The 57671-nt window shown below is 53.4% G+C and carries 41 protein-coding genes and 1 pseudogene (1 of these 42 running past the window's edge); 21 read left to right on the plus strand and 21 right to left on the minus strand.

Annotation, left to right across the window (positions count from 1 at the left end):
- The 4 genes from CJP72_RS03640 to CJP72_RS03655 all read left to right on the plus strand — a co-directional run.
- Window positions 1-2127: CusA/CzcA family heavy metal efflux RND transporter (locus tag CJP72_RS03640; RefSeq protein WP_162379543.1), on the plus strand; the 2127-nt coding region annotated here is incomplete at its 5' end.
- Window positions 2128-2751: 624 nt separating this feature from the next.
- Window positions 2752-3447 carry a flagellar brake protein gene (locus tag CJP72_RS03645; RefSeq protein ID WP_162379596.1) on the plus strand — a complete coding sequence of 232 codons (696 nt, stop codon included), beginning with the start codon at window positions 2752-2754 and terminating at the stop codon, window positions 3445-3447.
- Window positions 3448-3461: 14 nt separating this feature from the next.
- Entirely contained in the window at window positions 3462-4049 is a 588-nt protein-coding gene (locus CJP72_RS03650; RefSeq protein WP_162379544.1) for a helix-turn-helix transcriptional regulator, read from the plus strand.
- A gap of 108 nt (window positions 4050-4157) precedes the next feature.
- Window positions 4158-4925 carry an EAL domain-containing protein gene (locus tag CJP72_RS03655; protein ID WP_162379545.1) on the plus strand — a complete coding sequence of 256 codons (768 nt, stop codon included), beginning with the start codon at window positions 4158-4160 and terminating at the stop codon, window positions 4923-4925.
- Between the two features lie 296 nt (window positions 4926-5221).
- Here the strand turns inward: CJP72_RS03655 and CJP72_RS03660 are convergent, their stop codons facing one another.
- From CJP72_RS03660 to CJP72_RS03670, 3 genes are all read right to left on the minus strand, one after another.
- Entirely contained in the window at window positions 5222-14626 is a 9405-nt protein-coding gene (locus CJP72_RS03660) for an autotransporter outer membrane beta-barrel domain-containing protein (protein WP_162379546.1), read from the minus strand.
- Between the two features lie 192 nt (window positions 14627-14818).
- A complete protein-coding gene (locus CJP72_RS03665; protein ID WP_162379547.1) occupies window positions 14819-15397 on the minus strand; it encodes a LuxR C-terminal-related transcriptional regulator in 579 nt (192 codons plus the stop codon).
- Window positions 15398-16015: 618 nt separating this feature from the next.
- Window positions 16016-17191, minus strand: a complete 1176-nt coding sequence (locus CJP72_RS03670) for a DnaJ family molecular chaperone (protein WP_162379548.1) — start codon at window positions 17189-17191, stop codon at window positions 16016-16018.
- A 279-nt stretch (window positions 17192-17470) separates the two neighbouring features.
- Here CJP72_RS03670 and pheP point away from each other — a divergent pair, with 279 nt between their 5' ends.
- Window positions 17471-18865, plus strand: a complete 1395-nt coding sequence (gene pheP / locus CJP72_RS03675) for a phenylalanine transporter (protein WP_162379549.1) — start codon at window positions 17471-17473, stop codon at window positions 18863-18865.
- A 54-nt stretch (window positions 18866-18919) separates the two neighbouring features.
- Here pheP and CJP72_RS03680 read toward each other — a convergent pair whose 3' ends face one another.
- From CJP72_RS03680 to CJP72_RS03695, 4 genes are all read right to left on the minus strand, one after another.
- Window positions 18920-20164, minus strand: coding sequence for a mechanosensitive ion channel family protein (locus CJP72_RS03680; RefSeq protein WP_162379550.1), 1245 nt, complete (start codon window positions 20162-20164; stop codon window positions 18920-18922).
- Window positions 20165-20300: 136 nt separating this feature from the next.
- Entirely contained in the window at window positions 20301-20954 is a 654-nt protein-coding gene (gene nfsB, locus CJP72_RS03685; protein ID WP_162379551.1) for an oxygen-insensitive NAD(P)H nitroreductase, read from the minus strand.
- 120 nt (window positions 20955-21074) lie between these two features.
- On the minus strand, window positions 21075-21443 hold the full coding sequence (locus tag CJP72_RS03690; protein WP_162379552.1) for an MmcQ/YjbR family DNA-binding protein: 369 nt from the start codon (window positions 21441-21443) through the stop codon (window positions 21075-21077).
- Window positions 21443-22024 carry a TetR family transcriptional regulator gene (locus CJP72_RS03695; protein WP_162379553.1) on the minus strand — a complete coding sequence of 194 codons (582 nt, stop codon included), beginning with the start codon at window positions 22022-22024 and terminating at the stop codon, window positions 21443-21445. Before CJP72_RS03695 ends, CJP72_RS03690 begins: the two co-directional genes overlap by 1 nt.
- 191 nt (window positions 22025-22215) lie before the next feature.
- Here CJP72_RS03695 and CJP72_RS03700 point away from each other — a divergent pair, with 191 nt between their 5' ends.
- Complete coding sequence (locus tag CJP72_RS03700; protein WP_162379554.1) at window positions 22216-23316, plus strand: MBL fold metallo-hydrolase; 1101 nt, start codon at window positions 22216-22218, stop codon at window positions 23314-23316.
- A 26-nt stretch (window positions 23317-23342) separates the two neighbouring features.
- Window positions 23343-23684, plus strand: a complete 342-nt coding sequence (locus tag CJP72_RS03705) for a RamA family antibiotic efflux transcriptional regulator (protein WP_162379555.1) — start codon at window positions 23343-23345, stop codon at window positions 23682-23684.
- A gap of 31 nt (window positions 23685-23715) precedes the next feature.
- Here the strand turns inward: CJP72_RS03705 and CJP72_RS03710 are convergent, their stop codons facing one another.
- Window positions 23716-23961, minus strand: a complete 246-nt coding sequence (locus CJP72_RS03710; RefSeq protein ID WP_162379556.1) for a DUF1158 domain-containing protein — start codon at window positions 23959-23961, stop codon at window positions 23716-23718.
- Between the two features lie 66 nt (window positions 23962-24027).
- Window positions 24028-25146, minus strand: a complete 1119-nt coding sequence (locus CJP72_RS03715) for a YbdK family carboxylate-amine ligase (RefSeq protein ID WP_162379557.1) — start codon at window positions 25144-25146, stop codon at window positions 24028-24030.
- 137 nt (window positions 25147-25283) lie between these two features.
- On the opposite strand from CJP72_RS03715, the gene CJP72_RS03720 reads away from it, so the two are divergent.
- The gene (locus CJP72_RS03720) at window positions 25284-25988 is read left to right on the plus strand and encodes a GNAT family N-acetyltransferase (protein WP_162379558.1); all 705 of its coding nucleotides are present in this window, start codon (window positions 25284-25286) and stop codon (window positions 25986-25988) included.
- 36 nt (window positions 25989-26024) lie between these two features.
- Here the strand turns inward: CJP72_RS03720 and betA are convergent, their stop codons facing one another.
- From betA to betI, 3 genes are read right to left on the minus strand one after another with little or no spacing between them, the layout of a single operon-like run.
- A complete protein-coding gene (gene betA, locus CJP72_RS03725) occupies window positions 26025-27701 on the minus strand; it encodes a choline dehydrogenase (protein ID WP_162379559.1) in 1677 nt (558 codons plus the stop codon).
- Between the two features lie 13 nt (window positions 27702-27714).
- Entirely contained in the window at window positions 27715-29187 is a 1473-nt protein-coding gene (betB, locus tag CJP72_RS03730; RefSeq protein ID WP_162379560.1) for a betaine-aldehyde dehydrogenase, read from the minus strand.
- A gap of 13 nt (window positions 29188-29200) precedes the next feature.
- Window positions 29201-29794, minus strand: coding sequence for a transcriptional regulator BetI (gene betI / locus CJP72_RS03735; RefSeq protein ID WP_162379597.1), 594 nt, complete (start codon window positions 29792-29794; stop codon window positions 29201-29203).
- A 283-nt stretch (window positions 29795-30077) separates the two neighbouring features.
- On the opposite strand from betI, the gene CJP72_RS03740 reads away from it, so the two are divergent.
- Entirely contained in the window at window positions 30078-32111 is a 2034-nt protein-coding gene (locus tag CJP72_RS03740; RefSeq protein ID WP_162379561.1) for a choline transporter, read from the plus strand.
- On the opposite strand, the gene entD is transcribed toward CJP72_RS03740, so the two are convergent.
- Entirely contained in the window at window positions 32056-32760 is a 705-nt protein-coding gene (entD, locus tag CJP72_RS03745; protein WP_162379562.1) for an enterobactin synthase subunit EntD, read from the minus strand. The genes CJP72_RS03740 and entD overlap by 56 nt on opposite strands.
- Before the next feature lie 47 nt (window positions 32761-32807).
- Window positions 32808-35081 carry a TonB-dependent siderophore receptor gene (locus tag CJP72_RS03750; RefSeq protein ID WP_162379563.1) on the minus strand — a complete coding sequence of 758 codons (2274 nt, stop codon included), beginning with the start codon at window positions 35079-35081 and terminating at the stop codon, window positions 32808-32810.
- A 252-nt stretch (window positions 35082-35333) separates the two neighbouring features.
- Between CJP72_RS03750 and fes the strand changes: the two genes are divergently transcribed.
- The 4 genes and pseudogenes from fes (at window position 35334) to wzz(fepE) (ending at window position 42092) form a co-directional block, all read left to right on the plus strand.
- A complete protein-coding gene (gene fes / locus CJP72_RS03755; protein ID WP_446714963.1) occupies window positions 35334-36572 on the plus strand; it encodes an enterochelin esterase in 1239 nt (412 codons plus the stop codon).
- 31 nt (window positions 36573-36603) lie between these two features.
- Entirely contained in the window at window positions 36604-36822 is a 219-nt protein-coding gene (locus CJP72_RS03760) for an MbtH family protein (RefSeq protein ID WP_162379564.1), read from the plus strand.
- Complete coding sequence (entF, locus tag CJP72_RS03765) at window positions 36819-40703, plus strand: enterobactin non-ribosomal peptide synthetase EntF (protein WP_162379565.1); 3885 nt, start codon at window positions 36819-36821, stop codon at window positions 40701-40703. The genes CJP72_RS03760 and entF overlap by 4 nt, the downstream gene beginning before the upstream one ends.
- Window positions 40704-40954: 251 nt before the next feature.
- A pseudogene (wzz(fepE), locus tag CJP72_RS03770) lies at window positions 40955-42092 on the plus strand (LPS O-antigen length regulator Wzz(fepE)).
- A 53-nt stretch (window positions 42093-42145) separates the two neighbouring features.
- Here wzz(fepE) and fepC read toward each other — a convergent pair.
- The 3 genes from fepC to fepD are packed head-to-tail and all read right to left on the minus strand — an operon-like array spanning window position 42146 to window position 44942.
- Window positions 42146-42946: an iron-enterobactin ABC transporter ATP-binding protein gene (gene fepC / locus CJP72_RS03775; RefSeq protein ID WP_162379567.1), complete on the minus strand. Its 801-nt coding sequence runs from the start codon at window positions 42944-42946 to the stop codon at window positions 42146-42148.
- On the minus strand, window positions 42943-43935 hold the full coding sequence (fepG, locus tag CJP72_RS03780; protein WP_162379568.1) for an iron-enterobactin ABC transporter permease: 993 nt from the start codon (window positions 43933-43935) through the stop codon (window positions 42943-42945). Before fepG ends, fepC begins: the two co-directional genes overlap by 4 nt.
- On the minus strand, window positions 43932-44942 hold the full coding sequence (fepD, locus tag CJP72_RS03785; RefSeq protein ID WP_162379569.1) for a Fe(3+)-siderophore ABC transporter permease: 1011 nt from the start codon (window positions 44940-44942) through the stop codon (window positions 43932-43934). The genes fepG and fepD overlap by 4 nt, the downstream gene beginning before the upstream one ends.
- Before the next feature lie 110 nt (window positions 44943-45052).
- Between fepD and entS the strand changes: the two genes are divergently transcribed.
- Window positions 45053-46288 (plus strand): enterobactin transporter EntS, encoded by a 1236-nt coding sequence (entS, locus tag CJP72_RS03790; RefSeq protein WP_162379570.1) that lies wholly within the window; start codon window positions 45053-45055, stop codon window positions 46286-46288.
- Window positions 46289-46360: 72 nt separating this feature from the next.
- Here the strand turns inward: entS and fepB are convergent, their stop codons facing one another.
- Entirely contained in the window at window positions 46361-47281 is a 921-nt protein-coding gene (gene fepB, locus CJP72_RS03795; RefSeq protein ID WP_162379599.1) for a Fe2+-enterobactin ABC transporter substrate-binding protein, read from the minus strand.
- Window positions 47282-47494: 213 nt separating this feature from the next.
- On the opposite strand from fepB, the gene entC reads away from it, so the two are divergent.
- From entC to CJP72_RS03830, 7 genes are all read left to right on the plus strand, one after another.
- Entirely contained in the window at window positions 47495-48670 is a 1176-nt protein-coding gene (gene entC / locus CJP72_RS03800; RefSeq protein WP_162379571.1) for an isochorismate synthase EntC, read from the plus strand.
- A 9-nt stretch (window positions 48671-48679) separates the two neighbouring features.
- Window positions 48680-50290, plus strand: a complete 1611-nt coding sequence (gene entE / locus CJP72_RS03805) for a (2,3-dihydroxybenzoyl)adenylate synthase EntE (RefSeq protein WP_162379572.1) — start codon at window positions 48680-48682, stop codon at window positions 50288-50290.
- Between the two features lie 13 nt (window positions 50291-50303).
- Window positions 50304-51161: an isochorismatase family protein gene (locus CJP72_RS03810; protein WP_162379573.1), complete on the plus strand. Its 858-nt coding sequence runs from the start codon at window positions 50304-50306 to the stop codon at window positions 51159-51161.
- The gene (gene entA, locus CJP72_RS03815) at window positions 51161-51916 is read left to right on the plus strand and encodes a 2,3-dihydro-2,3-dihydroxybenzoate dehydrogenase EntA (RefSeq protein ID WP_162379574.1); all 756 of its coding nucleotides are present in this window, start codon (window positions 51161-51163) and stop codon (window positions 51914-51916) included. The genes CJP72_RS03810 and entA overlap by 1 nt, the downstream gene beginning before the upstream one ends.
- A gap of 2 nt (window positions 51917-51918) precedes the next feature.
- Window positions 51919-52332: a proofreading thioesterase EntH gene (gene entH / locus CJP72_RS03820; protein WP_162379575.1), complete on the plus strand. Its 414-nt coding sequence runs from the start codon at window positions 51919-51921 to the stop codon at window positions 52330-52332.
- A gap of 181 nt (window positions 52333-52513) precedes the next feature.
- Window positions 52514-54619 carry a pyruvate/proton symporter CstA gene (cstA, locus tag CJP72_RS03825; protein ID WP_162379576.1) on the plus strand — a complete coding sequence of 702 codons (2106 nt, stop codon included), beginning with the start codon at window positions 52514-52516 and terminating at the stop codon, window positions 54617-54619.
- Window positions 54620-54678: 59 nt separating this feature from the next.
- On the plus strand, window positions 54679-54876 hold the full coding sequence (locus CJP72_RS03830) for a YbdD/YjiX family protein (RefSeq protein WP_043001453.1): 198 nt from the start codon (window positions 54679-54681) through the stop codon (window positions 54874-54876).
- A gap of 69 nt (window positions 54877-54945) precedes the next feature.
- On the opposite strand, the gene CJP72_RS03835 is transcribed toward CJP72_RS03830, so the two are convergent.
- The 3 genes from CJP72_RS03835 to dsbG form a co-directional block, all read right to left on the minus strand.
- The gene (locus CJP72_RS03835) at window positions 54946-55563 is read right to left on the minus strand and encodes an IbrB-like domain-containing protein (protein WP_162379577.1); all 618 of its coding nucleotides are present in this window, start codon (window positions 55561-55563) and stop codon (window positions 54946-54948) included.
- Window positions 55548-56771: a phosphoadenosine phosphosulfate reductase gene (locus CJP72_RS03840; RefSeq protein WP_162379578.1), complete on the minus strand. Its 1224-nt coding sequence runs from the start codon at window positions 56769-56771 to the stop codon at window positions 55548-55550. The genes CJP72_RS03835 and CJP72_RS03840 overlap by 16 nt, the downstream gene beginning before the upstream one ends.
- Before the next feature lie 299 nt (window positions 56772-57070).
- On the minus strand, window positions 57071-57671 hold the 3' portion of the coding sequence (dsbG, locus tag CJP72_RS03845; RefSeq protein ID WP_162379579.1) for a thiol:disulfide interchange protein DsbG. The gene runs 146 nt beyond the window's last position; 601 of the gene's 747 nt are visible here — the last part of the coding sequence; its start codon lies off the right edge, out of view; it ends in the stop codon at window positions 57071-57073.

Here is a 57671-nt window from a genome sequence, read left to right on the forward strand (position 1 = left end):
GAGTTTATTGTCGTGGCGCTGGTCTGTGCGCTCTTTTTGTGGCACATCCGTTCGGCGTTGGTGGCGATTATTTCTCTGCCGCTGGGACTGTGTATCGCCTTCATCGTGATGCATTTTCAGGGCATTAACGCCAACATTATGTCGCTTGGGGGCATTGCTATTGCGGTCGGGGCAATGGTGGACGCCGCGATTGTGATGATCGAAAACGCCCATAAACGGCTGGAAGAATGGGGGCATCTGCACCCAGACGAAAAACTGGATAACGACACGCGCTGGAAAGTGATCACCCATGCGGCGGTAGAAGTGGGACCGGCGTTGTTTATCAGTCTGCTGATCATCACGCTCTCTTTTATCCCCATTTTTACCCTCGAAGGCCAGGAAGGGCGGTTATTCGGGCCGCTGGCGTTCACTAAAACGTGGGCGATGGCGGGGGCGGCATTTTTGGCGATTGTGGTCACACCGGTCCTGATGGGATTTTGGATCCGCGGGAAGATCCCCGCAGAAACCAGCAACCCGCTCAACCGCTTTTTAATTCGCGTTTACCATCCGTTATTGTTGAAAGTATTACACTGGCCAAAGACCACACTACTGGTCGCAGCACTCTCTATCCTGACCGTGCTGTGGCCACTCAAAAATATTGGCGGAGAGTTTTTACCACGCATTAACGAAGGCGATCTGCTGTACATGCCTTCTACATTGCCGGGGATCTCAGCGGGGCAGGCGGCAGACATGCTGCAAAAAACCGACAAACTGATCATGACCGTACCGGAAGTGGCGCGGGTATTTGGTAAAACAGGGAAAGCAGAAACGGCAACGGATTCTGCGCCGCTGGAGATGGTTGAAACGACCATCCAACTCAAGCCGCAGGACCAGTGGCGTCCGGGCATGACGATGGACAAGATCATTGAGGAACTGGATAAAACGGTACGCTTGCCGGGGCTGGCAAACTTGTGGGTGCCGCCCATCCGCAACCGAATTGATATGTTGTCCACGGGGATAAAAAGCCCTATCGGGATTAAAGTGTCCGGTACCGTGCTTGCCGATATCGATGCGAGTGCAGAGCAAATTGAAGAGGTGGCGCGAACCGTGCCGGGTGTGACTTCTGCGCTGGCGGAACGTCTGGAAGGCGGGCGCTATATCAACATTGATATTCAGCGTGAAAAAGCTGCGCGTTATGGCATGACTGTCGGCGATGTACAGCTGTTTATCACCTCGGCGGTGGGCGGCGCGACGGTTGGCGAGACGGTGGAAGGGATCGCGCGCTACCCGATAAGCCTGCGTTATCCGCAAAGTTATCGCGACAGCCCACAAACCCTGCGTCAGTTGCCGATTCTGACACCGATGAAGCAACAAATTACGCTGGCGGATGTGGCGGAAGTGAAGGTGGTTGCGGGACCATCGATGCTGAAAACCGAAAATGCCCGCCCAGCCAGTTGGATCTACATTGATGCCCGCGATCGCGACATGGTGTCGGTGGTTAACGATATTAAAAAAGCGATAGCGGAAAAGGTGCAACTGAAGCCCGGCACCAGCGTGGCGTTCTCTGGCCAGTTTGAGTTACTTGAGCGGGCTAACCGCAAGCTGAAGCTGATGGTGCCGACGACGCTGATGATCATTTTTGTGCTGCTGTATCTGGCTTTCCGTCGGGTGGGCGAGGCGCTGTTGATCATTACCAGCGTGCCCTTCGCGCTGGTGGGCGGCGTTTGGTTCCTGTACTGGATGGGATTCCATTTGTCGGTGGCGACCGGAACCGGGTTTATTGCGCTGGCGGGCGTCGCCGCAGAGTTTGGCGTGGTGATGTTGATGTATCTTCGTCACGCCATTGAAGCGGAACCGACGCTGGAGAACCCGCAGACCTTCACACCTGAGAAACTGGATGAAGCGTTATACCACGGGGCGGTTTTGCGTGTCAGACCAAAGGCCATGACGGTCGCGGTCATTATCGCCGGCTTGTTGCCTATTTTGTGGGGCGCAGGCGCCGGGTCAGAAGTCATGAGCCGCATTGCGGCACCAATGATTGGGGGAATGATTACCGCGCCGCTGCTGTCGCTGTTTATTATTCCTGCGGCGTATAAATTGATGTGGCTGCGCAGGCACCGGGAGTCGCAAGCAGAATGTCGGAGATAATATTTTTCCAATAACCAAATAATCATCTTCCGAAACTATTTAAGACCAGCCTGTATAATGCTGGTCTTTTTTTTGTATTGTGGCATTAATCCATGCAAATAAGGTGGTTATTATTTAGCGCAGTAAACATGCGTGATCCCACTGCAGAGAACGCACTGATTAATAGATACTCACCTTAACTAAAATGTTATCCTTAGTTCAGGTAGCTTGATTTTCTATTTCAGGTTGCGTTTATGTTTTTTGAGCTTCTTTGATTTAAACAAAATGCTACATTAAAAATACGTTTGTGAACGAAAAGAAACCGCGGATGCCCGCCGCACTGTTTATATTGCAATCTACCATGTTTTATTTCAGAATCACGCTAAAACGAACCAATCTATTCTGTTTTGTTATAAAGTTTGGGTTAAGTTTAACAGGTTTGAGGCATGACTCACGCCAGTTCCCATCGCTTATGAATGTTTTTACATATCAATAGAACAGTAAAAATAGTTAAAAACTTAATTTTGCTAAGAATAATCGACATGAGATCCATTATGGTTATCCGAAATCAGGGTGGATGCCTGACTCGTGTTTATCTCAAACGAGAATGAGAAGTTTCTCAAATACAAGAATAAGGATTTAATGATGAGTTTTGGTATGGCGAAAGATGATAGATTTGAAATTATTGCCATCATTCGTGAAGAGCTTCTCAAGAAAACAAAGCTAGAAATAGTCTATAAAAACAACAGTATAGTAACTCAGCTGGAAAAGGTCGACTTCGAACACTTCGCCATCTCCCACCATGAAGATATCGTCACTGAGAAAATTCAATGTTTTATTCTGCACAGTGACAGCGGAATTATTAAATTCAACGCCCGATTCGATCGCGAGTCTTCAGATGATAACGCGAGTGGATTAGTTTATTTTATCCCTGACATGATTTTTTTTATTCAACGCAGGCAGCATCAGCGTTTCTCGTTTTTAAAGGGGTTTAGCTTTACCTGTTTTGGACGATACAAAAACGGCGAAAATTACTTATTTAAAATTAAAAACATTTCGCGTGGTGGTTGTGCGCTTATTGCTGAAGAGGTGAATCCACGCTTTCTGTATAAAGATGCGGTTATCAAAGGTTCCTCGCTGGAGTTCGAACAGTTCGGCAACCTGCAACTCGATATGAAAGTTATTGATGTTGTAGAAATCAATGAGTTTGATGCTGATAACCACCTGTATTCCTGCCATCAAGTTTCGTGCAAATTTGACTTTAAAAATCACCGTGAGGAGTCTGAAGTCGAAAAAATAATTATCAACTTTTTGATGAGCAATAAAATTAGAAGTTTATAAGGAAGGTGAACGGGATGTTGATGTGCGGCAATGATAATTTTGTAGGGCGTGGCGTCTCTGAGTTCCTGAAAAGTAAAGATGTGCCAATTAAAACGTTCAGGCGCGAGGAGATGATCAGCCAGTCATCATTGTATCGGCATCATACGATGCTCTTCAATATCATTGATAACGGTCAGTCTTGTGCTGATTTCGTTGATTTTTTAAATAAAAACAGATTCAAGGTCTATGACAACAACATTGTCATCGTGACCGACAGTTTGGTGGCGAAACTGTGTGTTGAGTTACTCTATGTTGAGAAAGCCATCGTATTGACTGAAAAGTCACCATTACGCGATTTTAATCAAATTGCGTCAGTGTCGGAAGGGGCTGGTCATTCCCGCGTCTTCCGCTCACAAAAAAAACTGACCGACCGGGAACAACAAATACTGAGTTTATTGGTTGGCGGCTACAACGCTAAAGAAATCTCTGAGTTAGTTAACCTGAATTATAAAACAATTCAGACGCATAAGATGAAGATCGTCCTCAAACTTGGATTAACGAACACTTCAGACCTGAATAAATTGATTGTCAGATTTAACCATTCGTTGTCTTTTTTACCCTGAGTCATTTTTGACAAGAAGATTTTGAATTATACTCTTAAGGGCTGAGTGCGCAGTCATTTTTGTATGGTGGGAGTCGCCATGCTAGCCCTATTTTTAAGGAGGAGACGGGTGTTTAATTCCAATGATGTACTCAGAGCGCTACAGGGGGCGTTGAATACCAGTCAACTTTATATGGTCTATCAGCCGATTCTGAATTTACATACTCAAAAGATATGTGGGTTTGAGGCATTAATGCGCTGGAATAGTCCTGACATGGGAATGATTTCCCCTGATATCTTTATTTCGTTGCTGGAAAAAAGCGGCAGCATGGCTTCTGTTGAGGAGATGGTTTCGAATCCTCCCTGGGATGTCGCCGCCCGCTGGCCAGAAAATATTTCGCTTTCAGTCAATTTTTCCGCGCTGGAACTCAGCGATCCCCAGTTACCTGAGCGAGTCAGGCGAAATCTGGCGTTCTCAGGACTTGCCGCCAGTCGCTGCGAAATTGAAGTCACCGAAACGGCACCTATTCGTGACAGTCTGATCGCCTCAACGAATATGTCTGCGCTGAAAGCTATGGGAGTAAAATTATCCCTTGACGACTTTGGTACCGGACACGCCAATCTTGATTATCTGCTGAAATATCCGTTCGATACTTTAAAAATCGACAAAGCATTTGTGGCAGAGATTGAGCCTAATACAAAATCGGCCAGGATCGTTAAAGGTATTATTGTATTAGCCCATGATTTTGGTATTGACGTTCTGGCTGAGGGTGTTGAAAGTAAGGAACAGCTAGATCGATTGATTCGTATTGGCTGTGATAAAGCGCAAGGCTATTATATTTCGCATCCTGTTCCGGCAGAACGTATTCCCGCACTGTTAAAACAATTCAATTATTAGAGCCTATCCCATTAGGCTTTTTCACTTGTCATTTTGGCCCTGGGCGGCCCGTAAGCGTGAGCGTAGCGAATTAAATCCTCACGTACTACATGTATGCTCTGGTTTTTCCGCGCTGCCCGTGTCCAAACTGACTACGCCAATTACGCCTGCTGGGATAGGCTCTTAATCATTCAATTCTGCACGACCTCTTTCCCCAGTTCCGGGCATAAAAAAGCCTTCTGCTAAAACAGAAGGCTTTGGGTTTTCAATGTTCACCACGTCTATTTGAGGTGGTGAACGTTCATTTTTACTTTTGATTAAAACATCTTTTTAAAGCCAATAGAGGCATTAATCGGCGCTTCAACCTGAGCTTTACTTCCGCCATTACTGAATTGGGTACCCAATTCACCGTAGACCTGCAGATCCCGGTCAATCGTCCAGGTCATACCGGCTGCCACTTCGGTACTGGAATACTGCTGGGAAGATTCCAGTGTCGTGGTCGTCACGGCGTTGCTAAAGTGCGTTTTGTCTTTTGAACCCAGACCCTGCCACAGGTTTACACGACCGTAAGGCTGGATTTTGCCGTGATTGGTGTCGTAATCCGCCACCAGGCGAACGCCGAGGCGGGCAGTGAACGAATCTGCAGTATCCATTTTCACTTTCGTTTTGGTTGAGCCATCAAGCGTGCTGTCGTCAAAGTCACTGTATTGATAGATCAACTGCGCTTGCGGTTCCAGACTCCAGGCGCTGGCGCCTAAGCGGAACGGTTTGCCCACTTCTGTAGACGCCGTCAGCGTGTTGCCTTTCACGGTGTACGAATCGCGATTACCCGATGCCGCCAGGCGGGAATCATGGTTACCGTATTGCAGAACGTTATCAACATACATGCCGGTGTCAGAGAACCAGGTGGCGTAACCGCCAATGTAGAAGCCATTATCGTCGATATTGCCGCCTTTACCGGCGCTGCCCACCTTCGTGCCGTTCACGCTACTGTCGATATCCAGAACGCTGGCATAAACCCCGGCTTTCCAGTTCGCGCCACCGTAGAGATCGGCACCCACCTGAATCCCGGTGGTATGGCTGTTGGTTTCTGTCCCCGTTGCATCATCCAGTTTGGTTTTTCCGGAGTAACCGATCATCCGTGCCCAGGCGCGGTTGTCGTCATCGATGCCTGGCTTGATATCATCCCCCATACGCTGGTGCATATTCCCCAGCAGGCTGAGATCGCCCTGACGTACTACGCTTGCGAGACCGTTGAACAACATCGTTTCTGGACGGTATTCGCTTCTGAGATACCAGTTTTCTCCCTGACCCTGTGCGTTACCTGCGTGCAATTGATATTCAAAAGCACCGGCCGCCATACGATCAGAGGCCAGATGGAAGGCATCCTGCGTGCTCTGCGCGGTGGTAGTGGCCCCATTTAGTGCGCTAACGACTTCAATACCATCGCCGACGGTCGGCGCGCCCAGTCCGGAACCGTCCACATCCAGCAGGGTACTCCCGCTTGCTTTACCGCCATCGATGACCAAACGGTCTGCGATACCGTTGCCGCTCGCGTCCTGCGAAGCCGCAATTTTCAGCGTACCGCCTTTCGCGTTGTAATCACCTTTAACGGTTAAGGTTGAGCCGACCTGTTGACCGAGGAGCGAAACATCGCCGTTGTTAGCCAGTCCTGCTACCGTTTGGTTGTAACCCTGGGTGTTCAACGTTGTGCCTTCAAACACATAGTGCTGCGATGCCGCGCTCAGGGTGTTTTCGCCACCGGCTTGCAGTACGCCATTGGCAATCAGGGTGGCGCCGCTGTAGCTGTTGGAACCTTCCAGAATCGTTGTACCGCTCCCGGTTTGCAGCAACTGGCCCGTACCGCTGATATTACCGTTGATGGCATAGGTATTGGCACGGTTGATATTTAACGCGCCGTTATCAACGATGTCGCCCTGGATGCTACCGATATTGCCGCCAGTGCCCAGTTGCAATGTGCCCTGTGCGATGGTGGTTCCACCGGTGTAGTTGTTGTCCTGGGTTAACGTTAAGACCCCTTTGCCGGTTTTGGTCAGCTGACCGTTACCTTCAACTGCCGTCAACAGCGCCACATTGTGACTGTTGGTGTCGAAGGTGCCGCCGCCGGATTCCAGCGTAACCTGACGCGCCGTGTTGAAGGCGTCGCCATATTTCAGCGTACCGCCGTTAAAGGTGATGCCTGTTTCTGGCGTGCCCAGATTCTTATCACCAGAAACCTGTAGCGTACCGGCAGTTATGGTGGTGCCGCCGCTGTAGGTGTTGTCGCCATTAAGGATCAGCGTCCCCAAATCGCCTTTATTCAGGCCACCGGTGCCGCGAATCTGGCTGTCGATAGTGGCGGTGTATTTCGCGCCATCCACGGTACCGTCGCCAACGCGAATCAGCGTATTCGCCGTGTTGGTCGTGATCGCCTCGCCGCCCACGTGATAACCGTCAGTGGCGAACTGCGCCCCGCTGATGACCACATCCCCTTTGCTGTTATCCACGGTCACATTGCCCGCTTCCCCCTGGAAGACGGCAAATGCGGCGTCGGTGAACGGCGCGTTGAGAATGCCTTCCGGTGTGGATTCGTCGGTGGTCCAGTTGTCGTTGCCTTTACTGGACTGCCAGATACCGTCGCCGCCGTTGATCACGCCATTGTTTTTCAACTCGCCGTTTTCACCGCCGGTACCATCCCAGAAGCGCAGCGTCAGTCCGGCGTGATTGACCAGGTTCACCTGGTTTTTGACCGAGGTCTGCACGTACAGGCTGTCTGCCGCTTCCGGCGCATTGGCAATATCCATCACATTGTTGGTCAATGTGCCGGTGTAATTGATGACGCGGTAAACCCCAACGTCAAAACTTCCGCCCGGAGTAGTTTCAATGTTCAGTTTACCGTCGAGGGTGAGATCGCCGTTTACGTTGATCAGATCGTTAAATGCGCCCCCTGGTGTGTTGGCCTGGCCGAACTGATAATCCAGTTGTGAATTTTCGCTCAGGTTCAGGGCGCCGGTAGTGAGTTTACCGACGCTATTCAGCGCGGCGCCTGCCGTGATGTGGCCGTTGTCTTCCACATTAACGGTCCCGCCGATAATGCCGTCACCGCCGAGCGTAGCGCCGGATTTCACCGTTACCAGACCCGTTGCCGCAGACTGATTCCCGTTCACCAGCAGTACGCCCTGATCGACATCCGTGGTGCCGGTATAGGTGTTATCGCCGGTGAAGGTCAGCGTACCGTCGCCGATTTTCACCAGGCTGCCGTCAGTGCCGCTGATGATGCCGCTGATGGTGTCATCAAGACTCAGATTGCCCAGCGACAAGCGTTTATCGCCCAGTTGAACGTTACCGGCACCGGAAAGTGAACCGATGGACGTCGCGCTGTTTACGCCACGAATATCGACATTGCCGCCGGCCTGGTTTTTCACCTGGGCCATTTCCGCCATCGCGTTATCGGCAAAGGTCATCAACCCGCTGTTAGTCACTATCGCGGTGCCGCCGCTGGCGTTATCCTGCAACGCCAGGGTGCTGTCGCTGGAAACCGTAATGCGTGAATTTCCTGCGCTGCTGTTTTCAGCAAACCGTGCGGTTGAACCACTGTTCAGGTTAATTTTGGCGTTTTCCGCCGTCGCCTGTTGCGAGAATATCGCCTTCGCTTTCTCGGTCAGATTCAGGGTTGAACCGGCGGCAGTGACCGTATCAGCCAGCGTTAACAGGCTGTCTGCAATGTTCATGGTGAGTGATTGCAGGCTGGTATCTGCGCCGCTGACGTTGAGGGTAGCGCCGTTGTTCATCGTCACGGTGCTGCTCGCGTTGCTGCCGAATGCACCGGTTTTACTGACGTTTACCGTGACGTTGTTGGCTTTACCGGTCCCGGCAATTTCGGTTGCGCCCTGGTAGCTGTTGGCTCTGTCAAGCGTCAGGGTGCTGCCCGCCGTGCTGGAGCTGCTGGTTACCTTCAGTTTCCCCGCGCCCGTGATATCGCCGGTTGGCGTGAAGTGATGCGAGTTCAGATCAACGATCTCGGCATCTTTATTCGCCCCCAGAGTGATGGTCCGGTCGGTGCTCAGATCGGCGCCCAGTTGCAGCGTCGAGGCATTGTTAATGGTGAGTCCCGTGCCAGCCTGACCCAGGTTTTTGTCGCTGGAGATTTGCAGCGTACCGCCATCAATGCGCGTTCCGCCACGGTACTCGTTCTCGCCGCTCAAGATCAGACGGCCTAAATCCGTTTTCACCAGCGTCAGTTTATCGGCGCTGTCGCCTTCGAGAATACGAGACTCGATGGTTGCGGTAACGTCAGCGCCTGCGGCACCTTCGCCGACGCGCAGCATCAATTCATTGCCGCCTGCCGTGGTGGCAAAACCGTTCAGCGCATCGCCTTTGACCACGTAACCGTCGGTGCCAAACTGCGCGCCGGAGAACGCAACTTTCCCTGCGGCGTCATCCACCTCAACGGTACCGGCTTTGCCAGTAAAGACAGCGAAGGCTTTTTGCGCCCACGGTGCGTTACCCTTGCCGTCTTGTTGCGTCCAGTTGTTGTCGCCGTTGTCGCCAATCGCCATCCATTTGCCGTCGCCGCCGTCAATAGCGCCGTTGCCTTCAATACCGGATTTACCGTGATTGCTGCCGGAAGTTTGTCCGTCCCAGAATTGCAGGGTAACGCCGTTGGCATTGACCAGGTTCACCTGATTTTTCAGGATAGTCTGGACAAAAATGTTGCTCTTATCCTGACCACTCGGCACGCTTCCCAGTTCCAGCGTTTGGTTGTCCAGGTTGCCGCCATAGTTATAAATGCGGTAGACGCCAGGGCCGAACTGCCCGCCAGCGCTTTCGGTGACGTTCAGCGTACCGTCCAGCTTCAGATCGCCTGCAACATCAATCAAATCGTTACGCGCGCTACCGGGCACAAAGGCTTGTCCAAGCTGGAAATCGGAAGTTGTCTGGCTAGCCAGTTTCAGATTGCCGTTAATGGTCAGCGTACCTGCGCCGCCGTCGCCTGCGCTGATGGTCGAGCTGTTATTCATGGCAACGTCGCCGCCAATCACGCCAACCCCGCCCAATGTGGCACTGCCGTTGACGTTCGTCGCGCCGGTCGCGGCGCTCTGATCGCCATTGACCAGTAACGTGCCTTTTTCGACCGTGGTCTGGTCTTTATAGGTGTTATCACCCGTCAGACGCGTCGTACCGTCGCCAATCTGCTGCAACGCGCCAGTCCCGGAAATGACCCCATTTAACCGTACGTCGTCAGAACGGTTAATCGCCAGCAGGCCGTTATCGATAATATTGGAAACTTCAGCAATTCCCCCACTGGTGCCGCCAACGCCTAACTGAAGCGTCCCGGTATTATCAATGGTGGTGGAACCGGTATAGGTGTTATTGGCGGTAAAAATGGTGGTGCCGCCAGCCGCACGCTCAAAGCGACCGTCGCCGCTGATAATCCCGGAATACACTTGCTGCGCGCCAACGCCGTCGCCCTGGGTATCAAAAATAACCCGACTGCCGGTACCGCGGGTGTTTACCGCGTAATTGTTAATCGTTGCCGCGCTGCTGCTTGTCTCACGGTGATCGCCCGTGCGCAGCGTCGCGCCATCGTTGACGGCAATGGTTTCGCTTTTCAGCACCAGGTCTTCAACGATACGCATGTCGGCCTGCGAACCGGTGAGGGTCAACGAATCCCAGCCAGTGCCAATATTGGTCCCGGTGCTGAGGTTATCCGCCGTCAGGCTGCCAATTTTTGCCGCATCGCCGTGAGTATTGGTGAAGGTGAGGGCGTTACCGCTCCCCGCCTGAGTCGTGATATGGCGGGTCCCTTTGAGAGAGACGTTACCGACGCTCGCGTTGTTGCCGCCGTTAGTGCCATCGAAATTCACTTCACCGGCAAAGGTGCCGTTGTTCCAGGTGAATCTATCACTGCCGCGACCGGTGTTAATGATACCGACGGTTTTGCCGCTGATAGTGATAGCGTCATTGCCGAGACCGGACTGGATAGCAATCGCCCGATCGCTTGCCGCCTGAAGGGTTCCGCTGTTGGTGATCTTTTTACCGTTATCGCCGCTGGCATCAATCACCGCATTACCGCTGGTGCTGTTGGAAATAATAGTGCCGCTGTTGGTCAACGCTGAGACGTTTTTGGCAATGATGGCTGAACCACCGGTCGTATCCTCAACGGTGATGTTGGCCCTGGTGGTGAGTTTGCCGTTGGTTTTGGCGAGGATCCCGCTGCCCGTTGCGTTGTTGGCATCGTTATGCACCAGGACGGTGTAGCCCGTGCCGATGTTCAGATCGCCGCTGGTGGCGCTACCATCTTGTTTTTCAAAAGCAAAACCGGTGCCTGCGCCTGTTACGTTCAGTTTATTGTTGGCGCCATCTTTCACGTTCAGCTCAACGCTGGTACGGATGCCCGGGCCGTTGTTGGCATTGATAGTGACATCGTTAAGCGTAATGTCTGAACGCTCTGCATTGTTCTGGATACCCGCACCGCTGCCCAGTGCGCTGATGGTCACGCCCTGCGCGCTCAGCGAGCCTGCGCCCGCTTCCAGACGGATGCCGTCGGCGGTGCCGTTGGTGGTGATGGCGTCGGGTTGACCGCCCGTGGCAGAGGAGATGTTAAGGCGCGCATCTTTGGCTAACAGAACACCTGCCGTGCCATCATCTACCTCAATGGTGCCGAGTTTTTTAATCTGCGCATCGCTGCCGGAAGCACGAACGCCAATCCCATCGGCGACATGCAAAACAGACGTGGAGTTGTTGGTAAAGCGCCCGCCCTGTTGCACATCTACGCCGATGCTGTTTTTGCTGGCGAGATTGATAATGGCTTTACTGTCGAGAATCAGATTGCCCAGATTCTTTGTGACGTAGGCAATGACGTTATTGCCGCCAGCGATGGAGGTGATTTTGGCGTTAGAGGTGAGCGTGGTGTCCCTCGCCGAACCGTCGTTATCTTTGCCATTTAATTTATGCGCCTGACCGTCAACAATCCCGGCGGTGGTGTCGGTACCGGTCAAAGTAATGGTCGTTTTATCGCTGATGCTCCCGATGGCTCCACCTTCGATAAGCAGGGCGGCGGCGCCAGTGCCTTCTACGGTGAAGGTGGCTTCGCCGGTATCGACCGTACTGCCCACACCGGTGGCGAGAACGCCCATTGAATCCTCACCCTTTAATGTGAGTTCAAGATCGGAAGGGGTATTCGTGCCTGGGGCCGTGGTGTCCCCGTCAAACATCGCGCCTTTGGCGATACGGAAAATGGTCGTCCGAGCCTTGCCGTTGTCATCCATCACTGCTTCGCCGATATTGGCCGTAGCACCCTTACCAAACAGATAGTAGCCAATCTGGTCAGTGTTATTGAATGTAGGACTACTGATGCTGTCGACGTTGGCCACGGCGTTGTCGCGCACATGTACGCCGATGTTACCGGCTTCTTCCAACGTGATGTGAGAATTCACATTGGCGGTGGCGCGATTCGCATCGTTCCCCTCAACCCAAACGGCATAGTTACGGTCGGTGGTCCCGCCGTTGCCAGCGACAGTAATAGTGCCTGTGTCGCTGGTGGTGGCTTGCGCCGCTTTGTTCGTCGCGCTGATGTGAATACCGACGTTATTGGTGCCGTTAACGTTAATCTGGCCATCATTGCGGATGACCTGGCCGTTTTCAGCACCGCTATCACGAACGGATATCCCGTAGTTTTTGCTGTTTCCGCCTGACTTATCACCGTTCACCGTAATGGTGCCGGTGTTGACAACATCACCGGTAGCTGTGCCGACCAGGATACCTGCGGCATTACGCACGCCGGTGCCCAGCGTGATGGTACCGTCGTTAACGACATTGCCTGCGCTTTTGGTGAGGATCCCGGCGCTTTGGCTGGAGCCGCCAGGCATTAACACATCCTGAGTCGTATCGTTGGCATTGCGTCCCAGAGAGATGGAGGCGTCTTTTTCGTTGACGAACGTGGAGTTTCCGTCCACTTCAACACCGTAGGCGGTGCCTTCGCCAAAGGAGTTCTTATCTTTGCGCCCGTCCACGACGTTGATGTGCCCTTTGTTGACCCCCGTGGTGTCGCCAGACAGTTGCATCCCAATAGCCAGCGTCAGCGAGGTGTTGGGTCTGGTGTCGCTCCAGGGATCGGCGGCAGAGGCGGTACCGTAGTCATCCGTAGTAATGGCCTGGTTGATGGTGCCGTTGTTGGTGACGGTACTGGAGCCTTGTCCCTGCATCCCGTACGCGCCATAGCTGTTGACATTCTGATTGCCGTTCTTGTCGATAAACAGTCCGGAGTTGATGATACCGTTGTTGGTGGCGGTTGAATTATCCGCCAGCATACCGACAGCCAGGCTCAGCCCGGCAGAGGTACGTAGCGCGTTAAGTTCGCCCAGGTTATTGATGGTGCCGCCGCCCGTCGCTTTCATCACGCCATTGATGCTGCCGTCAACCGCCAGAATCGAGCCTTTCTGGATCGTACCTGTGGTTCCCTGACCGTTGGCGTAAATAGCATGTAACTCGCCGTTACCCGTCGTCGCATTGTTACTATGCGAAAGCCCGTCGGTCCAGACGTCATAATCCCAGTTGATGCTGTCGGATGATTTGCCGGAATTCAGCAAGTCGTCGATAAGCGACGCATATTTGGACTGGGCATCAGAGACTTTCGTGACGACGCCAGCGTCCAGCCACAGTTGAATTTGGCTGACTTTTTTACCATCAGGAGAGACGGTTGCATCGTTGCTGGTGCCCAGTAACCAGTTATTGAATTCCGCTAAACCTGCGACATCGGTAATCGAAAAGGTCCGGTTGCCGGCTTCGACGACATTTCCGTCTTTGTCATAGCCGTAAGTCATGATGGTGACGTCGTTGCCGAAGGTATCGGTTGTCGTTCCACTCTTAAATTCTTTACCCGGCACGACCGGCGCTGCGCCAAACTTGACATAGTTATCTGATTGCCAGTTGACCTGACTGGTATTGTTTTGCGCTTCCAGCAGCGAGGAGTCTTTGGCCATTAACGCAATGGTATTGGCCTGCGCGCTGGCATTCTGCGTATCGTCGCCAATGTTCAGGTTGGCCGTCGCGCCCTTATCGGCAAGGGCGAAACCAAACTGCTTATAAATTTTTGTCTGTTTGGCGTCGTAGGTATTTAACACCACGGAGCCGAGATCCATCACCTGCAGAAAGTTCGCCAGGTCTTTGGTGTCGAACACTTTGATCGACGCCGTATTCTCTGGGTCGGCAGGATCGGAAATGCCGAAATCAACGTTTTGCGAAGGCATGGCGGATTGAAAGTGGAACAGGTAGCCTTCCAACTGGTCGACGGTGGTGATCTTCGAGGTGGTCTGACCATCGGCGCTGGTGGCCGTCAGGGTGATTTTGCCCGCTTCAAGGAGTTCCTTGATCGTCGTGGAATCAACGACGCCACTCTGCCCGTACTCAATGTTAGGGAGAGCCCCGATGATGTTCAGCTCTTTAGAGGCGGTGTTGTCTTCGTATAAGAAACCGTAGTCATTCACACTGTCGTGTACGCCTGCGGAGATCGGGGCGTTGAAGTCTTTGGAAATATTATGAATACCCGTGGCATTTAATGGGGCGGCAGAAGCGACCACGGATACACCGGTTAATGCGGTTGCGGCAATGATGATCACAGATTTACGCGTGCTGCTTTTTTTCTTCCCACGGGATAATTCGGAAACGACGACCCAGAGACCGAGCGCCGCGTTCCAAATAATGCTGTAAACCTTATTCATATATAACCCTCATCTGCATTTCTGTTTTGCATGCGTTAATACGTTGAGTTGTTGGCTGTGTTTGGCTCGCGGAGTGCTGCCTGAGTGTTTATTTTTTAAAAATAGAAAGCCCTTCCGAACGAAGCAGAATTTAAATGGTGAAGAAAAACGCGTAGTTAAATTATCTGGTGATGAATTCCTTAAGCCAGAGAACTACAGTTGGCTATACTGTGAAATCATATATTTCAGTCGGGTGTTATTGTGTCCCAGTTTTTTGGCAATATTGCTTTTATATGCGCTGATGGTTTTCTCGCTTTTGTGCGATGCCCCGGCGATTTGGGACAGCGACCAGCCCCGGGCAAACAGCATCATCACGTTGAACTCGTTGAGCGTCATTGGGTTCGCCAATGGTTTAGACGTGTGTTGTTTTTTGTTATTGATAATATTGGTTATTTTTTGCAATGTTGCGTCAAGAGAATCACGAACATTCAGAAACTCCAGGCGCATCCCGCAAACGGTCTGGAAGAGAGAGAACGTGGTTTCATCGGCTAAAACGATGATCGTCGCAGAAGGGCGTAATGACATGGCGCGGATAATTCCGGCGTATTTTAAAGCCTCACTTTCATTTGGGTTAATAATGAAATAATCCGCGTTGCGTGATATTTCTTTTCCCGTAGAAAGTGTTTGAGAGGAGTGGAATTCCATATCAACAAATAGCATCGTGCCGCGCAGGATATTTCGCATGCCTAGCCAGGTGTAAAACGACTCACCTAAAAAAATAGCTTTTGACATAACGAACTCCTTGAATTTGGATGCAGCGTATCGCCCTTTTTTCAACCATTAAAAAAGGGTTTGTCTTACGTTATAAATACGGTTGGATACAGGCGTATATTCGTGCGCGCACTGAACGCTGTTCAGGCATCCTGATTTATTCGATATTCGCTGTCTTTAATTGAATTTGTAACTACTCATTACGGTGAATATTACTCTTTGCGAAAATGTAAGATAAATCGTTTATTTCAGTACACTGGCTATGATTGATAGATTTCACTTATGGATGGCCTGAAACGTTTGCGGGCTTCTCGACAGAAGCCAGTTAATTCCGATGTTGTCATGATGAGATATGTTCAGAACCCTTCTCTTTTCAGTGTGATGCTTGTCACATTTCTTGGGAGGGGGAGGTGGTTAAGAAAATTCCTGGCATGCTGAGGGTGGGAAGGCGGTGAAAGGAGAAAAATGGAGGGCGAAAAGCCATTTTTGGATATAAATTATGATTTTTGTGTTTTTAATGGTGTTTTATTCTTGTATTTTGCATTAATTTGATGTTTTACTCCAAAATTAACAATTTGTGCTAAATTACGAAATGTAACTTGCCAGAAAATGTTTTGACAGGTAGCGATTTTTCGCGGTTTAGCCTGCCTGAATCTCCTGCTCAGCCTGTTTCATTTGTTCTTCCAGAGTGTCGCGAATGCCCGTCAGGGTGCGTTCTTGCTCAGATAGCCAGGCCTCTTTATCCAGAACGGACGTCGCAAGACGCCAGGCGTTTTCAGATTCCAGTTCAGTAATCTCTTTACTCAGGGCGTCAATTTGCGTTCTGAGCTGCTGTATTCTGGCATGCAGACGTTCGGGATTGTTCGACCTGTCGCTCGCCATGCCGGGTTCCAGCCCTTGATGAAGCTGGACGAGTAACGCGCGAATGGCCGCCAGATCGGCATTCTGGCGAGCCTGGTTAAGCTGAACCATCATCTGATGCGCTTTTTCCTTCAAGGCATCGGTTACGACATCCGGATGACAAAGTCGGCTTGCCTGACGCCACAGACGCTTAAGCTCGTTGCGTTCATCCGCAGAGAGCTGTTGATCCTGGTCGTGGCGATGCAGGGCATCCTGCTGCTGTTCCCGGTATTGTGCATAGGCGTTATCTGCGTTTTCACGCGCCTCGCGAGTGGCGCTGTCTTCCTGACGGGTAAAATCATTTTCCAGTTCGCGAATCTCAGCCAACAGGGCAGTGATAAGTTCTGTCTGCTGCTGAATACGTTTTCGAACGTCTACTGCTTTCCTGGACGTTGAACTGAGGCTCACCCAGTGCCGCTTGAGTGTCGCCAACTGATCAATCGCCTGTGATATGTACTGCTGGCAGGATTGGTAATCCTTTTCTCTGCGCCTGAGTTCGGCCTCTTGTTTGCGTTGCGCGCTGGCGGCCAGTTGTTTACGCAATTCTAAAATGCGGCTCATTAATGGGCCAAGGCGGAGATGGTACAGATCATTAAAGTCATCGAGGATCTGAATACGGGTATTACGCTTGTCGATCAGCGCATGTAACTGGGATTCGAGCGCTTTCAGTTCCAGTTTGGCGGCCGCGATAGCCGGGTCCTGCCATGTTGACACCGCGCGTTGCGCGTCCAGCCAGGCGGTAATCTCACCCAGGGCATCGCTGAAGCGTCGCTCTTCAATGGCGCGTACAATCGACCCGATGGCGGCATCCAGATCGTCGTTTTTCAACCAGGCGAGCTGCGGCCAGATGATCTCTTCATCTTCGAGTTCGATGGCGCTTTTGACGATCTCTAGGCGTTTAATAATCTTATTCATGAAAACAGTTGCCTGGCGTGGCTTAAAATGAGTGACAGAGAATAGTTCTGAGGCACCCGTTTGAAAATACAGAAAAAATATTAAAACGCATTCTGTGGCCTGCAACGCCTTTTCGTCCACAGGAATTCATGAAAATTATCTGTTTCCCGCAATATTATGGCTTCTGCTGCATGTTAGCCGCCTGTTTTCGCGTTCTCATTTCAGTCGGGTTGCGCCTTGCGACAACGAAGTTGAAATGTTAAAAGGAGCCCCTCAATAAAAACGACACAGGGGTAGGGCGTGAAAAACGCGTCAACTGCATCTGACACCAGTACGTCAGATGCCGCGTCGAACAGTGAACCGACGCTTCATCGAGGGTTGCAAAACCGTCATATTCAATTAATTGCCCTCGGGGGCGCTATTGGCACAGGGCTGTTTCTGGGAATTGGCCCTGCCATTCAGATGGCCGGTCCGGCTGTTTTGCTGGGTTATGCTGTGGCCGGGATCATCGCCTTTTTAATCATGCGGCAACTGGGTGAAATGGTCGTAGAAGAACCTGTTTCTGGCTCTTTCGCCCATTTTGCTTACAAGTATTGGGGGCCGTTTGCCGGATTCCTCTCCGGCTGGAACTACTGGGTGATGTTTGTGCTGGTTGGCATGGCGGAGCTGACGGCAGCCGGTATTTACATGCAATACTGGTTGCCCGATGTCCCAACCTGGATCTGGGCCGCGGCTTTTTTCATTATTATCAATGCCGTCAATCTGGTGAACGTACGTCTGTATGGCGAGACGGAGTTTTGGTTTGCGTTAATTAAAGTGCTGGCGATTATCGGCATGATCGGGTTCGGGCTGTGGATGCTCTTTTCCGGTAGCGGCGGCGAGCACGCAAGTATCGAAAACCTTTGGCGTTATAACGGCTTTTTTGCCACCGGCTGGAACGGTTTGATTCTCTCGCTGGCGGTGATCATGTTCTCCTTCGGCGGGCTGGAATTGATTGGTATTACTGCGGCTGAAGCATGCGATCCGCAAAAAAGCATCCCGAAAGCGGTGAACCAGGTGGTTTATCGTATTTTGCTGTTTTATATCGGTTCTCTGGTGGTGCTGCTCGCGCTTTATCCGTGGGTTGAGGTGAAATCTAACAGCAGTCCGTTTGTGATGATTTTTCACAATCTGGACAGCAACATAGTGGCCTCCGCGTTGAATTTTGTCATTCTGGTGGCCTCGCTGTCGGTCTATAACAGCGGCGTCTATTCCAATAGCCGAATGCTGTTTGGGCTGTCCGTTCAGGGCAACGCACCGAAATTCTTAACCCGTGTCAGCCACCGGGGTGTGCCGGTGAACTCGTTGCTGCTTTCCGGGGCGGTCACCTCGCTGGTGGTATTGATAAACTATCTGCTGCCGCAAAAGGCATTCAGTTTGTTGATGGCGTTAGTGGTGGCGACGTTGCTGCTGAACTGGATAATGATTTGCCTTGCGCACCTGCGTTTTCGTGCGGCAATGCGTCGCAAAGGACGTGACACACAGTTCAAAGCGCTTCTCTATCCTGCCGGGAACTATCTGTGCATCGCGTTTTTGGCGATGATTCTGGTGTTGATGTGCACGATCGACGATATGCGTCTGTCGGCGATGTTACTGCCCGTGTGGGTTGTGTTCCTGTTTGTGACTTTCAAACTGCTGCGCCGTAAAGCCCGCTAAAGAATCGCCGATCTCATCAGCCAGATGAGATCGGCATCTTCCCTGGACGTCTAATTAGCGCTGAATCGCGCCCGATAACGACCGAATATCATTGCCGGTTGGCGACTGGTGGATGCGCAAGCCAAACTCTTCGATAACGGCAAAAATGTGATCGAAAATATCAGCCTGAATGCTCTCGTATTCCAGCCAGACGACGGTATTGGTGAACGCGTAAATCTCAATGGGTAAACCGTGATCGTCCGGCGCCAGTTGGCGAACCATCATGGTCATGTCTTTGCGAATCTTCGGGTGTTGACGAATATATTCATTCAGCCAGGCGCGGAAGGTGCCAATATTGGTCATCCGACGGTGATTGAGTACCGACTCCGGGGCCGCCAATTGTTGATTCCACTCATTAATTTCCTGATGGCGCGAGGTTAAATAAGGCGCTAACAGATGCGCTTTCTTCAGCTTTTGTAGCTCCTCTTCGCTGAGGAAATGAATGCTGGTAACGTCAATATTGATACTGCGTTTGATTCGACGACCACCGGACGCGGACATGCCACTCCAGTTTTTAAACGAGTCGGACACCAGCGACCAGGTCGGGATGGTGGTGATGGTATTATCCCAGTTACTGACTTTTACCGTGGTTAAGCCGATGTCAATGACCGCGCCGTCAGCGCCGTATTTCGGCATCTCCAGCCAGTCGCCCAGCTTGAGCATATCGTTGGCAGAGAGTTGGATCCCGGCGACCAGCCCGAGAATGGGGTCTTTGAACACTAACATCAACACGGCGGCCATCGCGCCGAGACCGCTGATGAGAATCGCAGGCGATTGACCAATTAACAGCGAAATCATCAGAATACCGACCAGAATTGCGCCGATAAGTTTAATGCCCTGGAAGATCCCCTTTAGCGGAAGCTGAGAAGCAGCGGGGAATTTTTGTGCCAGGTTGAGGATCACGTCCAGCAGGGAGAACATCGACAGCAGGGAATACATCATGATCCACAGCTGCGCACAGGTGGTCAGAATATCTGCGGCTTCGCTGCCTTTTTGTAACCAAAGTACGGCCTGGATGTTGACGATAATCCCTTGCAGGGTAAACGCCAGTCGGTGAAACAGCTTGTTCTGCGTAATAATTTGCAGCCACAGGTGGGAACTGGCCGTCGCACGCCTCTCAAAGGCTCGCAGCACCACCCAGTGCAAAATAATATGCACAATAATGGCCGTCAGAAAAATAATGCCAAAAATCATCACCAGCGAGGTGGTGTGATTCATTTCAATGCCTAACTCCTCTACCTGAGATATCAATTCCTGCATAATGTCTCCTTAATAAACAGAGACCTATGATGACGGTTGTCGAGAAAATATGCAAATGCGGGCAGGGGAGGAAACGCACAGGGGAGGGACAGGCCGGATCTCAGACAACGCCTTGATCCGGCACGGAGAGGGCGTTTTAGACTTCTGTCAGGGTCGTTTCCTGAGGTAAACGCGATTTTGGCAGGGCCGCGTTAAAATCTTCAATACTGTGATGTCCGACAGGAACGACGACCAGACTGGTATAGCCTTTTTCCGTCAGACCAAACTCTGCGTCGAGAACCTCAGCATCAAAACCTTCAATGGGAACCGCGTCGAGTCCCATCGCCGCCACGCCCAACAGGAAGTTACCCACGTTGAGGTAAACCTGCTTCGCCATCCAGTGGTTGTCGTCTTTGAGTTCTTTACGGTGCATATCGGCGAAGAACGTACGGCCTTTGTGGTTAGCGGCTTTGGCTTCCGGCGTTGCGAAGCGGCCATCGCTCTCTTCTTGATCCACGACGCGCGTAAGCCAGGCATCATCCATCGCCGTTTTGGCACAGAAAACCACCACGTGGGAAGCGTCGAGCATTTTGCGTTCGTTAAACACAAAATTACCGGCGGCGGATTTTGCGACGCGAGCTTTACCTTCATCGGTGCTGGCAACGATGAAATGCCACGGTTGTGAGTTGGTGCTGGACGGACTGAACTGCAGCAGCGTCTTCAGCTTTTCAGCTTCCTCTGTGGTCAGTTTTTTGCTGGGGTCGAACGCCTTAGTGGAGTAGCGGTTTAAGGCGACAGAAACGATATCCATAAATACTCCTGAGTGTTTTGGTACCCTCTGCGGGTACGTTTCGTGCCAGCAGAGTACAGGGTTGGCTGAGAAAAGATAAGAGAGAAAAAGGCAAAAACACTTATCCGCGTCAACGATAAATCAGCCAGGGCGCAACCGCTTCTGATCTTTTTTCGCCAAAGTATCGACCACCAGGTTCCAGGAGTCATTCAGCAGATCGTAAAGTAGCGACTCACTGATCTCCTCGCCCGGATACACGGAGATCCAGTGTTTTTTGTTCATGTGATAGCCGGGCTCAATGCTGCGATAAATTTGCTGATTAAGCAGTGATTTTTGCGGATCGGACTTCAGATTAATCAGCGGACGACCACGATGCACTAAGGCAATCATGAAAATCTTGCCGCCCACTTTAAAGACATCGTATTCCGGGCCGAACGGCCAGCAGAGCTCGGTAAAGGGCAGTTCAAGCGCAATGCGTTTCGCGCATTCATGCAGGGTTTTCCCATCCATTATCCTTCCTCACGCGTCAGGGCGCGCCACATGGCTTCAAAACCCAGTGAGATGAATTCACCGGCACGGGCAGGATCGCGGGCAGCAAACTCAATGGTCGTTTCCGCCAGTGAAAGAAACAGCGCATCGCCAAACGCGCGGTATTCCTCAGACATGAAGACGGGTAATACGGAGCGATAGCAGAGATCGCGCAGTTCAGGGAACATGTCATCCGCCTGCTGCTCTGTCTCTTTGGTGATTTTTTCACTGACCGCGAGCTGGCGAATGGTGCGATGCCCGGTGGTGTTGTTCAGACCCCAGTTGATGTAGCTCTTCCAGATGAAGTGGGTCAGGGTCTTGTCATCAGTAATCGAACGATCCAGCTCTGCCATCATGGACTGACAAAGACTTTGTTTAAGATGGAGATAAAGTGCGTTGATTAAGTCATCTTTTGTCGCGAAATAGCGAAACAACGTTCCCTCAGCAACCCCTGCACTCCGTGCGATAACCGCCGTCGATGCGGCGATGCCAGATTGCGCAATGGCTGCGGTTGCGGCTTCCAGTAATGCCTGTTTTTTGTCTTCACTCTTCGGACGAGCCACTACACTTAACCCTTAAGTCGGTAAGAAAAGACGATTGAATCACGGCATCTGCAGCGCCGCAACGGTGAATGTCAAAGATTGAAAATCATCTTGACGGGAAATGTTCGCTTTCTATAATGAGTGCTTACTCACTCATAATCAAGAGTCAGCCGCGCAAACCATCGGAAAGGCGCGCGTTTTCAGGTCAGGATATGAAGCGTCTCACCGTTTGTGTGGTTTTAATTATGCTTATTGCCTCAGCAGCCAGTTTGCCGTTTGTTCTTAATCCTGGGTTTGGTCAGGCACCGCAAGGCAGCCAGTTAACCCAGATTGAACAGTCGCCGCACTATCGCGACGGTGCGTTTCACAATACGTTACCTACGCCGGGTTATACCGGAGATAAAGGGATGATTGCCGCGTGGTGGGAGTTTCTGGTGGCGAAACGGGAAAATGCGCGACCGCCTCAGCCCTTACCGCTGGTGCCTGGCGATATTGCCGGTCTGCCGCAAACGCAGGAGACACTTATCTGGCTGGGCCACTCTTCCTGGTACCTACAATTGTCAGGTAAACGCATTCTGATTGACCCGGTATTCAGCAACTACGCCGCGCCGTTTTCGTTTTTAAACAAAGCGTTTGCCGGACATTATCCCTGGACGGCGCAAAATATGCCGGAGATCGATCTGCTGATAATTTCACACGATCACTATGATCATTTGGATTACGCCACGATTAAGGCGTTAATGCCGAAGATTAAGCGCGCGATCGTGCCATTGGGCGTTGGTTCGCATCTGCGCTACTGGGGCATGAACAGCGACATCATCGAAGAGCGCGACTGGAACCAGTCCGTCAGCGTTGACGACGCACTGAGGGTTCATGTCTTGCCTGCCCGGCATTTTTCGGGGCGCGGCATTAAACGCAACCAGACGTTGTGGGCGAGTTTCCTGTTTGAAACGCCGGAACAGCGAATTTACTACAGCGGTGACTCGGGTTACGGGCCGCATTTTAAAGCGATAGGGGAACAGTTTGGCTCGGTGGATCTGGCCATCATGGAAAACGGCCAGTACGACCAGGACTGGAAGTACATCCATATGATGCCAGAAGAAACGGCGAAGGCCGCGCAGGATCTGCATGCAAAGGCGGTTGTACCCGGACATGCGGGGCGCTTTGTGCTGGCAAAACATACCTGGGACGATCCGTATAAACGTCTGGCGTTTGCCAGTCGCGATAAAGATTACCGGTTACTGACGCCGATGTTAGGCGAACAGGTCAATCTGGCTGATCCCATGCAGTTGTTTACGGCCTGGTGGGAATAAGGATTCTTTTTAGAGGGGAGAGCACGATGACGATGTCCGCTCGGGTTATCGACACGATTGTGGCGTGGATAGATGACAATTTAAATCAGCCGTTACGCATTGATGATATCGCGCGTCATGCGGGCTATTCAAAATGGCACCTGCAACGCCTGTTTTTGCAGTACAAAGGAGAGAGTCTGGGACGCTATATTCGGCAACGTAAACTGCGACTGGCCGCGCGTGATTTGCGTGATACAGACCAGAAAGTGTATGACATCTGTCTGAAGTATGGCTTTGAGTCGCAGCAGACGTTTACGCGGGTATTTACCCGAACGTTTAACCAACCGCCGGGTGCGTACCGCAAAGAAAATCATAGCCGGGCGCACTAAACCGTGCCGGGAGCCTCGCCTTCGCGACTCACTACGCCAGTGAGAACCAGCGCCGCCAGATAAAACGAATCACAAAGTATTCGATGGCGCCAAGCGCCAGGAACCACAGGCAAAACAACAGGGTGTAAAGCTGGTTGAGATCCATCAAATGAAAGGTTGCAACCAGCTTTTGCGCCAGCACCAGACCGAGCGCCGGCGCGGGCAGCAGCAAACAAGAGAGAAACGCCATCAGCAGAATACCGGCAGCGGTCATCAACGATTCAAGGGGGTGTTTCATGGCATTGTTAAACTTGAGTTAAAAAGCCATTGTCCGGGATATCGTCAGCTAACGCAAACCTCGCCGTTAAACGCCTGCCCAGATTTCAGCGTGTTTTTTTACCAGACCGGTTAACGAACCGCCTTGTGCGACGAAATGACGCATTTGCTGCGCTTCGTTCAGCCCATTTTTCACCTGCAGATGCAGTGCCTCAATCGCGCTGGCGGCATTGACCTTGTCAGCAAAGGGGGCGACGTTTTCCAGCAGACGCAGCGTGTCGTCCGCCAGTAGATGATGTTGACCTGTGTGGACATCCGTCAGAATACCGTCAAGACCGTACCGACACGCCTGAAAACGGTTGAATTTATACAGCAGGTAATCGCGCTCCTGATATTTAAACGGGCGCTCAGAGAGCAACCAGCAGGCGGTGGCCTGAATCAACCCCGCGATATTGATCGCGTGACTCAGGGTCAGCGGCGTATCCATGACTCTGACTTCGACCGTCCCAAAGTGAGGGCTGGGGCGAATATCCCAGTGCAAATCTTTGATGCTGTCGATCAAACTGGTGTAACTCAAACGGCGAAAAAGTCCCTCAAATTCCTGCCAGTTGCTGACCCACGGCATGGGGCCGTTATCCGGAAAGGCAGAGAAGATATTCAACCGCGAGGAGGCAAAGCGGGTGTCCGAACCCTGCATATAGGGAGAGGCGGCAGAGAGCGCAATAAAATGCGGCACAAAGCGGGACAAGCCGTGCAGGAGGTTAATGGCGTCATCGCCGCTGGCGCAGCCCACATGCACATGCTGGCCAAATACCGTCGCTTGTTGGATCAGATAACCATAGCTTTCCAGGTTACGTTGATAGCGTTTATCGTCGCAGACTTGCTGGCGCTGCCACGTCTGAAACGGATGGGTGCCGCCGCCGCAAATGGCGAGGTGATGGTTCGCTGCGGCATTCAGGATCACCTGCTGCATCGCCGAAAACTGTGCGGCAGCCTGGTCGATGTTGTGGCAAACGCCGGTTGCCATCTCCAGCATACTTTCGGTGATATCGTGCTTCACTTCTCCTGCCTGAAGATGGGGGATGACAGCATCAATCAGGTGAGAGGAATCCTGGCTCAAATCATAGCCTGGCGGGTTAACCACCTGCATTTCCAGCTCGATACCCAGCGTATACGGTGTGGAGATGTGAAAGTCGGGTAGCGCCATAGTGGACTCATGTGTGGGTGTTTCTTCCTCATTATAGAAGATGGTATTCACCAAATTGATGATTTCTTGAGCAGCGTCTTTTCTTGCCGCCAGCAAACTGATATAAAAATTTAACGACCAATCTGCTGGGGTGAACTGTGCCGGAAATTAATCTGTATGGACAAACGGTGGGCGACGCGCTACCGGACTGGACGGGGGCATCTCTGCTTTCCCGTGTTGTGCTTGACGGACGCTATTGTCGACTGGAACCCCTCGAACCTCAACGTCACGCTGCTGACCTTTTCGATGCTTATGCGCAGGCCGCCGATGAGCGTGACTGGACCTGGCTTGCCAGCGATCGCCCGGAAAGCGTGCAGGCGACAACCCGCTGGCTTGACGGCAAAGCCCATGACGAGACGCTGGTGCCTTTTGCCGTTATTGATGCCCGCTCGGCACGCGCGGTTGGGCTGGTCTGTTATATGGCGATTGAGCAGGAGCATGGGTCGGTTGAGATTGGGCATGTGACCTGGTCGCCGCGAATGAAGAATACGGTGCTGGGTACCGAAGCGCTCTGGCTGCTGTTGGAGCATGCCTTTGCGCAAGGATACCGTCGCATTGAATGGAAATGCGATTCGCTGAATACCGCATCGCGGCAGGCGGCAGAGCGTTTAGGCTTTGTCTATGAAGGCCGGTTTCGGCAAAAAATTGTGCGTAAAGGGCGCAATCGCGACAGCGACTGGCTGTCGATGATTGACGGCGAATGGCCGCAATGCGATCGCGCGTTGCAACGCTGGCTGGCGCCAGAGAATTTTGATGAGCGCGGTCAACAGAGAAAAACGCTGGTGGCGTGTCGCGAAGCCTAAGTGCGTCTCCGCTCTGCGCCCAGAGCGGAGTTCGTATTAACGACGCGGCGTTCTTCGTACTGGCGTATCGCCTGCCACATAATAATCGGCGGTACTTTTGGCCAGCGGTGTCCGACCACGAATGAGGTCGGCCATTTTCTCGCCGATCATGATGGTGGTGGCGTTCAGATTGCCGGTGATGATTTGCGGCATAATCGAGGCATCCACCACGCGCAGATTCTCAACGCCGTGGACTTTCCCTTCGCCATCCACCACCGCCATCTCGTCATAACCCATTTTACAGGTCCCGCAGGGATGGAACGCTGTCTCGGCGTGATCGCGCACAAAGGCGTCCAGTTGTTCATCGGTCTGGCAGTCAATGCCTGGGCTGATTTCCCGGCCACGGAATTTATCCAGCGCGGGCTGGTTGATGATTTCACGTGTGATGCGAATTGCGTCGCGAAACTCCTGCCAGTCCTGCTCCGCCGACATGTAATTGAACAGGATGGCCGGGTGTTCGCGCGGGTCACGTGATGTCAGATGCACATGGCCCCGACTGGGGGAACGCATCGATCCCACGTGACACTGAAAACCGTGTTCTTTGACGGCATTCGAACCGTTGTAGTTAATGGCAACCGGCAGGAAGTGGTACTGAAGGTTCGGCCAGGCAAACCCGTCGCGACTACGAATAAACCCTCCCGCTTCAAAATGGTTGCTGGCACCCGTGCCTGTGCCACCGAATAACCATTGCGCGCCAATCTTCGGCTGATTCCACCACTGGAGGGCAGGGTAGAGCGAGACCGGTTCTTTGCACTCATATTGCAGGTACATCTCCAGATGATCCTGCAAGTTTTCGCCGACGCCGGGAAGCGCATGTACCAGCGGAATATCAACGGTTTTGAGTAGCGCCGGATCGCCCACGCCGGAGCGTTGCAGGATCTGTGGCGAGGCAATCGCTCCTGCACAAAGCAGCACTTCTTTGCGTGCGGTCGCTTGATTCGCCATCGTGCTGTCGCCTGCCAGCCACGCCACGCCCACCGCTTTTTTACCGTCAAAGAGGATACGGTCGGTCAGGGCATGGGTGATGATAGTCAGATTTGGGTGTTTCCGTGCCTGATCGAGATACCCCCGCGCAGTGCTGGCGCGACGGCCCCGAGGTGTGACGGTTCGGTCCATCGGACCAAATCCCTCCTGCTGGTAGCCGTTGAGATCGCCAGTTCGCGGGTATCCTGCCTGGACGCCAGCTTCTATCATCGCATGGAACAGCGGATTGTTATTGTGCTTTGGGGTGGTGACGCTCACCGGGCCTTCGCCGCCGTGATAGTCACTGGCGCCGGTATCACGGGACTCGGCTTTACGGTAGTAGGGCAGGCAATCGAGGTAGCTCCAGTGTTCGAGACCCGGCGTCTGCGCCCAATTATCAAGATCCAGGGCGTTGCCTCGGATATAACACATGCCATTAATCAGTGACGAACCGCCCAGCCCCTTTCCTCGCCCGCATTCCATGCGGCGAAAGTTCATGTACGGTTCTGGTTCGGTTTGATAGGCCCAGTTATAGCGCCGACCCTGCAAGGGGAAGGCAAGCGCGGCGGGCATCTGGGTGCGAAAGTCGGCGCGATAGTCCGGACCGCCTGCTTCCAGCAGCAGTACGGTGGTATCGTTGTCCTCTGTTAAGCGTGTCGCCAGCACGTTGCCGGCAGAGCCGGCGCCAATAATGATGTAGTCAAAATGCAAATAAACCTCCTGGTTAGAATTGGGATTGGAACTGACCCATCTCAACCTGGATGGATTTCACCTGGGTGTAACTTTGCAGCGTCATCACGCCATTTTCGCGACCGATGCCTGAGTGTTTGTACCCCCCCACCGGCATTTCAGCGGGGGATTCACCCCAGGTATTGATCCAGCAGATCCCGGCGTCCAGTTGGTGAATCACGCGGTGCGCGCGGTTAAGATCGGCCGTCACGACGCCCGCCGCCAGCCCGTAGTCAGTGTCGTTAGCGCGGCGGATGACCTCGTCTTCGTTCTCATAGGTCAGGATTGACATCACCGGGCCGAAAATTTCTTCACGCACGATAGTCATTTCGTCATGGCAGTCGGTGAAGACCGTCGGGGCGACCCATGCACCGTTATCAAATCCGTGACCTTTCAGCGCTTCGCCGCCGCAGAGCAGCGTTGCGCCTTCCGCTTTACCGCTTTCGATATAGCGCAGAACATTTTCGCGGTGTGGGAAGCTGACCAGCGGGCCAAAGTTGGTGGCCGGATCAAACAGATTGCCGGCACGAATGCGCGCCACGCGGGCGAGGATGGTTTGTTCAAAGGCGCTTTTCATTCGTGTTGGAACAAACACGCGGGTGCCATTGGTGCAAACCTGGCCGGTGCTATAGAAATTCGCCATCATGGCGATGTCGGCGGCAAGATTCAGGTTGGCGTCTTCAAAAATAATCAGCGGTGATTTCCCGCCCAACTCCATCGTGACTTCTTTGAGCGAGGATGCCGCGGAGTTCGCCATCACTTTTTTACCGCTGGTGACGCCGCCGGTGAAGGAAACCTTCGCGATGCCCGGATGTTCTGTTAGAAATTGCCCGGTTTCGGCGCCAGTCCCCGGCAGCACGTTAAAGACACCGTCCGGCAGACCCGCTTCGCTGTAGATCTCTGCCAGCTTTAAGGCTGTGAGCGGGGTCACTTCACTGGGTTTGAAGATCATCGCGTTGCCTGCGGCAAGTGCCGGAGCGGATTTCCACAGGGCGATTTGGATCGGATAGTTCCACGCGCCAATGCCCGCGACGACGCCCAGCGGTTCGCGGCGAGTGTAAATAAAAGCGGTTTCGCGCAGCGGGATTTGCGTGCCTTCCAGCGCCGGGATCAGCCCGGCGTAATACTCAAGCACATCAGCGCCAGTCACGATATCGACGCTGGCGGTTTCGCTGAACGGTTTTCCGGTGTCGAGGGTTTCCAGTGTTGCCAGTTCGTCATTACGCGCGCGCAGAATATCCACCGCCCGGCGCAAAATACGCGAACGTTCCATCGCGGTCATTGCCGCCCAAATTTTCTGCCCACGCTGGGCGCTCTTGACGGCGCGATCGACATCTTCGCGACCCGCTTCTTGTACGGTGGCCAGGATTTCGCCGTTGGCGGGATTGGTCGTCTCGAAGGTGCGACCGCGGGTGGCGGCAGTGTATCTGCCGTCAATGTAAAGCTGTTGTTCTGCCATTTGGGACATACGCTCTCCTCGGTTAGCCAGTGGCGTTCGGCAAATGTTGGCTGATGAAATGGGTGGTCAGTGCCTGTGCGCGACTCAGATTGAACGGCTCATTGCTGAGTGCGGCTCGTAGCCAGAGTCCGTCAATCAGGGCCGCCAGCCCGTAGCCCGCCAGTTGCGCCTGTTGATGAGGAAGTTCACGGCGGAACTCATACACAATGTTGGAAAGCAGGCGTTTATCGGCGATCTGTTGCAACCGGTACAGCATCGGTTGATGCAGACTGCTCGCCCAGAAAGCCAGCCAGGCTTTCATCGCCGCCTGACTGATCTGACTGTCGTCAAAATTCCCGGCCACGATGGCGCGTAATCGCAGCTCGGCGCGGGCCTCTTTCAGCGCTTGCAGACGACGCAAAACCGCGTGACGAAGCTGGCTGGTGATGTCGCGCATTGTCGCTTCCAGCAGCCCATTTTTATCCTTGAAGTAGTGGCTAATGATGCCGGTCGACACACCGGCGCGACGGGCGATTTGCGCGATGGTGGCATCGTGCATGCCAACCTCATTAATGGCGTCCAGTGTGGCGTCAATCAACTGTCTGCGACGAAGGCTTTGCATCCCCACTTTGGGCATTTTTACTGTTCCAATCATCAGTTTTGTTTATGTATTTAACCGTTTTTTGATTGGACGTTCAATATAAAATGTGTATTAATTGTTATATTGATTGGAGAAATTCGTTAAGGAGAGATTCAGTGTAATTTAGTTTATTTAAGTAAAAACAAATAATTATGTTTATTTTTGTTTCTGTGAATAAGGCTGTTTTTGATTTTTGCATTCAGAATGCAATGACCTTACAGAAACTCCTGGAGTTTGCTGCTCAACAGAGTAGTCAGCGTTACTTAACTTGAGGTAATCGATGACGAACCTTGTTTGTGACGGAGAAAAGGACAAAATCAATCCCGTTGTTTTTTACACCTCAGCCGGACTGATTTTGTTGTTTTCCCTGGTCACCCTTTTTTTTCGTGATTTTTCCGCGGCCTGGATCGGCCATACATTGAATTGGGTCTCTAAAACGTTCGGTTGGTATTACCTGCTGGCGGCCACGCTCTATATCGTTTTTGTTATCTTTATTGCCTGCTCGCGCTTTGGTTCGGTCAAACTGGGGCCGGAACAATCGAAACCTGAATTCAGCCTGTTAAGCTGGGCGGCGATGCTGTTCGCGGCCGGGATTGGTATTGACCTGATGTTCTTCTCGGTGGCTGAACCTGTCAGCCAATATATGCAGCCGCCGGAAGGGGCGGGGCAGACCATTGAAGCGGCGCGTCAGTCGATGGTGTGGACGCTTTTCCACTATGGCCTCACCGGCTGGTCGATGTATGCGTTGATGGGGATGGCGCTCGGCTATTTTAGCTACCGCTATAATCTGCCGCTGACAATCCGCTCGGCGCTATATCCGATTTTCGGTCAACGCATCAATGGGCCTATCGGTCACAGCGTTGATATCGCGGCAGTGATCGGCACGATTTTCGGTATTGCCACGACGCTGGGGATTGGCGTGGTACAGCTCAACTACGGTCTGAGCGTGCTGTTTGATATCCCGGATTCAATGGCGGCGAAAGCGGCGCTGATTGTGCTCTCGGTAGTGATCGCCACCATTTCGGTGACCTCGGGGGTGGATAAAGGGATCCGCGTGTTGTCGGAACTCAACGTGCTGCTGGCGCTGGGGCTGATCCTCTTTGTGCTGTTGATGGGCGACACCTCGTTCCTGCTTAACGCGCTGGTGCTGAACGTGGGCGACTATGTGAACCGCTTTATGGGCATGACGCTCAACAGCTTTGCCTTTGACCGTCCGGTGGAGTGGATGAATAGCTGGACGCTCTTTTTTTGGGCGTGGTGGGTGGCGTGGTCGCCGTTTGTCGGCCTGTTTTTGGCGCGCATTTCCCGTGGACGTACGATTCGCCAGTTTGTTTTCGGCACGCTGATCATTCCGTTCACCTTCACCTTGCTGTGGTTGTCGGTGTTTGGTAACAGCGCACTGTACGAGATCATCCACGGTGACGCGGGTTTTGCCGAAGAGGCAATGACCCATCCTGAGCGTGGTTTCTATAGCCTGCTGGCGCAGTATCCGGCGTTTACCTTTAGCGCGTCTGTCGCCACGATAACCGGGCTGCTGTTTTATGTGACGTCGGCGGATTCTGGCGCGCTGGTGTTGGGGAATTTCACGTCGAAGCTGAAAGATATCAACAGCGATGCGCCCGCCTGGCTGCGCGTGTTCTGGTCAGTGGCGATTGGCCTGCTAACGCTGGGGATGCTGATGACCAATGGGATTTCAGCGTTACAGAATACGACGGTGATTATGGGGCTGCCCTTTAGCTTCGTGATCTTCTTTGTTATGGCCGGACTGTATAAATCGCTGAAGGTTGAAGATTACCGCCGGGAAAGCGCCAACCGGAACACCGCCCCGCGCCCGATGGGTATCCAGGACCGGTTGAGCTGGAAAAAACGCTTGTCGCGGCTGATGAACTATCCGGGAACCCGTTACACCCGCGAGATGATGGAGACGGTCTGTTTTCCGGCAATGGAAGAGGTGGCGCACGAACTGAAACTGCGCGGCGCGAACGTTGTGCTTTCGAGCCTGCCACCGGAGGAAGGGGAAGCGCTCGGTCATCTGGATCTGCGGGTGAATCTGGGGGATGAACGTAATTTCGTTTATCAAATCTGGCCGCAAAAGTATGCAATCCCCGGTTTCACGTATCGGGCGCGAAGCGGGAAATCGACCTACTACCGGCTGGAAACCTTTCTGCTTGAGGGCAGTCAGGGGAACGATTTGATGGACTACAGCAAGGAGCAGGTGATCACCGATATTCTCGATCAGTACGAGCGGCATCTGAACTTTATCCATCTGGATCGCGAAGCGCCGGGGAATGGGGTCCTGTTTCCTGGGATGTAGGATGCGCCAGGCATAATGTGATGACACACTCGCCATGCGTTTGCCACTGGACGTTAACGACCTGTTCGGCGATTTTTGCTGAAAATAGAGCGGTTAAACGCAAGCTTATACGGCTTGCGTTTATCGCAGTGACTTTCGCGCTGTCGAATCCCGACCAGAGATTAACCATGCCATAAAACGCTTTATACAGGCTCTCTTTTGCGGAAAAGGCCAGTGTTAAGGCGAGCGTAAAAGGAAGGGCGCTGGAGCGTAAAATTTCCCGCTCTTCGTCATCAATGATGCTGCTTGTCAGTTCTGCCGCCATCTGCGGCGTAAAAATCGCTTCCCTATCCACGCCTACAGGCTGCCTTGCAACAACGGCGAGGGCGGTGGTTGCACAATGGCTGATACTGCCCGATAAACCCGCAGGCCATAACGGTTGGCGTTGTTCACCGATACCGGGAACGGCTTTACTGCCGTAATCACGCAGCGCGTGGACGGCGGCGATGCGCCCGGCTAAATGCTCGGCTTTACGTTTTCGTCCACCCGCGTGTAACTGTGCGTGATGCGGCAGCCAGAAGAGATCGTGCTCATGGAAACTGTCAGGGTCGAACGCAATACAGTGCAACGAGTGCCCGGCAAACGAGAGGGTTGAGTGATGAGTTAGCATGATTTTTCATGAAATCCCCCTCCCATGTGGAGAGGGGGAAATCAGCATCAGAAGTGGGTATTTACGCTCATATACCACGTACGCCCCGGTTCGTTATAGGTGTACGCGCCAGCGCCTGCCATAAAATCACCGGTTTTCGTATCGCTGACGGTCTGCGCATTACCTTCACGCCACAGGCGTTTGTCAAAGACGTTATCCACGCCGCCGGTCAGGCTGACATTTTTCGTCACGTCCCAGGTCGCGCTCAGACCGACAATGCTATACGGACTGACAGATTGTTTATCCGTACCCGTCACCGGTTTGCCCTGATAATCGTATTTCTTCGGCTCTTGCTTGCCGTACCAGGTGAGCGTTGATTGCAGAGAGACATCCTGACGAACCTGCCAGCTCAGGGTTGAGTTCAGCGTGTACTCCGGAATAATCGACAGGCGTTCGCCGGTTTCTTTATTCTTACTCTGCAGCATGTAAGTGATGTTGTTGGTCCAGTTGACGGTTTCGCTCACCGGCACGTTCAACGTCCCTTCCAGACCTTCAACCACCGCTTTCGGTACGTTTTCCCACTGGTAGATATCGGTGTAGGTCGTTTTGCCTTTGTTGTTGATAGAGGTTCTGCTAAGCGGTGTCGTACCGGCTTCTATCTTGTTGCGATAATCGTTACGGAACCAGGTCACGCCCGCCAGCCAGCCGTCACGCTTGAATTCCAGACCAATCTCTTTGTTGATACTGGTTTCGGCTTTCAGGTCATCATTACCCATCATGTAGCAACCGATGCCGGTGGCGGCCCCCGTGGCATAACAGCCCTGGCCTTTACTGTACAGAATGTAGTTCGGGTTAGTCTGGTACAGACTCGGTGCTTTGTAGGCGCGCGCGATCCCCATCTTCAGGGTGAAGTCATCGCCCAGACCTTGCGACAGGTTCAGGGACGGGCTCCAGTTGTCGCCCACAATGCTGTGATGGTCGAAACGCAGGCCTGGCGTCAACATGGTGCTGTCGGTTAGCTCCATATTGTTTTCGGCAAACAGCGAGAAAATTTCCGCTTTCGAGTACGGGCTGCGGTCGGTACTGCTCGATCCCGGAATATCGCCGCCCATAAAGGTTTGCGAATTGGAGAGCATGTCTTTCATGCGCTGTTGGGTCCATTCAGTACCCAGCGTCAGGTTCTGATTCACGTAGAGATCGAACGGAATGCTCACTTCGCTGTGCAGCATCACGTCATTCAGATCGGCATCAACGTATTTCTGCGATGCTTTTGGATCGAAGATGCCTTCGGTGCCTCCCGCTAAACCTTCTGGTGTGCGGGAGTTTCGGGTGTGTTCATACTGCACCCAGTTGCTGGTGGTAACGCCGTTATCCCAGCCGCCATTCCAGGTGATGGCGTAGTTCTGGCGATACATACGGTTGGTTTCTTCCCCGTAGCTATCTTTCACCAACTGGTTGGTGTTGGTGTTCTGCGTATCACCGGCGTAGAGGTTGCCCTGGCGGTTGTAACCTGCTTCAAATTCCAGAGACTGGAGCGGGGCGAAATCCCAGCGTACAACGCCATTGATATCTTTATTGATCACCCCTTCACGACCCGCAGGTAACGTGTCGGCATAGATGCCAGTACGTTCCGATTGATGACCCTGGTTAATGTCACGTGCATCGGCCTGTGTTTTGTCGAGGTTACCGAACAGGCGGAAACTGAAATCCCCGCCCAGCGGGCCGTTCAGGCTAAAGTTGGTGCGTTTGGTGGAACCTTCTTCCTTATGCTCGGGGGCATTAAAATAGGTATTCCACGATCCGTGCCATTCGCTGCTGCCTTTTTTGGTGATGATATTCACTACGCCACCGGCGGCGCCATTACCGTAACGGGCTGCGGCAGGACCGCGCAGCACTTCGATACGCTCAATCATCTCCGGCGGCACCCATGAGGTATCACCACGGGTATCGCGTTCACCGCGCCAGCCAAGGCGGACAGAGTTACGGCTGGTGACCGGTTTGCCATCGATCAGGATCAGGGTATTTTCCGGGCCCATCCCGCGAATATCAATTTGACGATTGTTCCCACGCTGACCGCTGGTGGAGTTGCCCGTCAGGTTGACGCCAGGCATGGTACGGATAATTTCCGACACATCGCGGGCGGGCGGATTTTTGCGGATTTCATCTGCGGTGATGGTGGAGACGCCCGGTGCCTGTAAGTTTTGTTGGGCGGCGGTCACCACGATGGTGTCTTCATTGGCGACGGCAGGGCTTTCTGCTGTCTCTTCTGCCAGAGCGGGTAGCGCTACCCCATAAATCCCTAAATTGACCAGTAAGGCCAGGGAATGAATCTTCTTGTTCATTGTATGTCCTGCTTTTTTTAGCCACGTGTGCCAACCGCGCCCGGTAAAGGGGGATTAGCCTGATGTCGCCCGCCTCTGCGAAGACCATTCATTCCAGAAAAAGCACGCAGTGCCAGAGCATTGATAAGTGGTGATAGACGGTTCGCGCTTCCCACAGCGCGACAATACGCTATTGCAAATGCAAATAGTTATCAATAATATTATCAATATATTTCAGCGATGAATGAAAAATTTCACAATAAACATGGGGTTATGTTGGTGACAGCGTTTGCGGTGGGAAGTGATAGCTGGTGGCAGTCAAAAAATGGACCGGAATGGATTCGTAATGAAAACGGTGATTGCCGGGTCACTTTCTGGTGGCGCGACCCGCAGGGAACAGAAAACGACTCCCCGATACGCCGCGTTTGGGTCTACATCACGGGTGTTACCGATCACCATCAAAATGCCATTCCGCAGTCAATGCGACGCCTTGCCGGGACAGATGTCTGGCAGTGGAGCACGGATCTCAGCGCCCACTGGCGGGGCAGTTACTGTTTTATCCCGACCACGCGCGACGATATTTTTACCTCATTGATTGCCGGTGAAACGCCTGACCGCACGGTGCTTCGTGAAGGATGGCGACAACTTTTACCGCAGGCGATTGCCGATCCGCTCAACCCGGTCAGTTGGACGGGAGGAAGAGGGCATGCTGTTTCGGCGCTGGAAATGCCAGATGCCCCGGCGCAGCCTGGATGGGATCACCCTGAATTACCGGATACTCCCCCACGTTGTTTGCAATGGCGTAGCGAACGTCTGGGCAACACACGACGCGTGTGGGTGTTTACGACCGGGGATCATTTTGGGGAGAAACGTCCGCTGGCGATTTTGCTGGACGGGCAGTTTTGGGCGCAGAGTATGCCTGTCTGGCCCGCACTCACTTCGCTCACTTCCCAACAGCGGCTTCCTGCCGCCGTTTATCTGCTTATCGATGCCATCGACACCGCTCACCGTAGCCGGGAATTACCGTGTAATGCGGACTTCTGGCTGGCGGTTCAACAGGAGCTATTGCCGCAAGTGCACTCCGTCGCGCCGTTTAGCGATAGCCCTGAGGAGACGATCGTTGCCGGGCAAAGTTTTGGCGGACTTTCGTCTCTGTACGCCGGTCTGCACTGGCCCGGGCGATTCGGCTGCGTGCTGAGTCAATCGGGTTCTTACTGGTGGCCGCATCGCGGCGCACAGCAGGAAGGGAGTATTACCGGGCAACTGAAGGCGGGCGCTGTTTCCGCACAGGGATTGCGCATTGTGCTGGAGGCGGGCATCAGAGAGCCGATCATTTTTGAGGCAAATCAGGCGCTTTACCGCCAATTACATCACGTGCAACCGTCAGTGTGCTGGCGTCAGGTTGACGGCGGACATGATGCGCTTTGCTGGCGCGGCGGATTAATGCAGGGGTTGATGACGTTATGGCAACCGCTGATAGCTCCCTCTAAGCACCAGAATAATCAGGCCTGATCCGGGCGAGTTTCCACGACAGGAGTTGAGTATGGAATTCAGTAATCCCTTCGATGATCCGCAGGGACAGTTTTACATTCTGCAAAATGCGCAGCGCCAGTGTAGTCTCTGGCCTCAGCAGTGTTCATTGCCTGCGGGCTGGCAGGTGGTGTGCGAGCCGCAATCACAAGAAGCCTGTCAACACTGGCTGGCAGCTCACTGGACGACATTGACGCCCGCCCATTATGCCAATGTGCAGGAGGCACAATGACCCAACGTTTGCCTTTGGTCGCCGCGCAACCGGGGATCTGGATGGCGGAAAAACTCTCTTCTCTGCCTTCTGCATGGAGTGTGGCGCATTATGTGGAATTACGCGGCGAGCTGGATGCGCCTTTACTGGCGAAAGCGGCGGCGGCGGGAATGCAACAGGCGGACACGCTGCGTTTGCGGTTTACGGAAGATAACGGAGAGGTCTGGCAATGGGTTGATCCGAGTTTACCCATTGCCGAACCGAAGATAATTGATTTGCGAGGTGAATCTGCACCCGTCGCCGACGCGCTGGCGTTGATGCACGCCGATCTCGGGCAAGATCTGCGGGCCGACGGTGGAAAACCGCTTGCGTTGCACCTGTTGATTCAGGTGGCTGACACGCGCTGGTACTGGTATCAGCGTTATCATCATTTACTGGTGGATGGCTTTAGTTTCCCGGCTATTACGCGACAAATCGCCGCTATTTACCGCGCATGGCAACGTGGAGAACCGACGCCGGACTCTCCGTTTACCCCCTTTGCCGAGGTTGTGGACGAGTATCAGCACTACCGTGACAGCGAAGCCTGGCAACGTGATAGGGCATTTTGGTCGCAACAGCGCGCCCAGTTACCGCCTCCAGCATCGCTGTCTTCTGCTCCTCTGTCTGGCGGCGGCGCCAGTGCGGATGTGTTGCGCATGAAGCTGAACGCGCCTGAAGGTATGTTCCGCCAACTGTCCAGCCGTATGCCCCATGTGCAGCGCGCCGATCTCGCGCTGGCGCTGGTGTCGCTATGGTTGGGGCGCTTATGTGGACGCCCTGATTACACCGCCGGTTTTATCTTTATGCGCCGGATGGGGTCGGTCGCGTTGACCGCGACAGGCCCGGTGCTGAATGTGCTGCCGCTGGGCGTGAGCATCAGGGCGGCAGAAACGCTTGCGGAACTGGCGACGCGTCTTGCCGGACAACTGAAGAAAATGCGCCGCCATCAACGCTATGACGCTGAACAGATTGTACGCGACAGTGGGCGCGCAGCGGGGGGCGAACCGTTATTCGGCCCCGTTCTGAACGTGAAAGTATTTGACTATCAACTGGATATCCCTGGCGTTCAGGCTATCACTCACACGCTGGCGACGGGGCCGGTTAACGATCTGGAACTGGCGCTATTTCCTGATGAAGAAGGCGGCCTGAGTATTGAAATCCTCGCCAATAAACAGCGCTATGAGGAAGCCACCCTGGTTCAGCATGCCTCGCGTTTAATGGCGCTGATCAACCAGTTTGCGGCAAATCCGTCGCTGCGCTGTGGTGATGCCGACATGCTGTTGCCTGCCGAGTATGAACAACTCGCGAAGGTGAATGCGACGGCGGTGGATATTCCGTCGACCACGCTCAGTGCGCTGGTGGCTCAGCAGGCGAGTAAAACGCCGGATGCCCCTGCGCTGGTGGATGCGCATTATCAGTTCAGTTATCGCGAAATGCGTGAGCAGGTGGTGGCGCTCGCCAATGTACTGCGTGAACGTGGGGTGACGCCTGGGGATAGCGTGGCGGTGGCGTTGCCACGATCGGTGTTCCTGACATTAGCGTTGCATGGCATTGTCGAAGCTGGCGCCGCCTGGCTCCCGCTGGATACGGGATATCCTGACGATCGACTGCGAATGATGCTGGAAGACGCACAGCCAAAACTGTTGATTACGACCGATGAGCAATGGGCGCGCTTTAGCGGTATGCCTGGCCTGGAAACCCTGTGCTACAGCGAACCACTTGTGGCTGGCGACACCGCATCGTTAGCGCTGTCTCTTCCGCACCATACGGCGTATATCATCTTCACCTCGGGTTCGACGGGAAGACCGAAAGGGGTGATGGTCGGGCAAACGGCTATCGTGAACCGTTTGCTGTGGATGCAGGATCACTATCCGCTGACGACAGAGGATGTGGTGGCGCAAAAAACGCCCTGCAGTTTTGACGTTTCGGTGTGGGAGTTTTTCTGGCCGTTTATCGCCGGCGCCAGGCTGGTGATGGCGGAGCCGCAAGCGCATCGCGATCCGCTGGCGATGCAGCGTTTCTTTGCACATTACGGTGTGACCACCACCCATTTTGTACCGTCAATGCTGGCAGCGTTTGTCGCCTCGCTGACACCTGAAACCGCCCGCTCAAGTTGTGCATCGTTACAGCATGTTTTTTGCAGTGGTGAGGCGCTGCCCAGCGACCTGTGCCGCGAGTGGCAACAGTTGACCGGCGCGCCGCTGCACAATTTGTATGGGCCAACGGAAGCGGCCGTGGATGTCAGTTGGTATCCGGCCTGTGGCGATGAACTTGCGGTAGTGACCGGAAGTAGTGTGCCGATCGGTTATCCCGTCTGGAATACCGGTCTGCGGATCCTTGATACCATGATGCGCCCGGTCCCGCCGGGAACGGCGGGGGATTTGTATTTGACGGGTATCCAGCTGGCGCAAGGTTATCTGGGAAGAGCCGATTTGACGGCAAGTCGTTTTATCGCCGATCCATTTTCACCTGGTGAACGGATGTATCGTACAGGCGACGTGGCGCGCTGGCTTACCTCTGGCGCAGTCGAGTATCTGGGGCGCAGTGACGATCAGCTTAAGATCCGGGGTCAGCGTATTGAACTGGGGGAAATCGACCGCGTGATGCAAATGCTGCCGGATGTCGAGCATGCCGTCGCCCATGCCTGCGTGTTCAATCAGGCGGCGGCGACGGGCGGTGATGTCCGACAACTTGTGGGATATCTGGTATCGCGTTCCGGTCTACCACTGGACGTCACCGCGTTACAAGAACAGTTACGTGAAAAACTCCCGCAGCATATGGTTCCGGTTGTACTGCTTCAACTGGCGGAACTGCCGTTGAGTGCCAACGGAAAACTGGAGCGGAAAGCATTGCCGATGCCGCAGGTGACACAACGTACGCAAGGGCGTGCACCGCTTCCCGGAACGGAAACGACGATCGCTAACGCCTTTACCCAGATGTTAGGTTGCGAGGTCAACGACGTGGAGGCCGATTTCTTCGCGCTGGGGGGGCACTCACTGTTGGCAATGAAACTGGCCGCGCAGTTGAGTCAAAAATTTGCCCGCCAGGTTACGCCGGGTCAGATTATGGTGGCGTCCACCGTCGCACAACTGAGTGCGCTGCTGGATACCGTTGACGACGAGCATTCCCGGCAACTGGGATTTGAAACGTTGTTACCGCTGCGCAAAAGCGATGGGCCAACGCTATTTTGTTTCCATCCGGCTTCTGGTTTTGCCTGGCAGTTTAGCGTTCTGGCGCGCTACCTCGCACCACAGTGGTCAATCATGGGGATTCAGTCACCACGACCCCATGGTCCGATGCAGACGGCGGCGAGTCTTGACGAGGTCTGTGAACATCATTTGGCGACGCTGCTGAAACAGCAAGCGCATGGCCCGTACTATTTACTGGGGTATTCTCTGGGAGGGACGTTGGCGCAGGCAATTGCTGCGCGTTTATGCGCCCGGGGTGAACATGTCGCGTTCCTCGGTCTGCTGGATACCTGGCCGCCAGAAACGCAAAACTGGCAGGAGAAAGAGGCCAACGGATTAGATCCGCAAGTGTTGGCTGAAATCGAGCGCGAGCGCGAAGCGTTTTTGTCCGCTCAGCGTGGGCAGACCAGCGAGGCATTATTCACGGCCATAGGGGGCAATTATGCGGATGCGGTCCGCTTACTCACCACGGCGCGCAGCGTACCGTTTGATGGCCGGGCCACCCTCTTTGTGGCACAACGGACGCTACCAGAAGGCGTGAGTCCTGAGCGGAGTTGGGCACCGTGGATAGCCGAATTGGATATCTACCGTCAGGACTGCGCACATGTTGATATTATTTCGCCGTCCGCATTTGAGAATATTGGGCCAATAATTTGTGATCTGCTTTCCAAATAACGGCCATTTTCTGGGCGCTTTCAGATAATATTTGATGCAAACCCATAATAAGAGGTAATCATTATGGGTTTTTATTTTTATTGACCGTACCTTTAACAAAAAAGAAACATAACTAAATGAGTAGTAATATTTCTAATGGAGTGTTTCATTAAGATAATTATACAAAGTTTGTTTAGGATAAATCTGAGTTGATGTTAGAATCTTGTCAAAGAAGGATTCTTTCATCAGGTTTTGTACTCAGGTTATACAGCATGTCACCACTTAATGTTAAACAAGAAAAAGATTCAGAATTTACTTGCATGGCAAGGTACGCCAGCGACCAGTAATGAAATCGATTTATTAAGACTGATTGATGTTTTGTGGCGTGCGAAAAAACAAATTGTCAGTGTTGTTGTGGCTTTTGCATGTATCGGGTTACTGATCTCATTTCTCCTGCCGCAAAAGTGGACCAGCGAGGCGATAGTCACCCCGCCTGAACCTATTCAGTGGCAGGGGCTTGAGAAAACCCTGACGAAACTGCGAGTGCTGGATTTAGATGTGAGCGTCGATCGTGGCGGCGTATTCAACCTTTTTATCAAGAAGTTTCAATCCCCTTCATTACTCGAAGACTATCTCCGGTCATCACCTTACGTTATGGATCAACTGAAAGATGCCAGGATTGATGAGCTGGATTTGCACCGGGCAATCGTCGCGCTGAGTGAAAAAATGAAAGCAGTCGACAGTAATGTGGGTAAGAAAAATGAAACGTCGTTATATACGTCGTGGACCTTGAGTTTTACCGCACCAACGAAAGAAGAAGCGCAGACGGTGCTTGCAGGATATATCCAGTTTATTTCCGATCTCGTCGTGAAAGAGTCTATTGAGAATATTCGTCACTCGCTGGAAATCAGAACCAGTTTTGAAAAAGAGCGACTGGCGATGGATCGGGTAAGGCTCAAAAACCAACTTGAGGCCAATATTCAGCGACTCAATTATTCACTGGAGATCGCCAATGCGGCCGGGATCAAAAAGCCGGTCTACAGTAACGGTCAGGCAGTAAAAGATGACCCTGATTTCTCTATTTCACTGGGTGCTGACGGTATTGCACGTAAGCTGCAAATCGAAAAATCTGTGACGGACATTGATGAAATTAACGCGGAATTACGTAATCGCCAGTACCACCTTGAGCAACTGATTGCGATGAACGTCAAGGATGTCCAATTCGTTCCCTTTAAATACCAACTAACACCTTCAATGCCGGTGAAGAAAGACGGTCCTGGCAAGTCTATTATCGTTATTCTGGCGGCGTTAATGGGTGGCATGGTGGCGTGCGGTGGGGTATTACTGCGCCATGCTTTGATATCCCGAAAAATGGAAGAATCCCTCTCAATGGAAGAGCGGTTGACCTGATGGTCTGCCGGAGGGGGAAGCCCTCCGGCCATCACGATGAGGGCGTTTGGAGACTAGTTTTTGGAACGCCCTAGCGGGACGACTAACGGCGTTCCAGCGATCGGGTCTTCAATGATCATGCAACGCAGCCCATAGATTTCTTCAATCAATTCTGACGTCACAATCGCCTTCGGCGCGCCTTGCGCCACTATGTTGCCTTCACGCAGCGCAATCAGATGCGTGGCATACCGACAGGCCTGATTCAAATCATGCAGGACAGCGGCGAGGGTATAACCTTTCTCACGATTCAGCTCACTCAGCAGCTCCAGCAGATCAATCTGGTGGCTGATATCCAGCCATGTCGTGGGTTCATCAAGTAGCATGATCGACGTCTCTTGCGCCAGCACCATGGCTATCCAGGCACGCTGGCGCTGCCCACCGGAAAGCGTGTCCACGCTTTGTGTCGCCAGGTTTGTGACTCCCGTGGCGCGCATGGCACGCACGACCGCCTCTTCGTCTTCTTTACGCCAGCGGGTAAACAGGGGTTGGTGCGGATAGCGGCCACGCGCGACCAACTCCTGTACGGTGATGTCGCCGGGCGTGGTGGCATTTTGCGCTAACAAACCAATACGACGGGCCACTTCTTTACTGGCGTAGTGCTGAATATGTTCGCCATCCAACCAGACGTGTCCTTTGGCGGGGGACATCAGTCGACTCAACGTACGCAGCAGCGTCGATTTTCCGCACCCATTCGGGCCGATAATGGCGGTGAAATGGCCGTCGGGAATCGAGACATTCAGATTTTCTGCCACGGTATATTTGCCGTATCCCAGCGTTAACTGGTCGCCACGCAAACGGGCTACTGATTCGGTCATTTTTTGCGGGACTCCTGAATTAACAAAACGATAAGGTAAATACCGCCAAGACTTACGGTAACAACGCCCACCGGTAGCTGATAAGGCATAAACAGTTGTTGAGCAACCTGATCGGCGAGCAGCAGTAATAATGCGCCGCACAGGGCTGACTGGGTTAATCCCCAGCGAGCGGTGCCGCTGAGGCGACGCGCAATATGTGGCGCGACCAGCGCGATAAAGGAGATAGGACCTGCAAGAGCCGTCGCGGCGGCGGTCAGAACCACCGCCACCAGCATCATCAGCAAGCGGGATCGCTCCACGCTAACGCCGAGCGCGCAGGCGCTGTCATCTCCCATCTCCAGCAGACGCATACGCCGCACCAGAAGCGCTGCGCAAACCAGCATGGCGAGGATCAGCGGGGCAGAGGGCCAGGTTTTCGCCCAGGTCAGGCCGTTGAGCGAACCTGCATTCCATAAACCGGCGGTAAGCGCCGTCTCTAAGGACGCTTCCAGAAGCAGCCAGGTATTAAATGCCACCAGCATCGCGCGTACGCCGATGCCGATAATAATCAGCCTGAAGGTCTCAATACCGTTACGCCAGGCGAGCGCCCAGACCACCAGTGAGGTGAGTATCCCCCCCAACATTGCGGCCAGCGCAATCGCTGTCAGATGTTGACCAAACAGCATCATCGCGACCAGCACGCCGCTCCAGGCGCCGGTGTTGAACCCCATCACATCCGGGCTTCCCAGCGGGTTACGCATTAACGATTGAAAAATTGCGCCGCTGACGCCAAGCGCTGCGCCAATAAGCAGTGCCATCAGTACGCGGGGTAAACGCCATTCGGTGACGACCAACGTGATACTGCGCGGAGCGTCGCCCAACAACGCAGCGATGACTTGTGGAGTATCCAGTATGACGGCACCGCTGCGCAGGCTCCATAAACTGATGCATACCGCGCCGAACACCAGCCACAGACAGCACAAGATCAGTCGGCGTGAAACGTATTTCATATGCCGGCGCCTCCGCGTTGTCTGCGTCGGACAAGGAAAATGAGTACCGGCGCGCCAATAAACGCGCTGACGACCGAAACGCGTAATTCGCCAGGAACAATCACACGACCAATGATATCGGCAAACAGCAACAGGGCGGGGGTTGCCAGCAGTGTGACGGGCAAAGACCAGCGGTGATCCGCCCCCACCAGCCAGCGTGCCATGTGCGGCATCATCAGACCAATAAACGCGATAGGGCCGACCATCGCTGTTGCGCTCCCGCATAACACGGTAATCACCAGCAAACCGATAATCTGAGTACGCGCCACTCTGTTGCCGAGCGCCGTGGCGGTATCACTGCCCAGACTCAGGCTATTGAGCGACCGGCTCAGGCATAACGCGACGATGCCTGCTATCAGTACCGGCACCAGCACCACCTTCAACGTGTGTAAACTGCGGATATCCAACGAGCCCGCTTGCCAGAAGCGGAGTTGGTCATACACCTCCGGGTTGAGTAGAGCAATGCCACTGGAAAGTCCTTCCAGCACTGCGCTGAGCGCAACGCCTGCCAGCGTCAGCCGTACAGGACTTAATTGACCGCCCCCCTGACTGCCGGTAAATGCCACAATCAGCGACGCCGCAAGGGCGCCGGCAAATGCCATGAAGAGCTGTTCCTGTGCGGAGGAATAGCCGAAAAGTGCGGCACCCAGAACAATGGCAAAACTTGCTCCGGCATTAACGCCAAGAATGCCCGGATCGGCAAGTGGGTTGCGGGAAAGCGTTTGCATTAAGGCACCGGCAAGACCCAGCGCGCCACCGGCCAGTAATCCGGCTAACGTACGCGGCAGTCGCGCATCCAGCACGATAATACAGTCAGGGCTTTGACAGTGACCGGACAGTGCATCCAGAACGACAGAGGCAGGCAGTGATTTTGCGCCGATCGCCAGACTTAATGCGGCAGCGAGAACAAGTAATAACAACAATCCGGGGACGGCAATCGCGCGCGTCACGGAAACAGAGCATGACATATCAACTTCCCTGATAATGATAGTAATTATCGTTATCGATCTTATTTGGTTATGTTAGCATGTGCAGCCTCTGAATGGATATTTAAAAAAGCTCGTATTAAGGCGTTGTAATGAATCGACAATCCTGGCTGTTGAATCTCAGCCTGTTGAAGACGCACCCGGCATTCCGTGCTGTTTTCCTTGCCCGTTTTATCTCCATCGTTTCGCTGGGTCTGCTCGGCGTGGCGGTTCCGGTACAGATCCAAATGATGACCCACTCAACGTGGCAGGTCGGTTTATCGGTGACGCTGACCGGCAGCGCAATGTTTGTCGGTCTGATGGTGGGCGGCGTATTGGCCGATCGCTATGAGCGCAAAAAAGTGATCCTGCTGGCGCGCGGTACCTGTGGGATAGGTTTCATCGGCCTGTGTCTGAACGCGCTGCTGCCGGAACCGTCGCTATTGGCGATTTATTTGCTTGGTTTATGGGATGGTTTTTTTGCTTCGCTGGGGGTCACCGCGCTGTTGGCGGCAACGCCCGCGCTGGTTGGCCGCGAAAATCTGATGCAGGCGGGGGCGATTACGATGCTGACGGTTCGTCTGGGATCGGTTATCTCTCCTCTGCTTGGCGGGCTGCTATTAGCCTCGGGGGGCGTGGCCTGGAACTATGGTTTGGCGGCTGCAGGCACTTTTATAACATTGCTGCCGTTATTGCGACTGCCTCTGTTGCCTCCGCCGCCTCAGCCGCGTGAACATCCGCTTAAATCGCTGCTGGCGGCGTTCCGCTTTTTGTTTGCCAGTCCGCTTATTGGCGGTATTGCGTTACTCGGCGGCTTGCTGACGATGGCAAGTGCGGTGCGGGTACTTTATCCGGCGTTGGCGCTGAACTGGCAAATGTCTGCGGCGCAAATTGGTTTTCTCTATGCCGCCATTCCCCTTGGCGCTGCGGTAGGCGCGCTGACCAGTGGACAACTGGCTCGCAGCGTTCGTCCCGGTTTGATTATGTTGGCCTCCACGGTAGGTTCCTTCCTGGCGATTGGCTTGTTTGGCCTGATGCCTGTCTGGGCGCTGGGCGTTATCTGCCTCGCGCTGTTTGGCTGGCTCAGTGCCATCAGTTCGTTACTGCAATACACGATGCTACAAACGCAAACGCCGGAATCAATGCTCGGCAGGATCAACGGCCTGTGGACGGCGCAAAACGTCACTGGGGATGCTATCGGCGCGGCGCTGTTAGGCGGTATGGGGGCGATGATGACACCGGTTGCCACGGCAAGCGTAAGCGGCTTCGGATTGGTGATTGTGGGTTTATTACTGCTGCTGTTGCTGAGCGAGTTGCGGCGTTTTCGCCAGCAGCCAGCAAGCGCCTGATGGCGCTTCGCTTATCAGGCCTACGGGATAGGTAGGCCTGATAAGGCATTCGCCGCCATCCGGCAAAATAAATTAAAACAGTGCGGCAAGTCGGTTCAACAGTAATGTCGCACTGTAGTAGTCCAGGCGGAACGTTTCGGTACCCAGCGCGTAAACACGTTTGCTTTGCACCGCAGGCAGGTGCGCCAGCAACGGGTTGGCGTAAATGGCATTGGCGTCGTTGCTGTCGCCAGCAAACAGGAACAGTGCCTCGCCGTTCAGACCGGCTGCCAGATTTTCACCACCAAGCTGGACGATGTCGTGGCGTTTACCCTGGCTGGTGCTGGTCTGCATGTTTGTTGGCAGCGCCGCCAGCGTGAAGCCGAGTTGCTCCATCATCTTGCCCTGCGCAGATTCAGGCGTCCATAAATTAGCGGTGTGCGCGGCGGCGGTGTACACCAGTGCGCTGACAGGCTGTGGCGGCAGTTTAATCTGCTGTTTTACCACCGCCATCTGCTTATCAAATTCAGCGATGCGTTCCGCTGCCTGTTTTTCCTGCCCTGTGATCTCGCCGAGCTGCGTCAGCAATGACTGCCAGCTTTTATCGTCATAGTTGATGATGAGCGTTGGTGCGATAGAAGAGAGCTGATCGTAAAGCGCCAGCGCAGAGTCACCGCCGGTGGCGCTTATCAGAATGAGGTCAGGCATCTGTGCGGCCACCGCTTCAGCACTGGGTTCGCCGATGTACAGACGGTTTAGCTTACGGGCTTTCGCGACGTCGCTCCATTGGCGCAGGAATCCCTGAGCGTCACCGACGCGATTGTTGGGCGTGGTGGCTCCGCTGGCAATCACCGGGGCATCAATAGCCAGCAGCGAGCCGGTCAGTGTGACGCTGGTAGAGACAATACGCTCGGGTTTGTGCTCCAGCGTGTGTGTTCCGCGACTGTCTGTTACCTGACGCGGCCAGTCAGCAGCGTGGGCTGAGGATAATCCGAAAACGAATAGCCCAATCATCAGGCCAGGCAGAAAAGGTAATCTCACAAATCAGTTCCTGTTATTAGTGAAGTTAATGCTTCTCATTTTCATTGTTGGTGGAGAGAGATGCAAGTCAAAGTCGCACAATGTGTTAGCGCAAGAGTTGACATACCGTCTGTTTGCTTTTAGGTTAGCGACCGAAAATACAAATGATAATCATTATTAAAGTCTTTATTGTTTTTGGAGGATGATATGGATACGTCACTGGCCGAGGATGTACAGCAGAAAATGGCAACGCTTGCCCCCGAACATTTTTTCTTTATGTCGCCGTATCGCAGTTTTACGACGTCCGGATGCTTCGCCCGCTTTGATGAACCTGCTGTGGATGGGGATTCCCCAAACAGCCCGTTTCAACAAAAACTACACGCGCTGTTTGCCAGGGCCAAATCGCAGGGGATTAAAAACCCGGTGATGGTAGGCGCGATTCCCTTTGATACACGCCAGCCTTCGTCGCTGTTTATACCGGAGTCCTGGCAGACGTTTTCTCGCCCGGCAAAGCAACAATCATCACGCTATTTCACTGAATATCCGTCGTTGAACGTCGTTGCGCGTAAAACGATTCCTGAGCAGGATGATTTTGAGGAGATGGTGGCGAAAGCGGCAGCGCTGACGGCAACGCCGGAAGTCGACAAAGTGGTGTTGTCGCGTCTGATTGATATCACCACCGACGACACTATCGATAGTGGAGCCTTGCTGGAACGCCTGGTGGCGCAAAATCCTGGTAGTTACAACTTCCATGTGCCACTGGAAGACGGTGGCGTGTTGTTGGGCGCCAGTCCGGAATTGTTACTGCGTAAAGAGGGCGATCATTTCAGTTCTCTGCCGTTGGCCGGATCGGCTCGCCGTCAGCCCGACGATGTGCTGGACAGAGAGGCGGGGAATCGATTGCTGGCGTCTGAAAAAGACCGGCATGAACACGACCTGGTCACTCAGGCGATGAAAAGGGTGCTGCGCGATCGCAGCCGTGAATTACAGCTTCCCTCCTCCCCACAACTGATCACCACCCCTACGCTGTGGCATCTTGGCACACCGTTTGAGGGCAAAGCGAACGCACAAGAGAACGCCCTGACGCTGGCGTGTCTGTTGCACCCGACCCCGGCGTTGAGCGGTTTCCCGCATCAGGTCGCGAAAAAGTGGATCGCGGAACTTGAACCGTTTGACCGTGAATTGTTTGGCGGCATCGTCGGCTGGTGTGATGACGAAGGTAACGGCGAATGGGTTGTGACGATCCGCTGTGCGACGTTACGCCAGAATCAGGTGCGCTTTTTTGCTGGCGCGGGAATTGTGCCTGCCTCTTCCCCGATCGCAGAGTGGCGTGAAACGGGCGCAAAACTGTCCACCATGTTGAATGTTTTCGGACTGCATTAAGGAGCGATGATGAGCATTCCGTTTACCCGGTGGCCAGATGAATTTGCCCGTCGCTACCGTGAAAAAGGCTACTGGCAGGATCTGCCCTTAACAGACATTCTGACCCGACATGCGCAGAGCGATAAAACGGCGGTGATTGAGGGCGAGCGTCACCTGAGCTACCGCCAACTCCATCAAGCTTCGGAGAATCTGGCCTGTCGTCTGCGTCGTCAGGGGATTCACGCGGGCGAAACGGCGCTGGTACAACTGGGCAATGTGGCCGAGTTATACATCACCTTTTTTGCCCTGTTGAAGATAGGCGTGGCCCCGGTTCTGGCGCTATTTAGCCATCAACGAACCGAACTTAATGCGTACGCAAAGCAAATCGAACCGGCGTTGCTGATTGCCGATCGCCAGCATGCGTTGTTCGGCGAAGACGATTTCCTGAATACGTTTATTGCCGAACACACGTCTGTTCGCGTTGTGCAATTGCTTAATGACGAGGGCGAACACAATCTGCGTACGGCGATGACTCAGCCCGCCGTAGATTTTATTGCGACGCCGTCGCCGGCCGATGAAGTAGCGTACTTTCAGCTTTCCGGCGGCACAACCGGTACGCCGAAGCTGATCCCGCGAACCCATAACGACTATTACTACAGCGTGCGCCGTAGTAACGAAATCTGCCATTTCAGCGAAGAGACACGTTACTTGTGCGCAATTCCGGCGGCACATAACTATGCCATGAGTTCTCCGGGCTCGCTGGGCGTGTTCCTCGCGGGGGGAACGGTGGTGCTGGCCGCCGATCCGAGCGCCACGCTGTGCTTCCCGCTCATTGAAAAACATCAGATCAATTCAACGGCGCTGGTGCCTCCGGCCGTCAGCCTGTGGCTTCAGGCCATTGGCGAGTGGGGGAGCAACGCGCAACTGGCGTCGCTAAAACTGCTGCAAGTGGGGGGCGCGCGGCTTTCTGCCACGCTGGCTGCGCGCATTCCGGCCGAAATTGGCTGCCAGTTGCAACAGGTGTTTGGGATGGCCGAAGGCCTGGTGAACTACACCCGTCTGGACGACAGCCCGCAGCGCATTATCCATACCCAAGGGCGCCCAATGTGTCCGGATGATGAAGTCTGGGTGGCGGATGCCGAGGGTAAACCGTTGCCACAAGGGGAAACCGGCCGCCTGATGACGCGTGGGCCGTACACCTTTCGCGGGTATTTCAAAAGCCCTGAACATAACGCTAACGCATTCGATGCCGACGGTTTTTACTGCTCAGGCGATCTTATCTCGATCGACGAAGCCGGATACATCACGGTGCAGGGGCGGGAAAAAGATCAGATCAACCGTGGTGGAGAGAAGATCGCCGCCGAAGAGATCGAAAACCTGTTATTGCGTCACCCTCTCGTGATCCACGCGGCGTTGGTCAGCATGGACGATGAACTGATGGGGGAGAAAAGCTGCGCGTATCTGGTGGTGAAATCGCCGCTGCGCGCGGTACAGGTACGACGTTTCCTGCGTGAACAGGGGGTTGCGGAATTCAAATTACCGGACCGTGTGGAATGTGTTGAGGCTCTGCCTCTGACCCCGGTCGGTAAAGTCGATAAAAAACAATTACGTCAGTGGCTGGCGTCACGGGCATCTGCCTGAAGGAGAAAATAACATGGCTATTCCTAAACTGCAGGCTTACGCGCTGCCTACCGCACTTGAGATCCCCTCCAGCAAAGTGAACTGGGACTTTGAACCGGAGCGTGCTGCGCTGCTTATCCATGATATGCAGGACTATTTCGTCAGCTTTTGGGGCGATAATTGCCCGATGATGGAGCAGGTAATCGCCAATATCGCCGCGCTGCGTCAGTACTGCAAAGCGCACCATATTCCGGTCTATTACACCGCTCAGCCTAAAGAGCAAAGTGATGAAGACAGGGCGTTGCTGAACGATATGTGGGGACCGGGGCTGACGCGTTCTCCCGAGCAACAAAAAATTGTCGGGCCTCTGGCACCGGATGAAGCTGATAACGTGCTGGTGAAATGGCGTTATAGCGCATTCCACCGTTCTCCGCTGGAACACATGCTGAAAGAAACTGGCCGCAACCAGCTGATCATTACCGGGGTGTATGCGCACATTGGTTGTATGACCACCGCAACGGATGCCTTCATGCGTGATATTAAGCCGTTTATGGTGGCGGATGCGCTGGCCGACTTTAGTCGTGACGAACATTTAATGTCGCTGAACTACGTGGCGGGGCGTACCGGCCGCGTGGTCATGACGCAAGAACTGTTGCCCACGCCGGTACCAGCCAGCAAAGAGGCGCTGCGAACGGCAATCCTGCCGTTACTGGATGAGTCTGACGAGCCGATGGATGATGAAAATCTGATCGACTACGGTCTGGATTCAGTACGCATGATGGCGCTGGCGGCGCGCTGGCGTAAGGTACACAGCGACATCGATTTTGTTCTGTTAGCGAAGAACCCGACGATTGACGCCTGGTGGACGCTGCTCTCCCGCGAGGTGAAATGATGGCTGGCGTTGATTTTCAGGGCAAAACTGTCTGGGTGACCGGTGCCGGAAAAGGCATCGGCTACGCGACGGCGCGGGCGTTTGTCGACGCTGGCGCGCGTGTCACAGGATTCGATCGTGAATTTACGCGCGACGACTATCCGTTTGCAACGGAAGTGATGGATATTGCACAGAGTGAACAGGTGGCGCAGGTGTGCCAGCGCCTGCTGCAAAATACCGAACGTCTGGATGTGCTGGTTAACGCGGCAGGAATTTTGCGCATGGGCGCTACGGATGAACTCAGCGCTGATGAATGGCAGCAGACCTTTGCCGTCAACGTGGGCGGCGCGTTTAATCTCTTCCAGCAGACGATGGCGCAGTTTCGTCGCCAGCAGGGAGGGGCAATTGTCACCGTGGCCTCTGATGCCGCACATACGCCGCGTATTGGCATGAGCGCCTATGGCGCATCGAAAGCGGCGTTGAAAAGCCTGGCGCTGACCGTCGGGCTGGAACTGGCCGCCAGCGGCGTGCGGTGTAATCTCGTGTCACCGGGTTCAACGGACACCGATATGCAACGCACGTTGTGGGTCAGTGATGATGCCGAACAGCAGCGTATCCGCGGTTTTGCCGGGCAGTTTAAACTCGGTATTCCATTGGGGAAAATCGCGCGTCCGCAAGAGGTCGCCAATACCATTCTGTTTCTGGCTTCCGATCTGGCGAGCCACATTACGCTGCAGGATATTGTGGTGGATGGCGGCTCAACGCTGGGAGCATAACGATGATCTGGAAACGACATTTAACGCTCGACGAACTGAACGCGACCAGTCAGAACACAATGGTGGCGCATCTTGGCATTGTGTATACCCAACTGGCAGACGCCAGGCTGGAAGCCGAAATGCCCGTTGATGCCCGGACGCATCAGCCGTTTGGTTTACTGCATGGCGGGGCATCAGCGGCGCTGGCGGAGACGTTAGGCTCAATGGCGGGATACCTGATGACCCGCGACGGGCAGTGCGTTGTCGGCACCGAACTGAATGCTACGCATCACCGGGCGGTGTCACAGGGGAAAGTACGCGCGGTGTGCCAGCCGCTGCATCTCGGACGGCAAAATCAGAGTTGGGAAATAGCGGTTTTTGATGAACAAGGACGACGCTGTTGCACTTGCCGTTTAGGAACTGCCGTTTTGGGGTAATGTCTGCAAAATAAAATGATATTGCAGGGTTAACAGGTGAATGGAGTGATCCAGTTAACAATGCAATGTAAATAATCAGTGATATCTCTGGTTTATGAAGTTGTCATGTTGTTAAAACCGGCAAAAATGTTATAGAAACAAAATGTAACATCTCTCTGGAACACGCAAACGGACAACAACCATGAATAAATCAGGGAAATACCTCATCTGGGCAGTGCTCTCTGTTATGGGAGCATTTGCCCTGGGATATATTGCGTTAAACCGTGGTGAACAGATCAACGCGCTGTGGATTGTGGTGGCGTCGGTCTGTGTCTATCTCATTGCCTACCGTTTCTATGGTCTGTATATCGCCAAGAATGTGCTGGCGGTTGACCCGACGCGTATGACGCCTGCCGTACGTCATAACGACGGTCTGGATTATGTCCCTACCGACAAAAAAGTGCTGTTCGGTCACCATTTTGCCGCAATCGCTGGCGCGGGTCCGCTGGTGGGACCGGTGCTGGCGGCGCAAATGGGCTATCTGCCCGGTATGATCTGGCTGCTGGCTGGCGTGGTGTTAGCCGGTGCGGTACAGGATTTCATGGTGCTCTTTGTGTCGACTCGCCGCGACGGTCGTTCGTTGGGAGAGTTGGTCAAAGAGGAAATGGGCCCCACAGCAGGCGTTATTGCGCTGGTGGCCTGTTTTATGATCATGGTGATTATTCTGGCGGTGCTGGCGATGATTGTCGTCAAAGCCCTGACCCACAGTCCGTGGGGAACTTACACCGTGGCGTTTACCATCCCGCTGGCGATCTTCATGGGGGTGTACCTGCGCTATCTGCGCCCCGGCCGCATTGGCGAAGTGTCTGTTATCGGTCTGGTATTCCTGGTCTTTGCCATCATTTCCGGGGGATGGGTGGCCGAAAGTCCGACCTGGGCGCCCTACTTTGATTTCACTGGCGTACAGCTGACCTGGATGCTGGTGGGGTACGGTTTTGTCGCGGCAGTCCTGCCTGTATGGCTGCTGCTGGCACCGCGCGACTACCTCTCTACCTTCCTGAAAATTGGCACCATTGTGGGGCTGGCGGTGGGCATTCTGATTATGCGACCCACGCTGACGATGCCTGCGCTGACCAAGTTTGTTGACGGTACGGGTCCGGTGTGGACGGGCAACCTGTTCCCGTTCCTGTTTATCACTATTGCCTGTGGCGCGGTGTCCGGATTCCACGCGCTGATCTCTTCCGGCACCACGCCGAAGATGCTGGCGAATGAAGGCCAGGCCTGTTTTATTGGTTACGGCGGTATGCTGATGGAATCCTTCGTCGCCATTATGGCGCTGGTTTCCGCCTGTATTATCGATCCAGGTGTGTACTTTGCCATGAACAGTCCAATGGCCGTCCTCGCGCCAGCCGGTACCACCGATGTGGTGGCTTCTGCGGCGCAGGTGGTGAGCAGTTGGGGATTTGCGATCACGCCTGACACGCTGCATCAAATCGCGAATGAGGTGGGTGAACAATCCATTATTTCGCGCGCAGGCGGCGCACCGACGTTGGCGGTGGGGATGGCTTACATTCTGCACGGCGCGCTCGGCGGAATGATGGATGTCGCGTTCTGGTATCACTTCGCGATCCTGTTTGAAGCGCTGTTCATTCTGACGGCGGTGGATGCAGGGACTCGCGCAGCACGCTTTATGTTGCAGGATCTGCTGGGCGTGGTTTCTCCGGGGCTGAAACGCACCGATTCACTGCCTGCCAACCTGTTGGCGACAGCGCTCTGCGTACTGGCCTGGGGCTACTTCCTGCACCAGGGGGTGGTTGATCCTCTGGGCGGTATTAACACTCTGTGGCCGCTGTTCGGTATTGCCAACCAGATGCTGGCGGGAATGGCGCTGATGCTTTGCGCAGTGGTCCTGTTCAAGATGAAACGTCAGCGTTACGCATGGGTTGCGCTCGTACCTACGTCCTGGCTGTTGATTTGTACGCTCACCGCGGGCTGGCAAAAAGCGTTTAGCCCGGACAACAAAGTGGGTTTCCTGGCTATCGCCAATAAATTCCAGGCGATGATCGACAGTGGCAAGATCCCGGCGCAGTACACCGAGTCGCAGTTGTCACAGCTGGTGTTTAACAACCGTCTGGATGCCGGTCTGACCGTCTTCTTCATGGTAGTGGTCGTGGTACTGGCGTTGTTCTCCATCAAGACAGCGCTGGCTGCCCTGAAGGTAGACAAACCGACGGCGAAAGAGACACCGTATGAGTCGATGCCGGAAAATGTGGAAGAGATTGTGGCGCAGGCGAAAGGCGCGCACTAATCTTCAATTATTAAGCCCTCTCCTGGTGGGAGAGGGCGTTTGCATGACAGGTAACCGCTATGTTTGATACGCTCTCAAAAGCCGGAAAATACTTAGGCCAGGCGGCAAAGTTGATGATTGGCGTGCCGGACTACGACAACTATGTTGAGCACATGCGCATCACGCATCCGGATCAAACGCCGATGACTTATGAAGAGTTTTTCCGTGAGCGGCAGGACGCGCGCTATGGCGGAAAAGGCGGCGCGCGTTGTTGCTAATCGATACTCTGCATTCTTTCTTCAGCGGAGATGCTGCTGTCAGCGGCTGAACGCGGGTCACCATTGTCGTCATTTCACCGTCCAGGCTTTCGAAAATTGGCGACCTGCAAACAACTCCTGCAGGCCGTTGATTTGTTTCAGACGCAACACTTCATCATCATCCATCCCTAACTCTTTACCGATTTTTTGCTCGTCCCAGCCCAGTTGTGAGAGTTCACGAACGATCTCGGACATGGCGTGGATCTGGTGTCGGCCCCGCGCGCGGTTGTGGCGAATCGTGGACGCAATGCGTTCATGGCGAGTGCGTTCCAGGCATGTGACGGGCAGATAGCCTTTCAGTCGCGCCCTGAGCGCCGCTTTTCCTTTCCCTAATTCATGCCGATGGAAACCATCTATAATGTCGTATTTCTCGGAACTGGACTGCGCCACGACAATCGGTTGTGTGAATCCGTCTGCCTCAATCGATTTTAGTAACAGTTTTTTCTCCGGCGGCGCCACATTATTCGGGTTGTAATCGTTAGGGGTAATTTGTTCATTTTTAATCCACAATACACAGTCGACAGGTTCATGCCTAAAAGGGCTGACGCGGTGGATGGCCATTCTGAACTCATTAATAGCGCGGATCCGTTCCTCTTCCGGCAGTGCCGAGAGAAAGAGGGTTAATTCCTGAGTTAATTGTTGTTGCATAATATTCCCCATTTCTGACGTTTTTCTTTCATGCGTTCGTTATAACGCTGGTAACTTTTCGGTTTTGTCGGACTGAAAGAGAGCGCCCGACACCAGTAATCATTATTCAGCAACACTTTGCAGATACGTCGCCATGACGGGATGTCTTTTGTACCAATATCGCTCTCCTGCGTTTGGGGAATATCGTCCAGACCTCTCTTTTTATACCACTGTAAATAGACGGCGATTTTATTGCAGTAATGCTCAGCGGTCTGTTCCGGCATGCTGTTAAGCAGCAGTAAAGCGTACTCTTTCCAGCTCAGATGGTCGGGCTTTAAGAGTTTTCGATGACCATAAAAATGGTTGTCGTGACCGGCATAGATACCGCCGCTTTTCACACCGCTCACGCGCGCGCACATGGCAGCCCAGCGTTCGGGTTCGAGGACATGGTACAGCCACAACCCCTGGCGCTGTTCCGGCCCGAAGGGTTCGCAGATCCGCATGTAGCGGGTAGGTACGCCTGCCTGGTACATCAGGTTATACAACGGATTGCAACGTTTGTTCGTTTTCGCAAACCAGGTCCAGATGTCTGCGGTTTTCCAGTCATATATTGGATAAATGTACCAGGTGTGTCCGCCCGGCGCGGACGTTGTCCAGGGTTTGTCATCAGCAAAACGCTGCTTCTGTGAGGAGGCGATGGCGCCAAACCGATTGTAGGACTCGTCGGCCCGGATACCGATCAACATAGCGGCAGGCCGCCGGTTAGAAAACCAGTCCGCAAAAAAACGGACAAATTGCTCAAAGGTTATATTTGGCTGATAAAAAGGAAAATAGCCAGGATCGGTAATAGCATCCGCTGGCGGTTGGCGCACCCAATCTGTATTAGGGGCCCAGCATTGCCATTCAGGTTGGTATTGAGATAATGAATTTTGTGTCGTTAACGGCAGAGCAACCCAATAAAAATCGTCGATAACATCGGAATAATCATTTTTCAGCGCCTGGACATACTCAATGGTACAAGAGAATTGTGCTTCCCAGTCAATGAATAATACGCATATTTTTTTCTGTAATTGACGGGCAAGGGTTGCGGTCAGGTGCAGCATGAGACCAGAATCTTTACCACCAGAGAATGAAACACAGACACGGGGGAGCGTTTCAAGCGTCCACTTAATGCGTTCTTGCGCTGCCTCCAGGACATTTTGATCAAGCGGATATTTATAGATGGACATTTTGGCGGTGTCTCTTAATAGTAAATTGATTTTACTCGAAATGTTTTATTATAAGATAAGCCAAATATTTAAATATGCAACAGTTAAAAGTATTACATTTATGAATACATCACGGATATGAATAAAAAACATGAATTAATTGCCATTAAATTAATGGAGGTAATGTTTTTAGTTTATTACTCTCGATTGACTCGTAATATATATTATGAGAACTATTTATTGTTTAACAAAGGGCGGTGAGGAAAATGATTTATTCAGTCGGGTGACTGAAATGAGAACAGTCACCCTTTATATTTAGGTTAACGGCTATTCATCATGGCATCCAGTTGCGCTTTTTCTGGTAATCCGACAACCTGCTGTAATGTATTTTCTTTGTTCATATAGTAGATAGCGGGGGTGACGTTAGCACCCAGATCGTCCATGATTTTTTGATTGATGTTCAGAATACGCGTCGCCTCAGGAGGAACAGATGTCGGGATTTCCAGCTTGAGTTTGCCCTTCGAGGCTTCATAGTCGTGCCAGGTTTTTGCGGGATCTTTTGCGGCCAGAATCGCTGCGGCGGTTGCCGGGCTTTCAGGTTTTATCACGCCAACCAGCAGGGTTCGTAATTGGACTTTGCCAGATTCTACCCAGGGGCGGGCCTGTTGCCAGAATTGCTTGCAGTAAGGGCAGAAAGGATCAGCAAAAACATAAAGTATGATGGGCGCATCCTTTTTACCGTCTAACAGCCAGGATGATTTTTCCATGCGCTGCCACATTTCTCGTCCGGCTGGCGCATAGATCTCTTTTTCTATCAATGCATTGCTGAGGTTCTCACCTTTTTCATCATACATGTACCCGGAGATCGCCTGTTTGCCGTCCGGGGTGAGATAAATGGTGACGCCCATATCCTGATATTTT

The sequence above is a fragment of the Citrobacter sp. NCU1 genome, from assembly GCF_010231475.1.
Lineage (GTDB): Bacteria > Pseudomonadota > Gammaproteobacteria > Enterobacterales > Enterobacteriaceae > Citrobacter_D.

Excerpts from the sequence above, each read along its gene's own strand:
- CJP72_RS03645 (WP_162379596.1), top strand. The coding sequence starts at position 2,752 with ATGAGTTTTGGTATGGCGAAAGATGATAGATTTGAAATTATTGCCATC.
- CJP72_RS03650 (WP_162379544.1), top strand. The coding sequence starts at position 3,462 with ATGTTGATGTGCGGCAATGATAATTTTGTAGGGCGTGGCGTCTCTGAG.
- CJP72_RS03660 (WP_162379546.1), bottom strand. The coding sequence starts at position 14,626 with ATGAATAAGGTTTACAGCATTATTTGGAACGCGGCGCTCGGTCTCTGG.
- CJP72_RS03665 (WP_162379547.1), bottom strand. The coding sequence starts at position 15,397 with ATGTCAAAAGCTATTTTTTTAGGTGAGTCGTTTTACACCTGGCTAGGC.
- CJP72_RS03670 (WP_162379548.1), bottom strand. The coding sequence starts at position 17,191 with ATGAATAAGATTATTAAACGCCTAGAGATCGTCAAAAGCGCCATCGAA.
- CJP72_RS03680 (WP_162379550.1), bottom strand. The coding sequence starts at position 20,164 with ATGCAGGAATTGATATCTCAGGTAGAGGAGTTAGGCATTGAAATGAAT.
- nfsB (WP_162379551.1), bottom strand. The coding sequence starts at position 20,954 with ATGGATATCGTTTCTGTCGCCTTAAACCGCTACTCCACTAAGGCGTTC.
- CJP72_RS03690 (WP_162379552.1), bottom strand. The coding sequence starts at position 21,443 with ATGGATGGGAAAACCCTGCATGAATGCGCGAAACGCATTGCGCTTGAA.
- CJP72_RS03700 (WP_162379554.1), top strand. The coding sequence starts at position 22,216 with ATGAAGCGTCTCACCGTTTGTGTGGTTTTAATTATGCTTATTGCCTCA.
- CJP72_RS03705 (WP_162379555.1), top strand. The coding sequence starts at position 23,343 with ATGACGATGTCCGCTCGGGTTATCGACACGATTGTGGCGTGGATAGAT.
- CJP72_RS03710 (WP_162379556.1), bottom strand. The coding sequence starts at position 23,961 with ATGAAACACCCCCTTGAATCGTTGATGACCGCTGCCGGTATTCTGCTG.
- CJP72_RS03715 (WP_162379557.1), bottom strand. The coding sequence starts at position 25,146 with ATGGCGCTACCCGACTTTCACATCTCCACACCGTATACGCTGGGTATC.
- betB (WP_162379560.1), bottom strand. The coding sequence starts at position 29,187 with ATGTCCCAAATGGCAGAACAACAGCTTTACATTGACGGCAGATACACT.
- betI (WP_162379597.1), bottom strand. The coding sequence starts at position 29,794 with ATGCCCAAAGTGGGGATGCAAAGCCTTCGTCGCAGACAGTTGATTGAC.
- CJP72_RS03740 (WP_162379561.1), top strand. The coding sequence starts at position 30,078 with ATGACGAACCTTGTTTGTGACGGAGAAAAGGACAAAATCAATCCCGTT.
- entD (WP_162379562.1), bottom strand. The coding sequence starts at position 32,760 with ATGCTAACTCATCACTCAACCCTCTCGTTTGCCGGGCACTCGTTGCAC.
- CJP72_RS03750 (WP_162379563.1), bottom strand. The coding sequence starts at position 35,081 with ATGAACAAGAAGATTCATTCCCTGGCCTTACTGGTCAATTTAGGGATT.
- fes (WP_446714963.1), top strand. The coding sequence starts at position 35,334 with ATGTTGGTGACAGCGTTTGCGGTGGGAAGTGATAGCTGGTGGCAGTCA.
- CJP72_RS03760 (WP_162379564.1), top strand. The coding sequence starts at position 36,604 with ATGGAATTCAGTAATCCCTTCGATGATCCGCAGGGACAGTTTTACATT.
- entF (WP_162379565.1), top strand. The coding sequence starts at position 36,819 with ATGACCCAACGTTTGCCTTTGGTCGCCGCGCAACCGGGGATCTGGATG.
- fepC (WP_162379567.1), bottom strand. The coding sequence starts at position 42,946 with ATGACCGAATCAGTAGCCCGTTTGCGTGGCGACCAGTTAACGCTGGGA.
- fepG (WP_162379568.1), bottom strand. The coding sequence starts at position 43,935 with ATGAAATACGTTTCACGCCGACTGATCTTGTGCTGTCTGTGGCTGGTG.
- fepD (WP_162379569.1), bottom strand. The coding sequence starts at position 44,942 with ATGTCATGCTCTGTTTCCGTGACGCGCGCGATTGCCGTCCCCGGATTG.
- entS (WP_162379570.1), top strand. The coding sequence starts at position 45,053 with ATGAATCGACAATCCTGGCTGTTGAATCTCAGCCTGTTGAAGACGCAC.
- fepB (WP_162379599.1), bottom strand. The coding sequence starts at position 47,281 with ATGATTGGGCTATTCGTTTTCGGATTATCCTCAGCCCACGCTGCTGAC.
- entC (WP_162379571.1), top strand. The coding sequence starts at position 47,495 with ATGGATACGTCACTGGCCGAGGATGTACAGCAGAAAATGGCAACGCTT.
- entE (WP_162379572.1), top strand. The coding sequence starts at position 48,680 with ATGAGCATTCCGTTTACCCGGTGGCCAGATGAATTTGCCCGTCGCTAC.
- CJP72_RS03810 (WP_162379573.1), top strand. The coding sequence starts at position 50,304 with ATGGCTATTCCTAAACTGCAGGCTTACGCGCTGCCTACCGCACTTGAG.
- entA (WP_162379574.1), top strand. The coding sequence starts at position 51,161 with ATGGCTGGCGTTGATTTTCAGGGCAAAACTGTCTGGGTGACCGGTGCC.
- entH (WP_162379575.1), top strand. The coding sequence starts at position 51,919 with ATGATCTGGAAACGACATTTAACGCTCGACGAACTGAACGCGACCAGT.
- cstA (WP_162379576.1), top strand. The coding sequence starts at position 52,514 with ATGAATAAATCAGGGAAATACCTCATCTGGGCAGTGCTCTCTGTTATG.
- CJP72_RS03830 (WP_043001453.1), top strand. The coding sequence starts at position 54,679 with ATGTTTGATACGCTCTCAAAAGCCGGAAAATACTTAGGCCAGGCGGCA.
- CJP72_RS03835 (WP_162379577.1), bottom strand. The coding sequence starts at position 55,563 with ATGCAACAACAATTAACTCAGGAATTAACCCTCTTTCTCTCGGCACTG.
- CJP72_RS03840 (WP_162379578.1), bottom strand. The coding sequence starts at position 56,771 with ATGTCCATCTATAAATATCCGCTTGATCAAAATGTCCTGGAGGCAGCG.